Source organism: Streptomyces sp. NPDC016640 (assembly GCF_043076215.1).
Taxonomy (GTDB): Bacteria; Actinomycetota; Actinomycetes; order Streptomycetales; family Streptomycetaceae; genus Streptomyces.
This window is the reverse complement of record NZ_JBIBRG010000009.1, coordinates 115343-172499: the sequence shown is the minus strand read 5'-3', so window position 1 is coordinate 172499 and position 57157 is coordinate 115343. Positions and strand designations below refer to the sequence as shown.

At 72.5% G+C, this 57157-nt stretch carries 51 protein-coding genes, 1 pseudogene and 1 riboswitch (1 of these 53 only partly in view); of the genes and pseudogenes, 44 read left to right on the top strand and 8 right to left on the bottom strand.

Annotated elements, in window-relative coordinates; translation table 11 throughout:
* Nucleotides 1-89 precede the first annotated feature (89 nt).
* Complete coding sequence (rpmB, locus tag ACF07S_RS20410) at nucleotides 90-275, bottom strand: 50S ribosomal protein L28 (RefSeq protein WP_003993230.1); 186 nt, start codon at nucleotides 273-275, stop codon at nucleotides 90-92.
* 265 nt (nucleotides 276-540) lie between these two features.
* Between rpmB and ACF07S_RS20405 the strand changes: the two genes are divergently transcribed.
* Entirely contained in the window at nucleotides 541-2322 is a 1782-nt protein-coding gene (locus ACF07S_RS20405) for a DAK2 domain-containing protein (protein ID WP_391974732.1), read from the top strand.
* A gap of 63 nt (nucleotides 2323-2385) precedes the next feature.
* Here the strand turns inward: ACF07S_RS20405 and ACF07S_RS20400 are convergent, their stop codons facing one another.
* Nucleotides 2386-5328 (bottom strand): tetratricopeptide repeat protein, encoded by a 2943-nt coding sequence (locus ACF07S_RS20400; RefSeq protein WP_391965446.1) that lies wholly within the window; start codon nucleotides 5326-5328, stop codon nucleotides 2386-2388.
* The gene (locus ACF07S_RS20395; RefSeq protein WP_391974778.1) at nucleotides 5325-7235 is read right to left on the bottom strand and encodes an HSP90 family protein; all 1911 of its coding nucleotides are present in this window, start codon (nucleotides 7233-7235) and stop codon (nucleotides 5325-5327) included. The genes ACF07S_RS20400 and ACF07S_RS20395 overlap by 4 nt, the downstream gene beginning before the upstream one ends.
* Before the next feature lie 185 nt (nucleotides 7236-7420).
* Here ACF07S_RS20395 and recG point away from each other — a divergent pair, with 185 nt between their 5' ends.
* The 8 genes from recG to mutM all read left to right on the top strand — a co-directional run bounded on the left by recG (nucleotide 7421) and on the right by mutM (nucleotide 14909).
* A complete protein-coding gene (recG, locus tag ACF07S_RS20390; RefSeq protein WP_391965447.1) occupies nucleotides 7421-9640 on the top strand; it encodes an ATP-dependent DNA helicase RecG in 2220 nt (739 codons plus the stop codon).
* Between the two features lie 47 nt (nucleotides 9641-9687).
* Nucleotides 9688-10275, top strand: coding sequence for a 16S rRNA (guanine(966)-N(2))-methyltransferase RsmD (rsmD, locus tag ACF07S_RS20385; protein WP_391965448.1), 588 nt, complete (start codon nucleotides 9688-9690; stop codon nucleotides 10273-10275).
* A 26-nt stretch (nucleotides 10276-10301) separates the two neighbouring features.
* Nucleotides 10302-10781, top strand: a complete 480-nt coding sequence (coaD, locus tag ACF07S_RS20380; RefSeq protein WP_391965571.1) for a pantetheine-phosphate adenylyltransferase — start codon at nucleotides 10302-10304, stop codon at nucleotides 10779-10781.
* A gap of 165 nt (nucleotides 10782-10946) precedes the next feature.
* On the top strand, nucleotides 10947-12080 hold the full coding sequence (locus tag ACF07S_RS20375) for a cell division initiation protein (protein WP_391974731.1): 1134 nt from the start codon (nucleotides 10947-10949) through the stop codon (nucleotides 12078-12080).
* 127 nt (nucleotides 12081-12207) lie between these two features.
* Nucleotides 12208-12852, top strand: coding sequence for a YceD family protein (locus ACF07S_RS20370; RefSeq protein WP_391965450.1), 645 nt, complete (start codon nucleotides 12208-12210; stop codon nucleotides 12850-12852).
* 2 nt (nucleotides 12853-12854) lie between these two features.
* On the top strand, nucleotides 12855-13028 hold the full coding sequence (gene rpmF / locus ACF07S_RS20365; protein WP_003951102.1) for a 50S ribosomal protein L32: 174 nt from the start codon (nucleotides 12855-12857) through the stop codon (nucleotides 13026-13028).
* A 19-nt stretch (nucleotides 13029-13047) separates the two neighbouring features.
* Nucleotides 13048-13971, top strand: coding sequence for a ribonuclease III (gene rnc / locus ACF07S_RS20360; RefSeq protein ID WP_391974777.1), 924 nt, complete (start codon nucleotides 13048-13050; stop codon nucleotides 13969-13971).
* Between the two features lie 77 nt (nucleotides 13972-14048).
* Nucleotides 14049-14909: a bifunctional DNA-formamidopyrimidine glycosylase/DNA-(apurinic or apyrimidinic site) lyase gene (mutM, locus tag ACF07S_RS20355; RefSeq protein WP_391965451.1), complete on the top strand. Its 861-nt coding sequence runs from the start codon at nucleotides 14049-14051 to the stop codon at nucleotides 14907-14909.
* On the opposite strand, the gene ACF07S_RS20350 is transcribed toward mutM, so the two are convergent.
* Nucleotides 14882-15283 (bottom strand): winged helix-turn-helix transcriptional regulator, encoded by a 402-nt coding sequence (locus tag ACF07S_RS20350; RefSeq protein WP_391965452.1) that lies wholly within the window; start codon nucleotides 15281-15283, stop codon nucleotides 14882-14884. The two genes, mutM and ACF07S_RS20350, sit on opposite strands and share 28 nt — an antisense overlap.
* 86 nt (nucleotides 15284-15369) lie before the next feature.
* The gene (locus ACF07S_RS20345) at nucleotides 15370-16566 is read right to left on the bottom strand and encodes a CAP domain-containing protein (RefSeq protein ID WP_391965453.1); all 1197 of its coding nucleotides are present in this window, start codon (nucleotides 16564-16566) and stop codon (nucleotides 15370-15372) included.
* A 176-nt stretch (nucleotides 16567-16742) separates the two neighbouring features.
* Between ACF07S_RS20345 and ACF07S_RS20340 the strand changes: the two genes are divergently transcribed.
* The 5 genes from ACF07S_RS20340 to ftsY all read left to right on the top strand — a co-directional run bounded on the left by ACF07S_RS20340 (nucleotide 16743) and on the right by ftsY (nucleotide 24781).
* Nucleotides 16743-17024, top strand: a complete 282-nt coding sequence (locus tag ACF07S_RS20340; protein ID WP_391974730.1) for an acylphosphatase — start codon at nucleotides 16743-16745, stop codon at nucleotides 17022-17024.
* A 378-nt stretch (nucleotides 17025-17402) separates the two neighbouring features.
* Complete coding sequence (locus ACF07S_RS20335; protein WP_391965455.1) at nucleotides 17403-17606, top strand: hypothetical protein; 204 nt, start codon at nucleotides 17403-17405, stop codon at nucleotides 17604-17606.
* A gap of 252 nt (nucleotides 17607-17858) precedes the next feature.
* A complete protein-coding gene (gene smc, locus ACF07S_RS20330; RefSeq protein ID WP_391974729.1) occupies nucleotides 17859-21473 on the top strand; it encodes a chromosome segregation protein SMC in 3615 nt (1204 codons plus the stop codon).
* A 185-nt stretch (nucleotides 21474-21658) separates the two neighbouring features.
* A complete protein-coding gene (locus ACF07S_RS20325) occupies nucleotides 21659-23077 on the top strand; it encodes a sugar porter family MFS transporter (RefSeq protein ID WP_391965457.1) in 1419 nt (472 codons plus the stop codon).
* Nucleotides 23078-23578: 501 nt separating this feature from the next.
* Complete coding sequence (gene ftsY / locus ACF07S_RS20320; protein WP_391974728.1) at nucleotides 23579-24781, top strand: signal recognition particle-docking protein FtsY; 1203 nt, start codon at nucleotides 23579-23581, stop codon at nucleotides 24779-24781.
* A gap of 124 nt (nucleotides 24782-24905) precedes the next feature.
* On the opposite strand, the pseudogene ACF07S_RS20315 reads toward ftsY, so the two are convergent.
* A pseudogene (locus tag ACF07S_RS20315) lies at nucleotides 24906-25568 on the bottom strand (bifunctional DNA primase/polymerase); the annotation flags it as partial.
* A gap of 446 nt (nucleotides 25569-26014) precedes the next feature.
* On the opposite strand from ACF07S_RS20315, the gene ACF07S_RS20310 reads away from it, so the two are divergent.
* From ACF07S_RS20310 to ffh, 5 genes are all read left to right on the top strand, one after another.
* The gene (locus ACF07S_RS20310) at nucleotides 26015-27511 is read left to right on the top strand and encodes a hypothetical protein (protein WP_391974727.1); all 1497 of its coding nucleotides are present in this window, start codon (nucleotides 26015-26017) and stop codon (nucleotides 27509-27511) included.
* A gap of 349 nt (nucleotides 27512-27860) precedes the next feature.
* Nucleotides 27861-29201: an ammonium transporter gene (locus tag ACF07S_RS20305; protein WP_391965460.1), complete on the top strand. Its 1341-nt coding sequence runs from the start codon at nucleotides 27861-27863 to the stop codon at nucleotides 29199-29201.
* Nucleotides 29198-29536: a P-II family nitrogen regulator gene (locus tag ACF07S_RS20300; RefSeq protein WP_004924863.1), complete on the top strand. Its 339-nt coding sequence runs from the start codon at nucleotides 29198-29200 to the stop codon at nucleotides 29534-29536. The genes ACF07S_RS20305 and ACF07S_RS20300 overlap by 4 nt, the downstream gene beginning before the upstream one ends.
* A gap of 43 nt (nucleotides 29537-29579) precedes the next feature.
* Nucleotides 29580-32060 (top strand): [protein-PII] uridylyltransferase, encoded by a 2481-nt coding sequence (locus ACF07S_RS20295; RefSeq protein WP_391974776.1) that lies wholly within the window; start codon nucleotides 29580-29582, stop codon nucleotides 32058-32060.
* An 83-nt stretch (nucleotides 32061-32143) separates the two neighbouring features.
* Nucleotides 32144-33694, top strand: a complete 1551-nt coding sequence (gene ffh / locus ACF07S_RS20290; protein WP_391974726.1) for a signal recognition particle protein — start codon at nucleotides 32144-32146, stop codon at nucleotides 33692-33694.
* A 60-nt stretch (nucleotides 33695-33754) separates the two neighbouring features.
* Here ffh and ACF07S_RS20285 read toward each other — a convergent pair whose 3' ends face one another.
* Nucleotides 33755-34609 (bottom strand): methyltransferase domain-containing protein, encoded by an 855-nt coding sequence (locus ACF07S_RS20285; protein ID WP_391974725.1) that lies wholly within the window; start codon nucleotides 34607-34609, stop codon nucleotides 33755-33757.
* A 578-nt stretch (nucleotides 34610-35187) separates the two neighbouring features.
* Here ACF07S_RS20285 and ACF07S_RS20280 point away from each other — a divergent pair.
* From ACF07S_RS20280 to ACF07S_RS20200, 17 genes are all read left to right on the top strand, one after another.
* Nucleotides 35188-35796, top strand: a complete 609-nt coding sequence (locus ACF07S_RS20280) for a hypothetical protein (protein ID WP_391965463.1) — start codon at nucleotides 35188-35190, stop codon at nucleotides 35794-35796.
* Between the two features lie 266 nt (nucleotides 35797-36062).
* Nucleotides 36063-36482 (top strand): 30S ribosomal protein S16, encoded by a 420-nt coding sequence (gene rpsP / locus ACF07S_RS20275; protein ID WP_391965464.1) that lies wholly within the window; start codon nucleotides 36063-36065, stop codon nucleotides 36480-36482.
* Between the two features lie 2 nt (nucleotides 36483-36484).
* Nucleotides 36485-36724 carry an RNA-binding protein gene (locus ACF07S_RS20270; protein WP_391965465.1) on the top strand — a complete coding sequence of 80 codons (240 nt, stop codon included), beginning with the start codon at nucleotides 36485-36487 and terminating at the stop codon, nucleotides 36722-36724.
* Between the two features lie 82 nt (nucleotides 36725-36806).
* Entirely contained in the window at nucleotides 36807-37358 is a 552-nt protein-coding gene (rimM, locus tag ACF07S_RS20265) for a ribosome maturation factor RimM (protein WP_391965466.1), read from the top strand.
* Nucleotides 37358-38191: a tRNA (guanosine(37)-N1)-methyltransferase TrmD gene (trmD, locus tag ACF07S_RS20260; RefSeq protein WP_391974775.1), complete on the top strand. Its 834-nt coding sequence runs from the start codon at nucleotides 37358-37360 to the stop codon at nucleotides 38189-38191. Before rimM ends, trmD begins: the two co-directional genes overlap by 1 nt.
* A 134-nt stretch (nucleotides 38192-38325) precedes the next feature.
* Nucleotides 38326-38676 (top strand): 50S ribosomal protein L19, encoded by a 351-nt coding sequence (gene rplS, locus ACF07S_RS20255; RefSeq protein WP_391965467.1) that lies wholly within the window; start codon nucleotides 38326-38328, stop codon nucleotides 38674-38676.
* A 45-nt stretch (nucleotides 38677-38721) separates the two neighbouring features.
* Nucleotides 38722-39462, top strand: coding sequence for a signal peptidase I (gene lepB, locus ACF07S_RS20250; RefSeq protein ID WP_391974724.1), 741 nt, complete (start codon nucleotides 38722-38724; stop codon nucleotides 39460-39462).
* A complete protein-coding gene (gene lepB, locus ACF07S_RS20245; protein ID WP_391965469.1) occupies nucleotides 39455-40546 on the top strand; it encodes a signal peptidase I in 1092 nt (363 codons plus the stop codon). The genes lepB (ACF07S_RS20250) and lepB (ACF07S_RS20245) overlap by 8 nt, the downstream gene beginning before the upstream one ends.
* A complete protein-coding gene (gene lepB, locus ACF07S_RS20240; protein ID WP_391965470.1) occupies nucleotides 40434-41423 on the top strand; it encodes a signal peptidase I in 990 nt (329 codons plus the stop codon). The genes lepB (ACF07S_RS20245) and lepB (ACF07S_RS20240) overlap by 113 nt, the downstream gene beginning before the upstream one ends.
* Nucleotides 41424-41455: 32 nt before the next feature.
* Nucleotides 41456-42232 carry a signal peptidase I gene (gene lepB / locus ACF07S_RS20235; RefSeq protein ID WP_391974723.1) on the top strand — a complete coding sequence of 259 codons (777 nt, stop codon included), beginning with the start codon at nucleotides 41456-41458 and terminating at the stop codon, nucleotides 42230-42232.
* Nucleotides 42222-42749, top strand: a complete 528-nt coding sequence (locus tag ACF07S_RS20230; protein WP_391974722.1) for an NUDIX hydrolase — start codon at nucleotides 42222-42224, stop codon at nucleotides 42747-42749. The genes lepB (ACF07S_RS20235) and ACF07S_RS20230 overlap by 11 nt, the downstream gene beginning before the upstream one ends.
* A 53-nt stretch (nucleotides 42750-42802) precedes the next feature.
* On the top strand, nucleotides 42803-43111 hold the full coding sequence (locus ACF07S_RS20225) for a DUF2469 domain-containing protein (protein WP_003965949.1): 309 nt from the start codon (nucleotides 42803-42805) through the stop codon (nucleotides 43109-43111).
* Nucleotides 43112-43239: 128 nt separating this feature from the next.
* A complete protein-coding gene (locus ACF07S_RS20220; RefSeq protein ID WP_391974721.1) occupies nucleotides 43240-43611 on the top strand; it encodes a YraN family protein in 372 nt (123 codons plus the stop codon).
* 1 nt (nucleotide 43612) lies between these two features.
* On the top strand, nucleotides 43613-45238 hold the full coding sequence (locus tag ACF07S_RS20215) for a YifB family Mg chelatase-like AAA ATPase (RefSeq protein ID WP_391974720.1): 1626 nt from the start codon (nucleotides 43613-43615) through the stop codon (nucleotides 45236-45238).
* On the top strand, nucleotides 45235-46395 hold the full coding sequence (gene dprA / locus ACF07S_RS20210) for a DNA-processing protein DprA (protein ID WP_391965475.1): 1161 nt from the start codon (nucleotides 45235-45237) through the stop codon (nucleotides 46393-46395). Before ACF07S_RS20215 ends, dprA begins: the two co-directional genes overlap by 4 nt.
* Nucleotides 46396-46667: 272 nt before the next feature.
* Nucleotides 46668-47510, top strand: a complete 843-nt coding sequence (gene whiG, locus ACF07S_RS20205) for an RNA polymerase sigma factor WhiG (RefSeq protein ID WP_391965476.1) — start codon at nucleotides 46668-46670, stop codon at nucleotides 47508-47510.
* A gap of 89 nt (nucleotides 47511-47599) precedes the next feature.
* The gene (locus ACF07S_RS20200) at nucleotides 47600-48157 is read left to right on the top strand and encodes a TetR/AcrR family transcriptional regulator (RefSeq protein WP_391974774.1); all 558 of its coding nucleotides are present in this window, start codon (nucleotides 47600-47602) and stop codon (nucleotides 48155-48157) included.
* Nucleotides 48158-48437: 280 nt separating this feature from the next.
* On the opposite strand, the gene ACF07S_RS20195 is transcribed toward ACF07S_RS20200, so the two are convergent.
* On the bottom strand, nucleotides 48438-49034 hold the full coding sequence (locus ACF07S_RS20195) for a murein hydrolase activator EnvC family protein (RefSeq protein ID WP_391974719.1): 597 nt from the start codon (nucleotides 49032-49034) through the stop codon (nucleotides 48438-48440).
* 283 nt (nucleotides 49035-49317) lie between these two features.
* On the opposite strand from ACF07S_RS20195, the gene rpsB reads away from it, so the two are divergent.
* The 8 genes from rpsB to ACF07S_RS20155 form a co-directional block, all read left to right on the top strand.
* On the top strand, nucleotides 49318-50256 hold the full coding sequence (gene rpsB / locus ACF07S_RS20190) for a 30S ribosomal protein S2 (RefSeq protein WP_391974718.1): 939 nt from the start codon (nucleotides 49318-49320) through the stop codon (nucleotides 50254-50256).
* Nucleotides 50257-50411: 155 nt separating this feature from the next.
* A complete protein-coding gene (gene tsf, locus ACF07S_RS20185; protein ID WP_391965479.1) occupies nucleotides 50412-51248 on the top strand; it encodes a translation elongation factor Ts in 837 nt (278 codons plus the stop codon).
* A gap of 189 nt (nucleotides 51249-51437) precedes the next feature.
* Nucleotides 51438-52196, top strand: coding sequence for a UMP kinase (gene pyrH / locus ACF07S_RS20180; protein ID WP_391965480.1), 759 nt, complete (start codon nucleotides 51438-51440; stop codon nucleotides 52194-52196).
* 120 nt (nucleotides 52197-52316) lie between these two features.
* Nucleotides 52317-52874: a ribosome recycling factor gene (frr, locus tag ACF07S_RS20175; RefSeq protein ID WP_044388432.1), complete on the top strand. Its 558-nt coding sequence runs from the start codon at nucleotides 52317-52319 to the stop codon at nucleotides 52872-52874.
* The gene (locus tag ACF07S_RS20170) at nucleotides 52874-53998 is read left to right on the top strand and encodes a phosphatidate cytidylyltransferase (protein WP_391974717.1); all 1125 of its coding nucleotides are present in this window, start codon (nucleotides 52874-52876) and stop codon (nucleotides 53996-53998) included. The genes frr and ACF07S_RS20170 overlap by 1 nt, the downstream gene beginning before the upstream one ends.
* Before the next feature lie 101 nt (nucleotides 53999-54099).
* Nucleotides 54100-55206, top strand: a complete 1107-nt coding sequence (gene rlmN, locus ACF07S_RS20165; protein ID WP_391965482.1) for a 23S rRNA (adenine(2503)-C(2))-methyltransferase RlmN — start codon at nucleotides 54100-54102, stop codon at nucleotides 55204-55206.
* A gap of 24 nt (nucleotides 55207-55230) precedes the next feature.
* Nucleotides 55231-55336, top strand: a riboswitch (TPP riboswitch).
* 79 nt (nucleotides 55337-55415) lie between these two features.
* On the top strand, nucleotides 55416-56537 hold the full coding sequence (locus ACF07S_RS20160) for a thiamine ABC transporter substrate binding subunit (RefSeq protein ID WP_391974716.1): 1122 nt from the start codon (nucleotides 55416-55418) through the stop codon (nucleotides 56535-56537).
* A 47-nt stretch (nucleotides 56538-56584) separates the two neighbouring features.
* Nucleotides 56585-57157, top strand: the 5' end (the start) of a protein-coding gene (locus ACF07S_RS20155; RefSeq protein ID WP_391974715.1) for an ABC transporter permease. 1029 nt of this gene lie beyond the right edge of the window; only the first 573 of its 1602 coding nucleotides appear in the window; the start codon lies at nucleotides 56585-56587; its stop codon lies beyond the right edge, outside the window.

Sequence of the window (57157 nt, the reverse complement as noted above, 5' to 3'; positions counted from 1 at the left end):
GCCGCCCGGGGACAGCAGAAAGCCGGTCCACACGAGGTGGACCGGCTTCATGCGGCGAACCGGCTGTGGCCGCGCGCTCAGCGGGAGCGTCAGCGCGAGACCTTGCCGGCCTTGATGCACGAGGTGCAAGCGTTCACGCGCTTCGGCGTCCCACCGACCACGGTACGCACACGCTGGATGTTCGGGTTCCAGCGACGGGACGTACGGCGGTGCGAGTGCGAGATGTTGTTGCCGAAGCCCGGCCCCTTGCCGCAGACGTCGCAGTTGGCAGCCACGGGTCACTCCAAAGACTTCAGATGCACTTACGGTTGATCCCGGCATGCCGGAATCAAGAACCAGGACTCTGGGAGCCCTAGGAATCTGAGTGGCGGTGCCAGGGGAGAGGCCCGATCGGATCGGGCAACCGGAGCAGCATACAACGGCTGCATCCGTGGAACGAAACTACCATGGCGGATCGGGGTCCGCCTGCGGCCCTCTTCCGGTGAACAGGCCCCCACGGTCTACGCTGCGTGCCACGTCCAGCAGCTCAGGGAGGCGCAGGTGGCGCAGGTGCCGCAGACATTCTTCGATGCTCTCGCGGTGCGCGCCTGGTGCGGTCTCGCGCTCGATGCGCTGGGCCGGGCCCGTGAGGAGATCGACGCGATCAACGTCTATCCCGTGGCGGACGGGGACACCGGGACCAACCTGTACCTGACCGTCGAGTCGGCGGCCGCCGCGGTCGAGGCGGTGTTCGCCGGGCACGAGGCCGGCGGGGACCGGACGCCGACGCTGGCCGACGCGGCACGGGCGATGGCGCACGGCGCCCTGATCGGGGCCCGCGGGAACTCCGGGACGATCCTGGCGCAGCTGCTGCGGGGAATGGCCCAGGTGCTGGCCGGGGACGAGGCCCCGGACCGCGTCGACGGCCCCGGACTGTCCCTCGCGCTGCGGCACGCGGCCGACTCCGCGCGCCGGGCCGTGGCGCATCCCGTCGAGGGCACGGTCCTCACCGTCGCCTCGGCCGCGGCCGACGCCGCCGGCGGTGCGCGGGGCGACTGCGGCGCGGTGGCGCGGGCGGCCTACGCGGGAGCCCGGGCGGCCCTCGCCGAGACGCCGGCCCTGCTGGCCGTCCTCCGCCGCGCGGGGGTGGTGGACGCGGGCGGCAGGGGACTGGTGGCGGTGCTCGCGGCCCTGGTGGAGACGTTCACGGGGGAGGCGCCGCGCGGCCTGCCGGCGGCGGGGGCACCGTGGAGCGGTTCCGTACGCGTCGCCGGCCCGGGGGAGCACGCGCGCGGGGAGCACGCCCGGAACGCGGCCGGGGCGGTGGGGGCGGAGCGGAACCACGCGCCCGGGGACCGCGCGGAGTCCCACGGGGACACCGCCGAGTGCGCCGACGGCGGTGACGCACCGGGGCCGGGAGGGCCCGCCTTCGAGGTGATCTACCTGCTGGAGGCCGGGGACGCGGCCGTCGCGCGGCTGCGGGAGCGGCTGGACCGGCTGGGCGACTCGCTCGTCGTGGTCGGCGGGGACGGGCTGTGGAACGTCCATGTGCACGTCGACGACGCGGGCGCCGCCGTGGAGGCCGGTGTGGAGGCGGGACGCCCCTACCGGATCCGGATCACCCACTTCGGCGCCGGGGACGTCCACACGACGGGGGCCGAGCGGGCACAGGGGGAGCGCGCCCAGCGGGCCGTCGTGGCCGTGGTGCCCGGCGAGGGCCTGGCGGGGCTGTACACCGGGGCCGGGGCGACCACCGTGCTCGCCCGCGCCGGGGAGCCGCCCGCGAGCGGTGAACTCGTCCAGGCCGTACGCCGTGCGCACGCGCGCGAGGTGGTGCTGCTGCCCAACGACGCGGAGTTGCGCCACACCGCCGCCGCGGCGGCCGAACAGGCCCGGGCCGAGGGGATCCGGGTGGCCCTCATCCCGACCCGCTCCCCGGTCCAGGGCATCGCGGCGCTCGCGGTGCACGAGCCGGAGCGCCGCTTCGACGAGGACGTGGTGTCGATGACCTCGGCGGCGGGCGCCACCCGTTACGCCGAGGTCACCGTGGCCGAGCGCCAGTCCTGGACCATGGCGGGCATCTGCCAGGCCGGGGACGTCCTCGGCCTGGTCGACGGGGACGTGGCCGTGATCGGGCAGGACCTCACCGCCACCGCCGAGGCCGTCCTCGACCGCATGCTCGCGGCCGGCGGCGAACTGGTCACCCTGGTCCTGGGCGACGGCGTCCCGGAAGCCGTCGCCGCCCGTCTGGAGAAGCGGGTCCGTGCGGGCTACCTCGCCGTGGACACGGTGATCCACCACGGCGGCAGACAGGGCGCCCTGCTGCTCATCGGCGTCGAGTGACCCCTGCGGCACCGCCGCGCGGCCGGTCCTCCGGCACACCGTCCGCGCGGCCGCCCGCGGGACTCAGTCCGCGGCGCGCTGCCGCCCGGCCGTGAGCCCCAGCAGGTGCTCCGCCTCCGCGCGCCGGCTCCGGACGGTCTCGTCCTCCCCGGGCGCGTCCTCGTACGCCGCCAGGACGGCACGCGCGCGGACCGCCGCCGCGGCGGGCCGGTCCAGATCGGTCTCCAGCCAGGCCGCCGCGAGTTCCGCCTGCACGCGGTCGTGCAACGCGGCCGGGCCGAGGACACCGAACGCGGCGCTCGCGCGGTCCAGCGCGGACACGGCCTCCTCGGCCGCCTCGCCGCCCCGGCCGGGCCCGCCGGCCGACCGGACCAGCAGGTCCGCGAGCTGGCGGTGCGTGTCGCCGAGCTCGGCGACGAGCCGCACGCGTGTCCCGTCGTCCGCGGCCGCGTCCCGCGCCGCCTCGCACTCCTGGACCGCCTCCGTCATCAGCGCGCGCGCCGCGTCCCGGCCGTCCTCCGCGCGCAGCGCGAGCCACGCGCGGGCGCGCAGCGAGCGGACCAGCCCGGAGACGTCGCCGACCGTGCGCCACAGTCGGCCCGCGCGCGCGTACGCCTGTGCCGCCTCGTCGGGCAGGCCCGCCAGCTCGAGGCTGGACGCGGCCAGGTGGGCCAGCACGGCGTGGTCCCGCTGCTCGGGCCAGTGCCGGGCGATCTCCGCGGCCTGCAACCGCCGCTCGGCGGCCGCGCGGTGCTCCCGCAGCTCACCGAGGCAGTCCCCGAGCCACCACAGCGTCTGCACGACCGCCCCGTCGCCGTGCGTCTCGGCGGTGATGTCCGGCAGCGCGGACTCCAGCACCTCCGCCGCCTCGGCCCACCGCCCCTGCCGCAGCAGACACCCACCGAGCCGGTGCCGCGCCCAGGCGCCCAGCGTGGGGCCCTCACCCGCCTCGTCGGCCCAGTGCGCCGCCTCCAGGGCGTGCCCGGCCGCCTCCCCCACGCGTCCGTCACCCTCCGCGATCTCGGAGAGCTGGAGGTGCAGCTGCGCGCGCCCGGCGGGCTCCAGATGCGGTCCGCCGTGCTCCAGGGCCGCCCGCAGCGCCCGCTCCGCCCCGGCGTCGTCGCCGAGGTGGTGCGCGAGCTGGGCCAGCCGGATCTCGTACTCCGCCGCGAACCACGGCAGCCCCGCCCCGGTGAACTCCTCGGCGGCGCGTCCGAACAGCTCCACCGCCCGCTCCAGGTCGCCGTGGCCCGCCAGTTCGCCGAGCATGGCGTGCGCCTCGGCGGCACGCGCCGCGAGCCGCACGTCCTCGCCGGTGTGCTCCCCGACGAGCTCCGTCACCGCGCGTACGGCGGTCTCGGCGTCGGCCAGGACGGCCGGACCGGGCTCCTCGGCCGCGTGCACCCGCCGCATCAGGATCCGCGCCCGCGCCATCAGCACCGACGCCGTCTGCCGTATCCCCGTTCCGCCCCCGGCGTACAGCGCGAGGACCTCCTCGTGCGGTCCCGCGACCGCCGCGAGCGCCTCGTCGAGCTCGCCCGCCAGCGCCCGCACCTGGGCCGCACGCGCGCGTGCGGCCAGGGCCTCCCCGGGATCGCCCGCCTCCGCGTACAGCTCCGCGGCCCGCTCGAAGAGGTGCACGCCGGCGGGACCGAGGCCCATCGCCTCGTGGTCGGCGATCTCCGCGCGGTCGCGGGCCTCCAGTTCCCGGCCTGCCGTGGCCTCGGCCGCCCGTGCCACCGCCGCCCACGCCTCGACGGCGTGCGGCCGCAGGGTGTCCGACAGCCGCCGTGCCTCGGCGAGCAGTTTGGGCAGGCCCGGCTCACCGGCCGCCCCCGCGGCCCGCGGCGGCTCGCCCGCCGGTGCCACGGGCCGCCGCGCCGGGACCGCGCCGGGCGAGCGCATACCCAGCGGCAGCCGTTCCACCAGCGGGCGCCGCGCCATCCGCGCGCGGGCCCGCTCCCCGACGTGCCGGGTGCCGTTGCGTTCGTCGAAGCGCGCCGCCAGGGCGGACGCCTCCAGGCGCGTGCGTGCGCCCAGTTCCGCCGCGGTCCAGGTCCGGCCCGCCGGACCGGGCACCTGCCGCTCGCCCAGCCCGAGTCCGGTCAGCCGCTCCATGAGCAGCGTCACCACGCTCAGGAAGTCCAGCTTGCTGCGCGGCTGCCCCTCGTCCGTGAAGTACGCCGGCCGCTGCGCGAGCAGTTCCAGGGCGCGCGCCTCGTTGCCGGTGAGCGCGCAGAACTCCACGTGGTCCGCGTACGCGCCCCGCATGCTCTCCATGGGCCGTACGAGCCGGAAACCGCGCAGGTGGTTCGCGCGCGCCTCGTCCGCACGGCCCAGCCGCAGCAGCGGCACCAGGGACGACGCGAGCACCGTGTGCGGCTCGTGGGCGCAGCTGAACTCGCCGTCCAGGACCGGCCGCCACAGCTCGAGGGCCTCCCGGTCCCGGCCGCGCTCCGCCTGCCACCAGCCCTGCCCGTGCAGCTCGCACGCGTGGCAGTCGGCCATCGAGTCCCGGTCGGCGGCCAGCCAGGCGGCGTACGCCCGCTCGGCCCGCTCCACGTCGCCGACGTGCGCGGCCACGCTGAACTCGGCGCCACGCACCGCGCGTTCGGAGTGCCCGGCGAGCCGGTAGCGGTGTTCCATCTCGCCGAGCCACTTCTCGACCGAGGCGAGCGGGATGTGCGGCTGGTCCAGCATGCCGGCCGACATCCACTTGAACACCCAGTGCAGCGAGTGCGTCTCGTACGCGTCGAAGTCCTCGGGCCGCTCGTCCCACATCCGCAGCAGCCGCGCGAAGGGGACGAACATCTTCGCCTTCTCGGAGCTGTAGTTGTAGACCTTCAGCTGGTGTCCGAGCGCCTCGATCACGGCGAGCGGGACGTTCAGCTTCTCGGCCTCCGCGAGCAGGTGCTCCGCGCGGGCGTTGCGGGCCGGGCCCTCCGGCCGCTCGGAGTTGTCCGCCATCGCCCGGCGCAACGCGTCGAGATCCGTGATCGCGCTCATCGGTGACGGCCCCCCGCGGTGTCGTCGTCGGTGTGGGTGGCCCACTCCAGCAGACCCATGAACGCCCGGTTCAGCAGGGCCGAGTCGGCGGGCCGCAGCGTCCGTTGCGCCATGAGCAGGGCCTGCCCGTACAGGGACTCCGTGGCGGTGCCGATCAGCTCGGGGTCGCCCAGCGAGCCGATCCGCCGCACCAGCGGGTTGAGGTGGTTGAGCACCAGACGCGCGCGCGGGGCGCTGCCGCGCAGCGAGCCGAGGATGCCGGACCACAGGTCGTCGGCCTGCTCCTCGGCCTCCGCCCGGGCCCGTTCGTGCCGGCCCTCCCGGTCGTCCAGATGCAGCGCGGGCACCGACAACGGGTGGAAGGAACGCAGGGCCACGTCGCAGCCCAGCGGGTCCAGCCGGGCCCGCGCGGCGGCCAGGAACCCGGACAGGGCCAGCTCCTCCGCCGGGTCGACCGCGTCCAGATGGGCGGTCACGGTGTCCGCGTCCAGCTCGGCGACCGCGGTGCCCGGCCGTACCGAGGGCAGCGCCTCGACCAGCTCGCTGTCGTAGGTGTAGCCGCCGTTGACCACCCCGATGCCCTGCGCGGACGCGATCGGCGCGACCTGCCGGTACTCCTCGACCGTCCGCGTGAAGTGCACCACCGGGTGCCGCCCCGCGAACTCCTCCAGGGACAGCCGCCCGTCGGTGGTCTCGAACGGCAGCCACGGCAGCATGGTGCGCAGCATCTCCCGGTCGTGCCGCGCCAGCGACTTCACGCCCAGGTGGTGCACCGACAGGAACGCGGTCAGCCGCTCCGGATCGCCGGCGGCCAGGGACGTCAGCCAGTCACGGATCCGCTCGCCCAGCGCCTCCCGCACCCCGGCCAGCGTCTCGTCCTCGTACAGCGACTCGCGCGAGGCCGTGGGCCGCAGGCTGTCGGTGTCCAGGACACAGCGCACGAAGAACGCCCAGTCGGGCAGCAGCTGCTCGGCCCGCTCGGTGAGCAGCATGCCCTTCAGATGCACCCGGTGGCCCGCGCGCTGCGCCGGACTCACCGCCGACGGCAGCACGTACGCCACCCCCCGGATCCCGGCCAGCGGCACGTCCAGGCCGATCGCGTCCAGCGGGGTGAAGCCGAACAGCTCGTGACAGTGCCGCGCGAGCGCGACCCTGCGCGCCGCCGGGCTCGAGTGCGGCCTGTCCCACGGCGCCGGCAGGTCGGTGACCGCCACCTCGCCCACCCGCACGTCGTACGGCAGCAGGGAGCCGAAGTCCCGGGCCAGGGACAGCACCCGCTCCTCGGCCAGCCACTCGGCCGCCCCCGCCCGCGCCACCAGGTGCACGGTGGTGCCCGGTTCGGGCCGTGCCCCGTCGGGCAGCGTCCGCACGGTGTACGAACCGTCGTCGCGCGCCGTCCACTCCACGGGCGGCGCGTCGGGCGTACGGGCGCTGCGGCTGACGACCCGGATCCGCTCGGCGACCACGAAACAGGCCAGCAGGCCGATGCCGAACTGCCCGAGGAAGTCCGAGCGGGCCTCCTGCAGCCCCTCGGCGCGCTTGGAACTGCGCCCGATGGTGGCGAGCAGGCTGTGCACGTCCGTCTCGGTGAGCCCCACACCGGTGTCCTCCACCCGCAGGGAGTCCGCGTCCACGGACAACCGCACCCGGGCCGGGGCGTCCGGCTCCCCGGCACGCCGGGCGGTGATGGCGTCCACGGCGTTCTGCAGCAGTTCGCGCAGATAGACCTTGGGGCTGGAGTAGAGGTGATGGGAGAGCAGGTCCACCAGGCCGCGCAGGTCGACCTGGAACGTATGAGGTGACGGGGACGACTGAGATCCCTGGGAGGCCTGTGAGCTCTGAGAGGAGGCCTGTGAGCTCTGGGAACTCTGGGAGGACTGTGAGGTCTGTGAGGTCTGGGAGTCCATCATCACAGCGCCGGTGGGGGGACTCGCGACGGCGCGGGGTCGGGCGGTCCCGGTGAGGCGGTGACCGCGAAGCGGGCCGGAGCGCGTCATCCTAGAACTCGGGCAGCGGTCTGACCAGGGATTTCCCCAGACTCGACCGAAGTCGCCGGCTCGCGGCCCACCCGTTGTCGGTGGCGTGGTGTGCAATGGATCCCGTGCCCGCGCTGAAAGAACCCCTGCGACAACCCCTGAAGTCGGTGCTCGGCCCCGCCACCGCGAAGGTGATGGCCGAGCATCTCGGCCTGCACACCGTCGGCGACCTCCTCCACCACTACCCGCGCCGATACGAGGAGCGCGGCCAGCTCACCCACCTCGCCGACCTCCCCATGGACGAGCACGTCACGGTGGTCGCCCAGGTCGCCGACGCCCGGCTGCACACCTTCGCCTCCGCCAAGGCCCCGCGCGGCAAGGGCCAGCGCCTGGAGGTGACCATCACGGACGGCAGCGGCCGGCTGCAACTGGTCTTCTTCGGCGCCGGTGTCCACAAGCCGCACAAGGAACTGCTGCCGGGCACCCGCGCGTTGTTCGCCGGCAAGGTATCCGTCTTCAACCGCCGCCTGCAGCTGGCTCACCCGGCATACGAGTTGCTGCGCGGCGACACCGAGGAGACGGTCGAGACCTGGGCCGGCGCCCTCATCCCGATCTACCCCGCCACGGCCAAGCTGGAGTCCTGGAAGATCGGCAAGGCGCTGCAGACGGTCCTGCCCAGCGCCCAGGAGGCCGTCGACCCGCTCCCACCGCCCTTGCGCGACGGCCGCGGACTGCTCCCGCTCCCCGAGGCCCTGCTGAAGATCCACCGCCCGCACACCAAGGCGGACATCGAGGACGCCCGCGCCCGCCTCAAGTGGGACGAGGCCTTCGTCCTCCAGGTCGCCCTCGCCCGCCGCCGGCACGCCGACGCCCAGCTTCCCGCCGTCGCCCGCCGCCCCAGGCCGGACGGCCTCCTCACCGCCTTCGACGACCGCCTCCCCTTCACCCTCACCGAGGGCCAGCGAAAGGTCTCCGAGGAGATCTTCGGCGACCTCGCCACCGAACACCCCATGCACCGGCTGCTCCAGGGGGAGGTGGGTTCGGGCAAGACACTGGTCGCCCTGCGCGCCATGCTCGCCGTCGTCGACGCGGGCGGGCAGGCGGCGATGCTCGCGCCCACCGAGGTGCTCGCCCAGCAGCACCACAGATCGGTCACCGAGATGATGGGGGAGCTGGCCGAGGGAGGGATGCTCGGGGGAGGGGACGACGCCACCAAGGTGGTGCTGCTCACCGGCTCCATGGGGGCGGCCGCGCGGCGCCGGGCCCTGCTCGACCTGGCCACCGGCGAGGCCGGCATCGTCATCGGCACGCACGCGCTGATCGAGGACAAGGTGCGGTTCCACGATCTGGGCCTGGTCGTGGTCGACGAGCAGCACCGCTTCGGCGTGGAACAGCGCGACGCCCTGCGCGGCAAGGGCAAGCAGCCCCCGCACCTGCTGGTGATGACCGCCACGCCCATCCCGCGCACGGTCGCCATGACCGTCTTCGGCGACCTGGAGACCTCCGTCCTCGACCAGCTCCCGGCCGGCCGCTCACCCATCGCCAGCCATGTCGTGCCGGCCGCCGACAAGCCCCACTTCCTCGCCCGCGCCTGGGAGCGGGTGCGCGAGGAGGTGGCGAACGGACACCAGGCGTACGTGGTCTGCCCGCGCATCGGCGACGAGGAGGACGACCCGAAGAAGGCCGGCCGGACGAAGTCCCCCGGGGACGAGGACGGGAAGCGGCCCCCGCTCGCCGTCCTCGACATCGCCGAACAGCTCGCGAAGGGGCCGCTGCACGGCCTCCGGGTCGAGGTGCTGCACGGGAGGATGCAGCCCGACGACAAGGACGCCGTGATGCGCCGCTTCGCCGCCGGCGAGGCCGACGTCCTGGTCGCCACGACCGTCATCGAGGTCGGTGTCAACGTCCCGAACGCCACCGCGATGGTGATCATGGACGCCGACCGCTTCGGTGTCTCCCAGCTCCACCAGCTGCGCGGCCGCGTCGGCCGCGGTTCGGCCCCGGGCCTGTGCCTGCTGGTCACCGAGATGCCCGAGGCGAGCGCGGCCCGCCAGCGGCTGGGCGCGGTGGCCTCCACCCTCGACGGCTTCGAACTCTCCCGCCTCGACCTGGAGCAGCGCCGCGAGGGCGACGTGCTCGGCCAGGCCCAGTCCGGCACCCGTTCCAGCCTGCGCGTGCTCGCCGTCATCGAGGACGAGGGCGTCATCGCCGAGGCCCGCGAGGAGGCCGCCAGGACCGTCGCCGCCGACCCGGACCTGACCGGCCTGCCCGCCTTGCGCACGGCTCTGGACGCCCTGCTGGACGAGGAGCGGGAGCAGTACCTGGAGAAGGGCTGACAGACTGGGAGGACCACCGACCGAGCCCACCGACAAGGACCGAGGACATGACTCGCGTGATCGCCGGCGCGGCCGGCGGACGCCGCCTGGCCGTTCCGCCGGGACAGGGCACCCGTCCCACCTCCGACCGCGCGCGAGAGGGCCTCTTCTCCACCTGGCAGTCCCTGCTCGGCGGCCCGCTCGACGGCGCGCGCGTCCTCGACCTGTACGCCGGTTCCGGCGCCGTCGGCCTGGAGGCCCTGTCCCGGGGTGCCGGGCACGTCCTGCTCGTCGAGGCCGACGCCCGGGCCGTCCGCACGGTCCGGGAGAACGTGAAGTCCCTCCGGCTCCCCGGCGCCGAGGTCAGATCCGGCAAAGCGGAACAGATCATCCGCACGGCGCCCCCGCAGGAGCCGTACGGCATCGTCTTCCTCGACCCGCCCTACGCCGTCCCGGACGGCGATCTTCGCGAGATCCTGCTCACACTCCGCTCGCAGGGCTGGCTCACCGAGGAGGCCCTCGTCACCGTGGAGCGCAGTACCAGAGGCGGAGAATTCGGCTGGCCGGCCGGTTTCGAGGCGATCCGGGCCCGTCGCTACGGCGAGGGAACGTTTTGGTACGGTCGCGCCGCCTCTATGTGCGAAGCCGCACGATGACCGGACCGGAGAGCGAGGGATCACTGGTGCGCCGCGCCGTATGCCCCGGGTCGTTCGACCCGATCACCAACGGACACCTCGACATCATCGCCCGGGCCTCCCGGCTGTACGACGAGGTCTACGTCGCGGTGATGATCAACCAGTCCAAGAAGGGCCTGTTCGAGATCGAGGAGCGGATCGACCTGATCCGCCGGGTCTCCGCCGAGTACGACAACGTCCGCGTCGAGGCCTTCCACGGCCTGCTCGTCGACTTCTGCAAGCAGCGTGACATCCCCGCCATCGTCAAGGGCCTGCGCGCGGTCAGCGACTTCGACTACGAGCTGCAGATGGCCCAGATGAACAACGGCCTCTCCGGCGTGGAGACCCTCTTCGTCCCCACCAACCCCACCTACAGCTTCCTGTCCTCCTCGCTCGTCAAGGAGGTCGCGGCCTGGGGCGGCGACGTCTCCCACCTGGTGCCGCCGGAGGTCCTGGAGGTCCTCACCGAACGCCTGCGCAGGGACTGACGCGGGCCCGGCCCCGGCACCCCGGGACGTCCCGGCCCCGGCACCCGGGCACCCCGGGACGTCCGGCCGGCCGGTGGACCGCCGGCCGGTGTCCCCCGCGGGCCCCGTGGCCGTAAAGTCGTCCCGTCCGTCTCCAACACAGCTGTAGAGAGTGGCGAGCACACGGTGGACGTGCAGAAGAAGCTCGACGAGATCGTCACCGCGGTCTCCGGTGCCAGGTCGATGCCCATGTCGGCCTCGTGCGTGGTCAACCGCGCCGAACTGCTCGCGATGCTCGAGGAGGTGCGCGCGGCGCTGCCCGACTCCCTCGCCCGGGCGCAGGAGCTGATCGGCGGCCGGGAGCAGATGGTCGAGCAGGCCCGCCAGGAGGCCGAGCGGATCATCGAGAGCGCCCACGCCCAGCGCGGTTCCCTGGTCTCCGGCACGGAGATCGCCCGCCGCTCCCAGGCCGAGGCCGACCGGATCCTGGCCGAGGCCCGCCAGGAGGCCGAGGAGATCCGCGCGGAGGCCGACGACTACGTCGACTCCAAGCTCGCCAACTTCGAGGTCGTCCTCACCAAGACCCTCGGCTCGGTCGGCCGCGGCCGCGAGAAGCTGCTCGGCACCGGACCCGGCCTCGACGAACAGGGCTACGAGGACGAGGACGCCCCCGAGCGCAGTCACGATCCCGAGACCCTGCGCCGCAGCGCCGACGACTACGTCGACGTCAAACTCGGCGCCTTCGAGGCGGTCCTCGCCAAGACCCTCGAGGCGGTCGGCCGGGGCCGCCAGAAGCTGCACGGCCGGATCGCCTCCGACGACCTCGGCGCCCTCGCCGACGACCTCACGACCGTCCAGCACTCCAGCGACGCCGACTACCTCGCCGACCTCGCGAGGGTCGCGGACCGGGGCACCCCCGTCAGGCAGCCGGAACCGCAGCAGCCGTACGCCCCGCCCGAGCCCGCCTATTCCCCCACCGCCGGCTACGCCGCGGCGGGAGGCGCCCCCGTCCCGCAGCAGCCGGACCCCTACGCCGGCTACCAGCAGCAGTACGGCGGGGGGCAGGACCCCTACGCCCCCACCTCCGGCTACGCCCCGGCGGAAGGTGCCCCCCTCCAGCAGGCCGACCCGTACGCCGCCTACCAGGGCTACGACGGCGGGCAGCAGGCGTACGACCCGAACCGGACGCAGCAGCCCGCGCACGACCGGCAGGCCCAGCAGCCCCAGCAGGGCTACGCCCTGGACGAGACCAGCCTCTTCGACACCAGCATGATCACGCCCGAACAGCTGCGGGCCTATGAGCGCGAGCGGGGCCTGTAGGGGCGGATTGGGCCGAGAGCGAAAGGTCCAGTATCCTGGCTCTTCGGTCGCGCGTACGTACGCGGCCCGTGCTGCCCGGGAACACCGCACCGCAGCGCTCCTCTGAGCTCGAAGACCGAAAGCAGGAATGGCCCTGAACGCCCGCCTCGACCACCGCAACCCCCTCGTGTTCGACACGCACGAGCTGGGGCGGCGGCCCGGTGCGCTGCAGCGCCTGAACCGCACGGTCGACGCCCCCAAGGACTTCGGGGTCCAGGGGGTCGTCGGAGTGCCGGAAGGCGTTCCGGTGGAACTCGACCTCAGGCTCGAGTCGGTCATGGAAGGTGTGCTCGTCACAGGCACCGCCCGTGCGACGGCCCGGGGGGAGTGCGTAAGGTGTCTGGAGCCGCTGGAGCTGGAGCTCGAAGCGGACTTCCAGGAGATGTTCTCGTACCCTGACGCCGACGACCGGGGCCGCGTGATCGCGGAACCGGGCGACGACGCCGAGGACGACGAGGACAGGCTCTTCATCGAGGACGGTCTGTTCGACCTCGAGCCCGTGCTGCGCGATGCGGTGGTGCTCGCACTGCCGATGCAGCCGGTGTGCCGGGAAGACTGCCCGGGTCTGTGCTCCGACTGCGGAGCACGGCTCGCCGACGACCCGGACCACCACCATGACGCCGTCGACATCCGTTGGGCGGCACTGCAGGGACTCGCCGGCACCATGAAGGACGGCGAGAAGGACGAGATGAGCGGCGCCGAACCGGACGTCGACGAGAAGCAGGAGAAGTAGCCGTGGCTGTTCCGAAGCGGAAGATGTCGCGCAGCAACACGCGCCACCGCCGGTCGCAGTGGAAGGCTGCGGTCCCCACCCTGGTTGCGTGCGAGCGCTGCCACGAGCCCAAGCAGCAGCACATCGCGTGCCCGTCTTGCGGCACTTACAACAAGCGCCAGGTCCTCGAGGTCTGAGCGGCTGGTGAGAGGCACTGTGTCCACGCCGAAGAAAAACCCCGCGGACAACCAGGCCTCGTCCCACACGCTTCTGGAAGGGCGGCTCGGCTACCAGGTCGAGTCCGCCCTTCTGGTGCGAGCGCTGACCCACCGCAGCTACGCGTACGAGAACGGCGGTCTGCCGACGAACGAGCGGCTGGAGTTCCTCGGGGACTCCGTGCTCGGCCTCGTCGTCACGGACACGCTGTACCGCACCCACCCCGACCTGCCCGAAGGCCAGCTGGCCAAGTTGCGGGCCGCGGTGGTCAACTCGCGTGCGCTGGCGGAAGTGGGCCGCGGGCTCGAACTGGGCTCCTTCATCCGGCTCGGCCGCGGTGAAGAGGGCACGGGCGGCCGGGACAAGGCATCCATCCTCGCCGACACCCTGGAAGCGGTGATCGGCGCCGTCTATCTCGACCAGGGCCTGGGCTCGGCGGCGGAGCTGGTGCACCGCCTGTTCGACCCGCTGATCGAGAAGTCCTCGAACCTCGGTGCCGGCCTGGACTGGAAGACCAGTCTCCAGGAGCTGACCGCGACCGAAGGGCTCGGCGTGCCCGAGTACCTGGTCACGGAGACCGGCCCCGACCACGAGAAGACCTTCACTGCTGCCGCCCGCGTCGGAGGCGTCTCGTACGGCACCGGCACCGGCCGCAGCAAGAAGGAGGCGGAGCAGCAGGCCGCCGAGTCCGCCTGGCGCGCCATCAAGGCCGCGGCGGACGAGCGCGCCAAGGCGGCCGCCGAAGCCGAGGAGGTCGTCGCCGCCGCCGAAGCCCAAGCCTCCCTCAGGAGCGCCGGTGCCGAAGCCGAAGCCTCCGTCAGGAGCGCCGACGCCGAAGCCGAAGCCGAAGCCTCCGTCAGGAGCGCCGGTGCCGAAGCCGAAGCCTCCGTCAGGAGCGCCGACGCCCCGTCGGCCTCCGCCTGACGAACAGAGCGACCCGAGCGCCCGCCCCGACCCGGGGCGGGCGCTCGGCGCTCGTATCCCGGTCCTTGGAGGGGAACATGCCCGAGCTGCCCGAGGTCGAGGTCGTACGGCGCGGACTCCAGCGGTGGGTCGCCCACCGGACCGTCGCCGCGGCCGAGGTGCTGCACCCGCGCGCGGTGCGCCGTCACCTCGCCGGCGCCGACGACTTCGCACGCCGGCTCGAGGGCCACCGCGTCGGCGTCCCCAGCCGCCGCGGGAAGTACCTCTGGCTGCCGCTGGAGGACACGGACCAGTCGGTGCTGGCCCACCTCGGCATGAGCGGCCAGCTGCTGGTCCAGCCGCACACGGCACCCGACGAGAAGCACCTGCGCGTCCGCGTCCGCTTCACGGACGCCCTGGACACCGAGCTGCGCTTCGTCGACCAGCGCACCTTCGGCGGGCTGTCGCTGCACGACAACACCCCCGACGGCCTGCCCGACGTCATCGCGCACATCGCCCGGGACCCCCTCGACCCGCTCTTCGACGACGAGGCCTTCCACCACGCGCTGCGCCGCAAGCGGACCACCATCAAGCGGGCCCTGCTCGACCAGTCACTGATCAGCGGCGTCGGCAACATCTACGCCGACGAGGCGCTGTGGCGGGCCCGCGTCCACTACGAGCGCCCGACGTCCGGCTTCACCCGCCCGCGCACCCTGCTCCTGCTGGGGCACGTCCGGGACGTCATGAACGCGGCTCTCGCGGTGGGCGGCACCAGCTTCGACAGCCTGTACGTCAACGTCAACGGCGAGTCCGGCTACTTCGACCGGTCCCTGGACGCCTACGGCCGCGAGGGCCTGCCCTGCCGCCGCTGCGGTACGCCGATGCGCCGGCGGGCGTGGATGAACCGCTCCAGCTGCTTCTGCCCGAGGTGTCAGCGGGCGCCGCGCGTCCCGTCGTAGCGCTCACGCGCCCGGAGCACCGTCTCCATACTGCCCTCGACGCAGTGGATGAGGGACAGCAGGCGCTCGGCCACCTCATGGCCCAGCGGGGTGAGTTCGTAGTCCACCCGGGGCGGGTTGGTCGGCTGGGCCTCGCGGTGCACCAGCCCGTCACGCTCCAGCGCGTGCAGCGTCTGGGACAGCATCTTCTCACTGACGCCGTCGACCCGGCGGCGCAGCTCGTTGAACCGGAGCGAGCCCTCGTGCAGCGCGCCCAGGGTGAGCGCGCCCCAGCGTCCCGTCACGTGTTCCAGCGTGCCGCGGGAGGGGCACGCCTTGGCGAACACGTTGAAGGGGAGTTCCTGTCCCTCCGGGCGCCGCTGCGTGGTGGCCATACGGGAAGCCTACGTCAGCGCAGCGCTGACCGACAGGTTGCGCTGACCACAAGTCAGCGCAACCCGCGGACTGCCGTCGCCTGCCGCTAGAAGCCGAAGTTCTGGGTCCACCAGGGGCCGCCCGGGCCCATGTGGACGCCCACACCCAGCGTGGTGAAGTCGCAGTTCAGTATGTTCGCCTTGTGGCCGGGGCTGTTCATCCAGGCCTCCATCACGGCCTCGGCGTCGGCCTGGCCGCGGGCTATGTTCTCGCCGCCGAGGTTGCCGACGCCTGCCGTCCTGGCCCTGTCCCACGGGGTGTCGCCGTCGGGGTCGGTGTGGTCGAAGAAGTCCCGCTGGGCCATGTCGGCGCTGAACGCCGTGGCCAGGTCGGTCAGCGCGCCGTCCGCGGCGACCGGCCCGCACCCCGCCTTGGCCCGCTCCGCGTTGACCAGCCTGAGCACCTCGGCTCCGGCGGCGGCCTCCGCCGGCACGTTCGCCGGGCTGCTGGTCCGCTGTTCCGGCTCCGGCGCGGCCTCGCGGGTCGGCGTGCTCTGCGCCGTCCCGCTCCGGGCCGCCTCGGTCTCCTTCTTCTCCGGCTTCCTCTCGGGCGTCTTCGCCGGCTCCGCGGACGTGGAGGCCGACGCGGACGGCTTCGGCGAGGCCGAGCGCCCGGTACCGCTGTTCGCCGGGGTGCCGGCGTCGCGTTCCCGGGCCTCGGCGCTGCCGGATGTGCCGCCCTGCTCGCTGGGCAGGCTGGTCGGGGTGTCCCCGGCCTGCACCGTGTCGCCGGAGGTGCTGTCGCCGCCGAGCTTGTAGTTCTCCAGACCGGGCACCGCGCCCGTGGCCACCGCGACCGTGCCGAGGGCCACCGCGGCGGAGACCCCGAGCAGACCGGTGCGGACCGGTGCCGCGGCCCTCTTCCTGCGGCGCCGTCCACCGGCGCCCCGGGCGCCCTCGTCGGGCGCGAAGCCGTCGTCCGGGAAACCGCCGCCGGCGAAGGCGTGACCGGGCCGGTCCCCGCCCGTCGAGAAGCCGCCGCCCGGGAAACCGCCCCGGGTGAAGTCGTACTCGGCGCGGTGACCGGCGCCGTCGTCCGTCGCGTAGAGGTACGCCTCGCTCCTCGCGTACGTCTCGGCGTAGGCCTCAGGGTTCAGATACGGCGCTATGCCCATCGCGGGCGGCCCGTCCGCCCGGTCGTTCAGCGGGTCGGGGCTGCCGTCGCAGGGGCCGTCGTGGTGAGTGGCCCCGGTGGCGCGGCCCGTGGCGGCGCGGCCGGCGGCGGAGCGTCGGTGGCGTCCCAATGTCCTGGCCTTCCTCGTCCTTGCGGTCGACTCGTCCTGGCGACCACCCGAAACTCGATGATCACGAAACTCACACGAAGGAGTGAGTTTCATATGAGATTCATGGAGGGGGACGCTACCGCATGGCGCCGGGGGAGGGAGTGCCCCGAGTGACATTGTCCGGTTAGGTTGCAGCCATGAGCGAGGAAGTGCGACTGGTCGCCTGGGTACGCGGGCGTGTCCAGGGTGTGGGTTTCCGCTGGTTCACGCGGGCCAGGGCGCTGGAGATCGGCGGCCTGAGTGGTTTTGCCCTCAACCTGGACGACGGCCGGGTCCAGGTGGTCGCCGAGGGCTCCCGCGAACGCTGCGAAGGACTGCTCGACTGGCTCCAGGCCGGCGACACGCCCGGGTGTGTGGACGGAGTCACCGAGATCTGGGACACACCTCGCGGCGGCTACGACGGCTTCGCCATCCGCTGACCCCGCCCCCGCCGGCAGGCCCCACCGCCCCGCAACGGCCCGCGCGGGGGGCCCGCCGCGAAGAAAACGTCCTGGTGATTGCCGACGGAGGCTTGCCGTGGGCGACGCCGGCCGCCAAGATGATCGTCACGTCCCGAGGACCCGCAGGAGTCTCGGCGCCGCCGTTTCCCGGCCGTGCGCGCCCGGTAGTCCGCCAATACGGGGCGTGATCGTGTTGACCCTCAAACTTTTTGGTGAGACGCTGAAAGCCCCGCGCACCTCAGCTGTTTGGCATGGCTGAACGGCAGCACGACTCCAGGCCTGTCAAACACCGCGGGTGCGAATCCCTCACGACCCACACCGCATCGGTCGGTCACTCATTGTGGAGGACCATCCATCATGGCAAAGGCGCTTCTCGGTTACGTCGGCGGCTCCGACCCGCGACTCCTCGCCGAGATGCGACGGCTCCAGAAGCGCGTACAGGACCTGGAATCCGAGCTCGTACGGATCCAGGCGGAGAAGGACGCGCTGGCGGCTGCCGCTTCTCACGACAGGATCATGGAGAGCGTTGACGCACACCAGGCGGAGCCTGCGCTCACCTGATCACTGCATCGCTCCACGAACAGCTCAGCAGTGGTCGGGCCCGCCCGTCACCACCGCCAAGCAGTCAGAAGTGCAAGGGACGCCCCCGGCGTCCCTTCTTTCTTTCTCCTCCGCGTCCTCGCCCCCCACGCGCCGGGCTCCGCGTCCCGCGCGTCCTTTCACCCTCTTCACCGTCTGGTGTGCCCTGCGCGTTCACCCGCGAAACCGTACGTTCATGGAGTGAGACATGGCCGGCGGGTAGAGTCCGGCGGCGTGCACCTCAAGGCCCTGACCCTCCGCGGCTTCAAGTCGTTCGCCTCGGCGACCACGCTCCGGTTCGAACCGGGCATCACCTGCGTCGTGGGCCCGAACGGTTCGGGCAAGTCCAACGTCGTGGACGCGCTCAGCTGGGTCATGGGGGAGCAGGGCGCCAAGTCGCTGCGCGGCGGCAAGATGGAGGACGTCATCTTCGCCGGCACCACCGGCCGCCCGCCGCTGGGCCGTGCCGAGGTGTCGCTGACCATCGACAACTCCGACGGTGCCCTCCCCATCGAGTACGCCGAGGTCACCATCACGCGGATCATGTTCCGCAACGGTGGCAGCGAGTACCAGATCAACGGCGACACGTGCCGTCTCCTCGACATCCAGGAACTGCTCTCCGACTCCGGCATCGGCCGTGAGATGCACGTCATCGTCGGCCAGGGCCAGCTCGACTCCGTGCTGCACGCCGACCCCATGGGCCGCCGCGCCTTCATCGAGGAGGCCGCCGGCGTCCTCAAGCACCGCAAGCGCAAGGAGAAGGCGCTGCGCAAGCTCGACGCGATGCAGGCCAACCTCGCCCGCGTGCAGGACCTCACGGACGAGCTCCGGCGCCGGCTCAAGCCCCTCGGCCGCCAGGCCGCGGCCGCGCGCCGGGCCGCCGTCATCCAGGCCGACCTGCGCGACGCCCGGCTGCGCCTGCTCGCCGACGACCTCGTACGGCTGCGCGAGGCGCTGCAGGCGGAGATCGCCGACGAGGCCGCCCTCAAGGAGCGCAAGGAAGCGGCCGAGACCGAGCTGAGGAAGGCCCTCCAGCGCGAGGGCCTGCTGGAGGACCGGGTACGACGGCTCACCCCGCGGCTGCACAGCGCCCAGCAGACCTGGTACGAGCTCTCCCAGCTCGCCGAGCGGGTGCGCGGCACCATCTCGCTGGCCGACGCGCGGGTGAAGAGCGCGACCTCCGCGCCCCCCGAGGAGCGACGCGGCCGGGACCCCGAGGACATGGAGCGCGAGGCCGCCCGGATCCGTGAGCAGGAGGCGGAACTGCAGGCCGCTCTGGAGGCGGCCGAACGCGCCCTGGAGGACACCGTCGCCCACCGCGCGGAGCTGGAACGCGAACTCGCCCACGAGGAACGGCGTCTGAAGGACGCCGCGCGGGCGATCGCCGACCGGCGCGAAGGGCTGGCCCGGCTCAAGGGGCAGGTCGGCGCGGCCCGTTCGCGAGCCGCCGCCGCGCAGGCCGAGATCGAGCGCCTGGCCGCCGCCCGTGACGAGGCCCGGGAACGGGCCGTCACCGCCCAGGAGGAGTACGAGTCCCTCCGGGCCGAGGTCGACGGCCTCGACGCGGGGGACGCGGAACTCGGCTCGCGGCACGAGACGGCCAGGCGGCGGCTGGCCGAGGCCGAGACGGCCCTCACCGCCGCCCGCGAGGCGGCCACCGCCGCCGAACGCAGGCGCGCGGCGACCCAGGCCCGCCACGAGGCCCTCGCCCTGGGCCTGCGCCGCAAGGACGGCACCGGCGCGCTGCTCGCCGCGAAGGACCGGCTCTCCGGACTCCTCGGACCCGCCGCCGGACTCCTCACCGTGACCCCCGGCCACGAGACCGCGCTGGCCGCGGCCTTCGGCACCGCCGCCGACGCCCTCGCCGTCGCCACCCCGTCCGCCGCCGCAGACGCCATCCGCCTCCTGCGCAAACAGGACGCGGGCCGGGCGGCTCTGCTCCTCACGGGGGCCCCGGACGACGTGGCGCCGGACGGGCGCGCCGACGGACCGAACGGGGCGCGTGCGGAGGGGCCGCCCCGCGCCGCCGACCTGGTGCGCGGGCCCGCCGAGCTCATGCCCGCGGTGCGCCGGCTGCTGCGGGGCATCGTCGTCGTCGGCACCCTGGAGGATGCCGAGGAGCTGGTGTACGCGCGGCCCGAGCTGACGGCCGTGACCGCCGAAGGCGACCTGCTGGGCGCGCACTTCGCGCACGGCGGGTCCGCCGGGGCGCCGAGCCTGCTCGAGGTGCAGGCGTCCGTGGACGAGGCCGCCGCCGAACTGGACGAGCTGGCCGTGCGGTGCGAGGAGCTGGCCGAGGCGCAGGAGGCGGCGGCCGGGCACCGCCGGGAGTGCGCGGCGCTCGTCGAGGAACTGGGCGAGCGGCGCCGGGCGGCCGACCGGGAGAAGTCCTCCGTCGCCCAGCAGCTCGGCCGGCTCGCCGGGCAGGCGCGCGGCGCCGCCGGGGAGGCCGAGCGGGCGGACGCCGCCGCGGCCCGGGCGCAGGAGGCCCTCGACGCGGCGCTCACCGACGTCGAGGAACTCGCCGAACGACTCGCGGTCGCGCAGGAGAGTGCCCCCTTCGGGGAAGGGGCGGAGGAGCCCGACACCTCGGTGCGCGACCGGCTCGCCGCCGACGGCGCCAACGCCCGCCAGACCGAGATGGAGGCCCGCCTCCAGCTCCGTACGCACGAGGAGCGGGCCAAGGGGCTCGCCGGACGGGCCGACTCCCTGGACCGGGCGGCCCGTGCGGAACGGGAGGCACGCGCGCGTGCCGAACAGCGCGGGGCCCGGCTGCGTCACGAGGCCGCCGTCGCCGGCGCCGTCGCCTCCGGCGCCCGGCAGCTGCTCGCGCACGTCGAGGTCTCCGTGGCCCGCGCCGACGGGGAACGGGGCGCCGCCGAGGCGGCCAAGGCCCGGGGCGAGCAGGAACTGGCGCGCGCCCGCACCGAGGGGCGCGATCTCAAGGCGGAACTCGACAAGCTGACGGATTCGGTTCACCGGGGCGAGGTACTCGGCGCCGAGAAGCGGCTGCGGATGGAGCAGCTGGAGACCAGGGCGCTGGAGGAACTGGGTGTCGAGCCGGCAGGGCTGGTGGCGGAGTACGGCCCGCACCAGCCGGTGCCGTCCTCGCCCCCCGCCGACGGCGAACCGCTGCCGGAGGCCGGCTCCCACAGCGGCTCCGCCGCGGAGGAGCACCCGCGTGACAGGCCCCGCCCCTTCGTGCGGGCCGAGCAGGAGAAGCGCCTGAAGGCCGCCGAACGCGCCTACCAGCAGCTCGGCAAGGTGAACCCGCTCGCCCTGGAGGAGTTCGCGGCACTGGAGGAACGCCACCAGTTCCTCGGCGAGCAGCTGGAGGACCTGAAGAAGACCCGCGCGGACCTGCTCCAGGTCGTCAAGGAGGTCGACGAGCGCGTCGAGCAGGTCTTCACCGAGGCCTACCGGGACACGGCCCGCGAGTTCGAGGGCGTCTTCTCCCGGCTCTTCCCCGGTGGTGAGGGACGCCTGGTGCTGACCGACCCCGACGACATGCTCACCACGGGCGTGGACGTCGAGGCGCGTCCGCCGGGCAAGAAGGTCAAGCGGCTGTCGCTGCTCTCGGGCGGTGAGCGGTCACTGACCGCCGTGGCGATGCTCGTGTCGATCTTCAAGGCGCGGCCCAGTCCGTTCTACGTCATGGACGAGGTCGAGGCCGCCCTCGACGACACCAACCTCCAGCGGCTGATCCGGATCATGCAGGAGCTGCAGGAGGCCTCCCAGCTGATCGTGATCACGCACCAGAAGCGGACCATGGAGGTCGCCGACGCGCTCTACGGCGTCTCCATGCAGGGCGACGGCGTGTCCAAGGTCATCAGCCAGCGTCTGCGCTGAACCTTCAATTCATGAACGCAATCTCTCCTTTTTTGTGTCTCGGAACTCACATGACTCGGCCTATTGACTTCAATAGTTGAAGGCATATTCTCTGAAACGTTGTTTTCACCTTCAGGTACCTTCAGCTGGACCTCGAAGGGCTGACCCCCCATCCGGCGACGTTGCCGGTGGCCCGAGGAGTACACGTGACCAGCACCGCGCAGGCACAACAGTCAGGAGCCGGGACGGCTCACCCCGAACATCTCGGGCATGTCGTCTTCATCGCGGCGGCGGCCGCCATGGGCGGTTTCCTCTTCGGCTACGACAGCTCCGTGATCAACGGTGCCGTCGAGGCCATCCGCGACCGCTACGACATCGGCTCCGCCGCGCTCGCCCAGGTCATCGCCGTCGCCCTGATCGGCTGTGCCGTCGGCGCCGCGACCGCCGGCCGGATAGCCGACCGCATCGGCCGCATCCGGTGCATGCAGATCGCCGCCGTCCTGTTCACCGTCAGCGCCGTCGGCTCCGCGCTGCCCTTCTCGCTGTACGACCTCGCCTTCTGGCGCGTCGTCGGCGGCTTCGCCATCGGCATGGCCTCCGTCATCGGCCCGGCCTACATCGCCGAGGTCGCCCCGCCCGCCTACCGCGGCCGGCTCGGCTCCTTCCAGCAGGCCGCGATCGTGGTCGGCATCGCGGTGTCGCAGCTGGTCAACTGGGGCATCCTGAACGCCGCCGACGGCGACCAGCGCGGTGAGCTCCTGGGCCTGGAGGCCTGGCAGCTGATGCTCGGCGTCATGGTCGTCCCCGCCGTCCTCTACGGCCTGCTCTCCTTCGTCATCCCCGAGTCGCCGCGCTACCTGATCTCCGTCGGCAAGCACGAGCGCGCCCGGCGGATCCTCGAAGAGGTCGAGGGCAAGGACCTCGACCTCGACGCCCGCGTCACCGAGATCGAGACGGCGATGCACCGCGAGGAGAAGTCCAGCTTCAAGGACCTGCTCGGCGGGAGCTTCCTCTTCAAGCCGATCGTCTGGATCGGCATCGGCCTGTCGGTGTTCCAGCAGTTCGTCGGCATCAACGTCGCGTTCTACTACTCGGCGACGCTGTGGCAGTCGGTCGGCGTCGACCCGGCGGACTCCTTCCTCTACTCCTTCACCACGTCGATCATCAACATCGTCGGCACCGTCATCGCGATGATCTTCGTCGACCGCATCGGCCGCAGGCCGCTCGCGATCATCGGTTCCGTCGGCATGGTGATCGGCCTCGCGCTGGAGGCCTGGGCGTTCTCCTTCGACCTGGTCGACGGCAAGCTCCCCGAGACCCAGGGCTGGATCGCCCTGGTCGCCGCCCACGTCTTCGTCCTCTTCTTCGCCCTGTCGTGGGGTGTGGTCGTCTGGGTCATGCTCGGCGAGATGTTCCCCAACCGGATCCGCGCCGCCGCCCTGGGCGTCGCCGCCGCCGCGCAGTGGATCGCCAACTGGGCCATCACCGCGAGCTTCCCCTCGCTGGCCGACTGGAACCTGTCGGTCACCTACGTGATCTACACGGTCTGCGCCGCGCTCTCCATCCCGTTCGTCCTGAAGTTCGTGAAGGAGACGAAGGGCAAGTCACTGGAGGAGATGGGCTGAGCCAACAGCCCCCGGACCCGGGGAGAAGGGCCCGGTCCCCGCTGCCCCTCTCCTCGTACCCCCCACCCGCCGCCCCGGCTCGGGCCACCGCCCGAGCCGGGGCGGCGGCACGTTCTCCCCGCGCCTGCGGCCCGGGCTTGTCCGGGTGACGGGCCCGGGGGCGGTGGCGCCTGCTCCCGGGGCCCGCCTCCGGGACCTGACCGTCTGGCCGGTCGGAGGGTGGTGGCGGCGCGGGTTTCCGGGGCCTCCCGGTCCCGGGTCCGCCCGTCCGGCGGTCGGGGCGGTGGCGCCTGCTCCCGGGAGCAGGCACCCGGGCCTGCCCGCGCCGCGGCCGGGCGCTCCCCGAGGGGCGCGGCCGGCCGCGGCGCCCCGTGACCGGGCGGCCGTGCGGCGGACATCGCGTGACGGGGTGTCAGGCCGGCCGGCCGTCCGCGCCACGCGGCGCCCGGCACGGGTCGCCATCGGGGCGGCCGGGAGTCCATGGCCGATACTGGACGCGTTATGGACATCGTCATCCTTGTTGTAGTCATCGCCGTGGTCGCGGTCGTCGCGCTCGGCGGGCTCATCGTCGGCAGCCGGCGCAAGAAGCCGCTGCCCCCGCCGCCGCCCGTCGCGCCCGACATCACCGCCCCACCGGCCGAGCCGCACGTCGGCGAAGAGGCCGAGACGCCGCGGGAGGAACCGCGGCGCACCATCGAGGAGGTTGATCTTCCGGCGGGCGCGGGCCCCGTCGTCATCGAGGAGCCGCCCGCCGCGGAAGCTCCCGTCATCGAGATCCCGGAGCCCACCGCGGGCCGGCTGATCCGGCTGCGCGCCCGGCTCTCCCGATCGCAGAACGCCCTGGGCAAGGGCCTGCTCACCCTGCTGTCCCGCGAGCACCTGGACGAGGACACCTGGGAGGAGATCGAGGACACCCTGCTCACCGCCGACGTCGGTGTGCAGCCCACCCAGGAACTGGTCGACCGGCTGCGCGAGCGCGTGCGGGTGCTCGGCACCCGCACCCCCGAGGAGCTGCGCGGACTGCTCCGCGAGGAGCTGGTCACGCTGGTCGACCCGGCCATGGACCGCACCGTGCACACCGAGAACGCCGCCGGCGGACCCGGCATCGTGATGGTCGTCGGTGTCAACGGCACCGGCAAGACCACCACCACCGGCAAGCTCGCCCGGGTGCTGGTGGCCGACGGCAACACCGTCGTGCTCGGCGCCGCCGACACCTTCCGCGCCGCCGCCGCCGACCAGCTGCAGACCTGGGGCGAGCGGGTCGGCGCCCACGTCGTGCGCGGCCCGGAGGGCGGTGACCCGGCCTCCGTCGCGTTCGACGCGGTCAAGGAGGGCAAGGAGATGGCTGCCGACGCGGTGCTCATCGACACCGCCGGCCGGCTGCACACCAAGACCGGCCTCATGGACGAGCTCGGCAAGGTCAAGCGGGTCGTGGAGAAGCAGGCTCCGCTGGACGAGGTGCTGCTCGTGCTCGACGCCACCACCGGTCAGAACGGTCTCGTCCAGGCCCGGGTGTTCGCCGAGGTCGTCGACATCACCGGCATCGTGCTCACCAAGCTGGACGGCACGGCCAAGGGCGGCATCGTCATCGCCGTCCAGCGCGAACTGGGTGTGCCGGTCAAGCTGATCGGCCTGGGCGAGGGCGCGGACGACCTGGCGCCGTTCGAGCCGGAGGCGTTCGTGGACGCCCTCATCGGGGAGTGACGTCCGGCGCCGCGGACACATCCGGCAGACGCGAGGAAGCGCCCGCCCCCGAACCGGTCGGGGGACGGGCGCTTCGCCGTGCCGCGTACTCGGATGCCTCCGGGAACCCGGCGCCGCGGCACTGTGCCCCCGACCGGTGTGCCACGTACGCCAGGGTGCCCAGCAGCAGCCGGGCCTCGGGCGGCCGGGACGCCGAGTCCAGGGCGGGGGAGCGAAGCCAGCGCACCGGGCCCAGGCCGCCCCGGTCGGACGGCGGCGCCGTGATGTGCGCACCGGGTCCCAGGCCGCGCAGGTCCAGGGCGCCCGGGTCGTCCCAGCCCATGCGGTAGAGCAGCTCCGGCAGCACGGCGGCGGCACCGGGGGCGACGAAGAACTGGGCGCGGCCGTCCGGGGTGGCGGCGACCGGGCCGACCGGCAGGCCCATGCGCTCCAGCCGGCCCAGGGCGTGGCACCCGGCCGGTTCGGCGATCTCGATCACGTCGAACGCCCGCCCGACCGGCAGCATCACCGAGGCCCCCGGGAACGCGGACCAGATCCCGGTCACCTCGTCCAGCGGCGCCCCGGCGCGGATCACCGGCGCGAGGTCCAGCGGATGCGCGCCCGGTGCCCGGCAGCCGGCACGGCCGCAGGAGCACGCGCCCGCGGCGGCCCGGACGCCCGGCACCACGTCCCAGCCCCACAGTCCCGTGTACTCCGCCACGGCGGTGCCGTCCGACGAGCGGCCGCGGCGGCGCGAGCCGGACCGGATGTCGCGGATGCCCCGACCGATGGCGATCGTGAAGACCATGCCCCCTCCAACGGGTCCGACACACCGGCGGTTACGCAGCGGACGCGGAACGTGACTCTGTGTTTCCGGCTTCCCCGCACCGTTCCGCCCAACCGGCGCCGTGCGGTGCCCGGGGTGGTACGTCCGGCGATGCGCGCCCCTGTGCGCGTCGGTGCGTCCACTCTTGGCCGTCCTGTGTCAAGTGAATCGCGCCTCGACCACGGTGAGTTCATTCGAAGGGGTGGCGAATGGTGGCGATTGCGATTCCGCCATGGTGAGACGGGTGATCGTAGGGTTACTTTGTGTGCACGGCTTCTTGGGGCACATGCACTCGTGGGTATGCCGGAGGCAACTCGGCTGTCCGTTCGAAGGGTGGTAACCGCCGGACGGGCGGCCTCGACAACCGGCATTCTGATAGGGCTTGGCGCACTCGGCGACAAGTGGTCTTCAGGGATGGGGGCGTTCCAGTGAGCGGCAACGGCGGTGGCGGGACGAATGCTGCGGGCGGGGAGAAACGCCCGAACGGGCTGCTCGCCTCGTGGTTCGTCCGCAGCGGCTGGTCCAAGGGTGAACTCGCCCGCCAGGTCAACCGCCGGGCACGCCAGTTGGGCGCCAACCACATCTCCACCGACACCTCTCGGGTGCGCCGCTGGCTGGACGGGGAGAACCCGCGCGAGCCGATCCCCAGAATCCTGTCCGAGCTCTTCTCCGAACGCTTCGGCGTCGTCGTCTCCGTCGAGGACCTGGGCCTGCGCACCACCCGCCCGGCACCCTCGGTGACCGGGGTCGACCTCCCCTGGACGGGCCCGCAGACCGTGGCCCTGCTCAGCGAGTTCTCGCGCAGCGACCTGATGCTGGCGCGGCGCGGCTTCCTCGGGAGCTCGCTGGCCCTCTCCGCGGGCCCGTCCCTCATCGAGCCCATGCAGCGCTGGCTCGTCCCCGCCCCGTCCGCCGCGCACTCCCGGCCCGAACCCGAGCCGGTGTCCTCCTCCGCGCGCGCCCGGGGCCGGCTGTCCGGGCCGGAGCTGGACCTGCTCGAGACCACGACCGTGATGTTCCGGCAGTGGGACGCCCAGTGCGGCGGCGGCCTGCGCCGCAAGGCGGTGGTCGGGCAGCTGCACGAGGTGACCGACCTGCTCCAGGAGCCCCAGCCCGAGGCCACCACCCGGCGGCTGTTCAAGGTCGCCGCCGAACTCGCCGAACTGGCCGGCTGGATGTCGTACGACGTCGGGCTGCAGCCCACCGCGCAGAAGTACTTCGTGCTCGCGCTGCACGCCGCCAAGGAAGCCGGTGACCGGCCCCTCGGCTCCTACGTGCTGTCCAGCATGAGCCGGCAGATGATCCACCTCGGCCGGCCCGAGGACGCCCTGGAGCTGATCCACCTCGCCCAGTACGGCAGCCGGGACTGCGCGAGCCCGCGCACCCAGTCCATGCTGTATGCGATGGAGGCCCGGGCCTACGCCAATATGGGACAGCCCAGCCGGTGCAAGCGGGCGGTCCGGATGGCCGAGGACACCTTCGCCGACGCCGACGAGTGGGACGAGCCCGACCCCGACTGGGTCCTCTTCTTCTCCGAGGCCGAGCTGTACGCCGAGAACGCCCACTCCTTCCGCGACCTCGCCTACGTCGCCGGCCGCAGCCCCACCTACGCCTCCCTCGCCGAGCCGCTGATGAGGCGGGCCGTGGAACTGTTCGGCCGGGAGAGCGGCCAGCACCAGCGGTCCTACGCCCTCAACCTGATCGGCATGGCCACGGTCCATCTGCTCCAGCGCGAGCCCGAACAGAGCGCGGTTCTCGCCACCGAGGCCATCACGGCGGCCACGAAAGTCCGTTCCGAGCGCCTCAACACTCGTATCCGAAAGACGGTCGACACGGCCGTACGCGACTTCGGGGATCTCGCCGAAGTCGTCGCCCTCACCGAGCGGCTCGCGATCGAGCTGCCGGAGTCCGCCGAGGCGGTCTGACACCACCGCGCGACCGCCGGGCCCCGGCCGCGGCCGGCCCTCCCGAACTGCCCGACTCGGCTCCCCCCGGGCCAGGTCGAACGGAGGCCGGCCGCGGCCGGTCGCGTGTCTCCCCGGGCGCGGCTCACCGCCGTGCACCGCAGGTTGCGTCACGACAACGATCGGCGCGCCCCGCATCCGGCAGTTCATCGACCCGTAACACGCCGGGTGCCTTCGTCACGGCGGCGAAACAGCGAGGGGCTTCCACCGAAACGGCGCTGCGTCAATCTCATGGCGCACAACCGGCCCACCCCTCAATCCGCTCAAGGCTTCGCCCGCACGGGGCCGTACCAACGACGAGGAGACGCCGATGGCACCAGCCATCACCCTGGCCGCAGACGCGCCCGCGCTGTCTGCCGCCAACACAGGGTTCATGCTCATCTGTTCCGCCCTGGTGATGCTCATGACCCCGGGTCTCGCCTTCTTCTACGGAGGCATGGTCCGCGTCAAGAGCACCCTGAACATGCTGATGATGAGCTTCATCAGCATGGGGATCGTCACCGTCCTGTGGGTGCTGTACGGCTTCTCCATGGCGTTCGGCACCGACTCCGGCGGCGTCATCGGCTGGAACTCCGACTGGGTCGGCCTCAGCGACATCGGCCTGACCGAGCTGTGGGACGGCTACACCGTCCCGGTCTTCGTCTTCCTGGTCTTCCAGCTGATGTTCGCCGTCCTCACGCCCGCCCTGATCAGCGGCGCGCTCGCGGACCGCGTGAAGTTCACCGCCTGGGCGCTGTTCGTCGCCCTGTGGGCCACGATCGTCTACTTCCCCGTCGCGCACTGGGTGTGGGGCGCCGGCGGCTGGGCCTTCGAGCTCGGCGTCATCGACTTCGCGGGCGGTACGGCGGTCCACATCAACGCCGGCGCCGCGGCACTCGGCGTGATCCTCGTCATCGGCAAGCGCATCGGCTTCAAGAAGGACCCGATGCGCCCGCACAGTCTCCCGCTGGTGATGCTCGGCGCCGGTCTGCTGTGGTTCGGCTGGTTCGGATTCAACGCCGGCTCCTGGCTCGGCAACGACGACGGCGTCGGCGCGCTGATGTTCGTCAACACCCAGGTCGCCACCGGCGCGGCCGTCCTCGGCTGGCTCGCCTACGAGAAGATCCGCCACGGCGCGTTCACCACGCTCGGCGCCGCCTCCGGCGCGGTCGCCGGCCTGGTCGCCATCACCCCCGCGGGCGGCGCGGTCTCCCCGCTCGGCGCGATCGCCATCGGCGTCATCGCCGGTGTGCTGTGCGCCATGGCCGTCGGCCTGAAGTACAGGTTCGGCTACGACGACTCCCTCGACGTCGTCGGCGTCCACCTCGTCGGCGGCATCCTCGGCTCCCTGCTCATCGGCTTCCTCGCCACCGGCAAGGGCCAGTCCGACGTCGCGGGCCTCTTCTACGGCGGCGGCCTGGACCAGTTCTGGAAGCAGTGCGCCGGTGTCCTCGGCGTCCTCGCCTACTCCCTGGTCGTCTCCGCGGTCCTGGCCTTCCTCCTCGACAGGACCATCGGTATGCGAGTCTCCGAGGACGACGAGGTGGCCGGCATCGACCAGGCCGAGCACGCCGAGACCGCATACGACTTCAGCGGAGCCGGCGGCGGCGCGGCCCGCACCGCCGTCACCGCCCCCGTCGCCCCGGCCGAGAGCAAGAAGGTGGACGCATGAAGCTCATCACCGCCGTCGTGAAGCCGCACCGGCTCGACGAGATCAAGGAGGCCCTGCAGGCCTTCGGAGTACACGGCCTGACGGTCACCGAGGCCAGCGGCTACGGCCGCCAGCGCGGCCACACCGAGGTCTACCGCGGTGCCGAGTACACCGTCGACCTGGTGCCCAAGATCCGCATCGAGGTGCTGGTCGAGGACGACGACGCCGAGCAGCTGATCGACGTGGTCGTCAAGGCGGCCCGCACCGGCAAGATCGGCGACGGCAAGGTCTGGTCGGTCCCGGTCGAGACGGCCGTACGGGTACGGACCGGCGAGCGCGGCCCCGACGCGCTCTGAGACAGTCGAACAGAACAGGAGCCGCCGGGTGACGGGTACGCAGATGCACGACGAGACGCAGGACCCGGGACCCAGCGGCTACGCGGCGGCCCGGCTGCGCCTCCTCACCGAGGAGGCGCGGTCCGGGCCGCCGCGCCGCGCCGCCCTCGCCGACCTCACGGACGACTGGCTCACCGGGCTGTTCACGGCGGGCGCCGAGGGGGCGCGCGGGGTGTCCCTGATCGCCGTGGGCGGTTACGGGCGGGCGGAGCTGTCCCCGCGCAGCGACCTCGACCTGCTCCTGCTGCACGACGGCAGCGATGCCCAGGCGGTCACCGCCCTCGCGGACCGCCTCTGGTACCCCGTCTGGGACCTCGGGCTCGCCCTCGACCACTCCGTGCGGACCCCGGCCGAGACCCGCAGGACCGCGGGCGAGGACCTCAAGGTGCAGCTGGGACTGCTGGACGCCCGGCACATCGCCGGCGACCTCGGCCTCACCACGTCACTGCGCACGACGGTGCTCGCCGACTGGCGCAACCAGGCGCCGAAACGGCTCCCCGCCCTGCGCGAGCTGTGCGAGGAACGCGCCGCACGCCAGGGCGAGCTGCAGTACCTCCTGGAACCCGACCTCAAGGAGGCCCGCGGCGGTCTGCGCGACGCCACCGCGCTGCGCGCCGTCGCCGCATCCTGGCTCGCCGACGCCCCGCGCGAGGGCCTCGCCGACGCCCGCCGGCGGCTCCTCGACGTACGGGACGCACTGCACCTGACGACCGGCCGCGCCACCGACCGGCTCGCGCTCCAGGAACAGGACCAGGTCGCGGCCGAACTGGGCGTGCTCGACGCGGACGCGCTGCTGCGCCAGGTCTACGAGGCCGCGCGCGTCATCGCCTACGCCGGTGACGTCACCTGGCGCGAGGTGGGACGCGTCCTGCGCTCCCGCGCGGTGCGGCCCCGGCTGCGCAAACTGGCGAGGGAGCGAGGCGACTTCCTCAGGAGGGCGGTGGTGGGCGAGGGGAGGGCGCCCGGCGGCGGCAAGCCGGGTGCCGAGCGCTCCCCGCTGGCCGAAGGAGTCGTGGAACAGGACGGCGAAGTGGTGCTCGCCCGTGCCGCGCGCCCCGAACGCGACCCCGTGCTCCCGCTGCGGGCCGCGGCCGCCGCCGCCCAGGCCGGCCTCCCGCTCTCCCTGCACGCCGTACGGCGCATGGCGGCCACCGCCCGCCCCCTGCCCACGCCCTGGCCCGCCGAGGCGCGGGAACAACTGGTGACCCTCCTGGGCTCGGGCCGGCCCACGGTGCAGGTCTGGGAGGCGCTGGAGGCGGAGGGACTGGTCACCGGTCTGCTCCCGGACTGGGAGCGGGTCCGCTGCCGCCCCCAGCGCAACGCCGTGCACCTGTGGACCGTGGACCGGCACCTCATCGAGACGGCCGTCCGCGCCTCCGAGTTCACCCGGCGCGTGCACCGGCCCGACCTGCTGCTGGTCGCCGCGCTGCTGCACGACATCGGCAAGGGCTGGCCCGGCGACCACTCGGTGGCCGGCGAGGTCATCGCCAGGGACGTGGCCGCCCGCATCGGCTTCGACCAGCACGACGTCACGGTGATCGCCACCGTCGTACGCCACCATCTGCTGCTCGTCGAGACCGCCACCCGGCGCGACCTGGAGGACCCCGCCACCGTGCGCGCGGTCGCCGAGGCCGTCGGTTCCCAGAGCGCCCTCGAATTGCTGCACGCCCTCACCGAGGCCGACGCCCTCGCCACCGGGCCGGCCGCCTGGTCGTCGTGGCGCGCCTCGCTCGTGACCGACCTGGTGAAGCGGGTCTCCGCCGTGCTGTCCGGAGACGACCCCGCCGGCCCCCAGCAGGCCGCGCCCACCGCGGAACAGGAGCGCCTGGCGATCGAGGCGGTCGCCACGGGCGCGCCGGTGCTGGCCCTGCGCGCGCAGACCGAACCGCCCGCCGAGCCCGCGGGCGACCCCGAGCCGCTGGGCGTGGAACTGCTCATCGCCGCGCCCGACCAGCCGGGCGTGCTGCCCGCGGTGGCCGGGGTGCTCGCCATGCACCGGCTGACCGTGCGCACCGCCGAGCTGCGGGCGCTGGACCTCCCGGACGGCGTCGAGGGCTCCGTGCTGCTGCTGGACTGGCGGGTCGCCGCCGAGTACGGCTCCCTGCCCCAGGCCACCCGGCTCCGTGCCGACCTGGTACGCGCCCTGGACGGCACCCTGGACATCGCAGGGCGCCTCGCCGAACGGGAGGCCGCCTACCCCCGGCGCCGGGGCGTGGTCGCACCGCCGCCGCGCGTGACGGTCGCCCCGGCCGCCTCCCGGCACGCCACGGTGATCGAGGTCCGGGCCCAGGACGCGCCCGGCCTGCTGTTCCGCATCGGGCGGGCGCTGGAGGACGCGGCCGTGCGGGTGCGCAGCGCACACGCGAGCACCCTGGGCGCGAACGCGGTCGACGCCTTCTACGTGACCGGTTCGCACGGTACGCCCCTCCCGGACGAGGAGGCGGTGTCGGTGGCCCGGAAACTGGAGGAGACGTTGCGTGGGTGAGGACACTCCTGAGTCCCGTCGCGCCGGGATACCCTGGAGGGCGATTCCCCAGCCCGTCTCCGACTCCGAGGACCGACGCCGCCGTGTTCGACACTCTTTCCGATCGCCTTTCAGCGACCTTCAAGAACTTGCGCGGCAAGGGGCGCTTGAGCGAAGCGGACATCGACGCCACGGCGCGTGAGATCCGCATCGCCCTCCTCGAGGCGGACGTGGCCCTGCCCGTCGTCCGCACGTTCATCAAGAACGTCAAGGAGCGCGCGCTCGGTGCCGAGGTCTCCAAGGCGCTGAACCCCGCCCAACAGGTACTCAAGATCGTCAACGACGAGCTTGTCCGCGTCCTCGGCGGCGAGACCCGCCGGCTGCGCTTCGCCAAGCAGCCACCGACCGTGATCATGCTGGCCGGTCTGCAGGGTGCCGGTAAGACCACCCTCGCGGGCAAGCTCGGCCGGTGGCTGAAGGAGCAGGGGCACTCGCCGGTGCTGGTCGCCGCCGACCTCCAGCGCCCGAACGCCGTCAACCAGCTGAGCGTCGTCGCCGAGCGCGCGGGCGTGGCCGTCTACGCGCCCGAGCCGGGCAACGGCGTGGGCGACCCGGTGAAGGTCGCCAAGGACTCCATCGAGTTCGCGCGGGCCAAGGTCCACGACATCGTGATCGTGGACACCGCCGGCCGCCTGGGCATCGACCAGGAGATGATGCAGCAGGCCGCGGACATCCGGGACGCGGTCTCGCCCGACGAGATCCTCTTCGTCGTCGACGCGATGATCGGTCAGGACGCCGTCAACACCGCCGAGTCCTTCCGCGACGGCGTCGGCTTCGACGGTGTGGTGCTCTCCAAGCTCGACGGTGACGCGCGCGGTGGCGCCGCCCTGTCGATCCGGCAGATCACCGGCAAGCCGATCATGTTCGCGTCCAACGGGGAGAAGCTCGACGACTTCGACGCCTTCCACCCGGACCGGATGGCCTCCCGCATCCTCGACATGGGTGACCTGCTCACCCTGATCGAGCAGGCGGAGAAGACGTTCAGTCAGGAAGAGGCCGAGAAGATGGCCTCCAAGCTGGCGTCGAAGAAGGGCCAGGACTTCACCCTGGACGACTTCCTGTCCCAGATGGAGCAGGTCCGGAAGATGGGCAGCATCTCCAAGCTGCTCGGCATGCTCCCGGGCATGGGGCAGATCAAGGACCAGATCAACAACCTGGACGAGCGCGACGTCGACCGCACGGCCGCGATCATCAAGTCGATGACCCCGGCCGAGCGCCAGGAGCCGACGATCATCAACGGCTCGCGCCGTGCTCGTATCGCCAAGGGCTCCGGTGTCGAGGTCAGCGCCGTGAAGAACCTGGTCGAGCGGTTCTTCGAGGCCCGCAAGATGATGTCCCGCATGGCCCAGGGCGGCGGCATGCCGGGGATGCCGGGGATGCCGGGCATGGGCGGCGGCCCCGGCCGGGCGAAGAAGAAGCAGAAGCAGGCCAAGGGCAAGCAGCGCTCCGGCAACCCGATGAAGCGCAAGCAGCAGGAGCAGGAGGAGGCCGCGCGCCGCGCCGCCGCCGCGGAGGGCGGCAACGCCTTCGGCCTGCCGCAGCAGGGCGGCAAGGACTTCGAGCTGCCCGACGAGTTCAGGAAGTTCATGGGCTGAGTCCCGCGCCGGTCACGCCGCTGGGACGCCCCCCATCCGGGGGCGCCCCAGCGGCGTGTCTCAGCGGGTGCGGGCGACGAGGTACCGGAACACGTTCGGCATCCACACGGTCCCGTCCTGCCGCTGGTACGGATGCAGGGCCTCCGTCAGCTCCTTGTCGACCTGCGCCTGGTCCGCGGCCGTGATCGCCGGGTCGAGCAGTCCGGTCGACCTGAGGCCCCGTACCGCGCTGTCCATGCCGGCGTAGCCGAACGGGCAGGCCACCCGTCCGGAGCCGTCCGGCCTCAGTCCGGCCCGCTCGGCCACCCGCTCCAGGTCGTCACGGTCCGCGGGACGCCAGGTGCCCGCGCCGCGCGGCGGCTCGGCCGGCCCGGTGGCCGCCCGCAGCACGGACGCCGTGGCGCACCGCTCCGGCGGCCCCCAGCCGGCCAGCACCACGGCCGCTCCGCGCCCGGCGAGCGGCGTCGCCTCGGCGAGCAGCTCGCCCAGCCCCTCCGCGTCGCCGGCGAGACAGCCGATCGGCTCGAGGGCGATCACCACGGTGTACGCGGACACGTCCGCGCGGGCCGCGTCGCGGGGTGAGCCCCGCACGATCCGGGTGGCGTGACGCGCGCGTGCGTCCCGGGCGTCGGGCAGCAGCCGCTCCCGGGCCAGGGCCAGCCGGTCCGCGCAGGTGTCGACACCGGTGACCGCGGCACCGCGCGAGGCCGCCCTCAGCAGGGCCAGCCCGGAACCGCAGCCGAGGCCGAGCAGCCGTGTCGCGGGACCCACGTCCAGTCGCTCGTAGACGGCCTCGTAGAGCGGTAGGAGCATCCGCTCCTGGATCTCGGACCAGTCACGCGCGCGTGCCCGCAGGTCCACGCGCGGGACGGCTCCCGTACGAGGTAAGTGCTGCCGCACGAGCGTAGGTGTCATAGGTAAGCGCCCCAATCAGCCGAGAGTTGTCGCCGTCCGGTTCCCTGGCCCCCGTGCAGTGCGCCCGCGCACCCCCGTATGCCAGGAAACTCCGCCCTCGACGAGTCGTCCAGTGGAAAGCGGCGACGGCTTGGTAGTCGCTCGTGCCAGTGGCAAGAATTCACATTCCGGTAATCCCGGGCCGCACGGCCCGCCACGGCGAAGGCGCCCGGACGCCGGTTCCGGCCAGGGCCCGCGGGGACGGGAGGGTGCCCGGGCGGGGCGGTGCGCCGGGCCGGTCACGGACCCGGTAACGTCACGGTCGTGGCGGGTCCGTGAGCCGGACGCCGGGTCGCCGGGGGGCGGCCGAAACGCCTCTTGCGCACCCGCGGAGCCCCTCCGCACCGGCACGTGCAGGCCGTTCACACGTGGGGCGTACGTCAGCCTACGCACCACCTTGAGGTGAGCTGTGAGGCTTCTCCGCAGATCAGCGCACCCGCCCTCGTCAGAGCGCATCAGTGGCAACTGACGGGTACGTGCAAATTATTTGGGATGCCCCGGAATCGGAACACAGGGGCACCCCGTCTCGTTGTCATTACGTGAGCACGACACAGACACCACCTGTTCTCGCCGCAGAGCTGGCACAGGCGTGGGCCGACATTCAGCGGTACCACCCCGAGCTGCCCGATCTTGCCGCGCCCGAGTCCCTGATCGGGGAGTCGTCGTCCGCGTGCGGGCACGAACTCTCCTTCGAACGACTGCTCCATGAAGCAGTCCACGGCGTCGCCGCCGCGCGCGGCGTACGCGACACCTCCCGCGCCGGCCGCTACCACAACCGCAGATTCCTCGCGATCGCCGAGGAACTGGGCCTGGACCACCCCGAGGAACCGCATCCCAGCAGCGGCTTCTCACTGGTCACGCTCACTCCCGAGGCGAAGCGCCGCTACCGTCAGACGACCGAGCGTCTCCAGCGGGCACTGAAGGCGCACTCCGCGGCGACGGCGGGCGACACCGCACGCAGCTTCCGCGGTCCGGCCGCCCGCCACGGCTCCTCCGGGGGCGGCGTGCGGGTCAAGGCCGTCTGCGACTGCGGCCGCAACGTGCGCGTGGTCCCGTCGGTGCTGGCCCAGGCGCCCATCGTCTGCGGCGGCTGCGGCAAGCCCTTCCGCATCCCCGACATCCCCGACGTCGTGGCGGCGGCGAGCTGACCCACCCCGGCACCTCGTGGGTGCCGGGGGTGCCGCGCACCGGCCCACGGCCACCGGAACACCGGGTGCCGCCCGGCCGGGCCCGCCTCCACGACCTCGGTCAGGCGGGCTCGGCCGGGTGTGGCACAATGGCTAGCTGTACTCGACAGCCGCACAGGACCCCTCTCTCCTCCGGCTGACGCGTCCGTCGGGCACTCGGGTACCGCAACCCCACGCGGCTTCACTCGCCGTGCCCAACCACGTCAAATCCAGGAGAACCCACTCCCGTGGCAGTCAAGATCAAGCTGAAGCGTCTGGGCAAGATCCGTTCGCCTCACTACCGCATCGTCGTCGCCGACTCCCGTACCCGCCGTGACGGCCGGGCCATCGAGGAGATCGGCAAGTACCACCCGACGTACAACCCGTCGGTGATCGAGGTCGACGCCGATCGCGTGGCGTACTGGCTCGGTGTCGGCGCCCAGCCGACCGAACCCGTGCTCGCCATCCTCAAGAAGACCGGCGACTGGCAGAAGTTCAAGGGCGAGCCCGCCCCGGCCCCGCTGCTGCAGCGGGCCGAGAAGGCCGCCCGCCCGTCGTTCGAGGCGCTCGGTGGTGAAGACGAGGGCAAGGGTGAGGCGATCACCCAGAAGAAGAAGGCTGAGAAGAAGGACGAGGCCGCCGCTGAGTCCGCGTCGACCGAGGCCTGAGCATGCTCGAGGAGGTTCTCGAGCACCTCGTGAAGGGCATCGTCGACAACCCTGACGATGTGCAGGTCGCCTCGCGCGACCTGCGTCGCGGACGTGTGCTCGAGGTCCGGGTCCATCCGGACGACCTCGGCAAGGTGATCGGTCGAAACGGCCGCACCGCACGCGCTCTGCGCACCGTCGTGGGCGCCATCGGCGGCCGCGGTGTCCGCGTCGACCTCGTCGACGTGGACCACGTCCGCTGACGCTTATCGCAACCGGCTCGGGCCGGGGAGGGCCTTGAGGCCGTCCCCGGCCCGAAGTCGTAAGACCAGGAGAAAGAGCACCGTGCAGCTGGTAGTCGCGCGCATCGGCCGCGCCCACGGCATCAAGGGCGAGGTCACCGTGGAGGTCCGCACCGACGAACCGGAGCTGAGGCTCGGGCCGGGCGCCGTCCTGGCCACCGACCCCTCCTCCGTCGGGCCGCTCACCATCGAGACGGGCCGCGTGCACAGCGGCCGTCTCCTGCTGCGCTTCGAGGGAGTGCACGACCGCACCGCCGCCGAGGCCCTGCGCAACACCCTCCTCATCGCCGAGATCGACCCGGAGGAACTGCCCGAGGACGAGGACGAGTACTACGACCACCAGCTGATCGACCTCGACGTCGTCACCGAGGACGGTGAGGAGGTCGGCCGGATCACCGAGATCGCGCACCTGCCCACCCAGGACCTCTTCGTCGTCGAACGCCCCGACGGCAGCGAGGTGCTCGTCCCCTTCGTGGAGCAGATCGTCACCGAGATCGACCTGGAGGAGCAGCGCGCGGTCATCGACCCGCCCCCCGGTCTGATCGACGACCGGGCGGAGATCGCGTCCTCCCGGGACTCCGGAGACGAGGCGTGATGCGGCTCGACGTCGTCACGATCTTCCCCGAGTACCTCGAACCGCTGAACGTCTCCCTGGTCGGCAAGGCCCGCGCGCGCGGGCAGCTGAACGTCCACGTCCACGACCTGCGCTCCTGGACCCACGACCGGCACAACACCGTCGACGACACCCCCTACGGCGGCGGCCCCGGCATGGTCATGAAGACCGAGCCGTGGGGCGACGCACTGGACTCGGTCCTGGCGGACGGCTACGAGACCGGCTCCCGCGCACCGGCCCTGATCGTGCCCACCCCCAGCGGCCGCCCCTTCACCCAGGAGCTCGCCCTCCAGCTCTCCGAGCGCCCCTGGCTGATCTTCACCCCGGCCCGCTACGAGGGCATCGACCGCCGCGTCGTCGACGAGTACGCGACCCGGATGCCCGTGTACGAGGTGTCCATCGGCGACTACGTGCTGGCCGGCGGCGAGGCGGCGGTCCTGGTGATCACCGAGGCCGTGGCCCGGCTGCTCCCCGGCGTCCTGGGCAATGCCGAGTCGCACCGCGACGACTCCTTCGCGCCCGGCGCCATGGCCAACCTGCTGGAGGGCCCCGTCTACACCAAACCGCCCGTCTGGCGGGACCGGGGGATCCCCGAGACGCTGCTCAGCGGCCACCACGGGAAGATCGCCCGCTGGCGGCGCGACGAGGCGCTCAGGCGCACCACGGTCCACCGGCCCGATCTCATCGAGGACTGTGATCCCAAGGCCTTCGACAAGAAGGACCGCGAGATGCTGTCCATCCTGGGCTGGGAACCGGACCCGGCGGGGGAGCCGTACGGCCGGTTTTGGCGCAGGACCGGCGGCGTGGAAGAATAGGCCGCTGTTGTGCGTCGTCCGGCGTGCGCCCCTGCCGCAGGGGGACACGACGTCCGCCCCGAACCGCACACCCGGATTCCGAAAACTCTAGTTGCCGTTGATGACCTGCGGCATCAGCGAAGAAAGCAGACGAAATGTCTCACCTGCTCGACTCCGTCGACTCCGCGTCGCTGCGCACCGACGTCCCGGCCTTCCGTCCCGGCGACACCGTCAACGTCCACGTGCGCGTCATCGAGGGCAACCGCTCCCGTGTGCAGCAGTTCAAGGGCGTGGTGATCCGCCGCCAGGGTTCCGGCGTGCGCGAGACCTTCACGGTCCGCAAGGTCTCCTTCTCCGTCGGCGTCGAGCGCACCTTCCCGGTGCACACCCCGATCGTCGAGAAGATCGAGCTCGTCACCCGCGGTGCCGTGCGTCGCGCCAAGCTGTACTACCTGCGCGAGCTGCGCGGCAAGGCGGCGAAGATCAAGGAGAAGCGCGACAACTGAGCGCTTTACCGGCGTCATATCGCGGCCGGATAGCATCTGGCCCCGATGGACACCGAAGCACGACCGACGGAGCGCGACCGCTCCTTCCCCCCGGACGGACCCGAGGACACCTCGGAGAGGACGGGGCCGGAGGGGCGGTCGCGTTCCGCGTTGGTGTCGCGCATCACGGAGTGGCTTCCGGGCGGGCGCATTAGTCTGACCCTGCTGCTCTGCCTGCTGTTCCTGGCGGCGGTCAGCACGTTCGCGGCGCGGCCGTTCGAGATCCCCAGCGGGTCGATGGAACGCGGATTGAGGGTCGGGGACCGGGTCCTCGTCAACAAGCTGGCGTACCGGCTCGGCGCCGGGCCGCTCCGCGGGGACGTGATTGTGTTCGACGGCTCCGGGTATTTCGGTGAGGCCGACTACATCAAACGGGTCGTCGGGGTGGGCGGGGACCACGTGGTCTGCTGTGACGGTGAGGGGAGGATCCGGGTGAACGGCCGGTCGGTCGACGAGTCGGGTTTCCTGTACCCCGGAGACAGCCCCTCCACGGTGCCGTTCGACGTCGTCGTGCCCGGCGGACGGCTGTTCGTCCTCGGTGACCACCGCAGCCGCTCCAGCGACTCCCGCGACCACCTCGGCTCGCCCGGCGGCGGCATGATCCCCGTGGACGTCGTGGTCGGCCGCGCCGACGGGATCGTCTGGCCCCCCGGCCACGCCACCCGGCTGCACCGGCCCGGCGCCTACGCGCGCGTGCCCGCTCCGGAGGCGGACGCGGCGCACCCGGCGGTGGGCGCCCATGGGTAACCGCGGCCGGCCCCGCGGCGTTCAGCAGAGCGCCGCGGACAGTCCGCTGCCCACCGGCGCCCGCCGTGCGGCGGGCCCGGCCCCCGGTCGCAGCCGGGCCGAGCGGCGCAGGCTCCAGCGCAAGGTCAAGCGGCGCCGCAGGCGCAGCGCGGTCAAGGAGATCCCCCTCCTCATCGGTGTCGCCGTCCTGATAGCGCTGGTGCTGAAGACGTTCCTCGTCCAGGCCTTCGTCATCCCGTCCGGCTCCATGGAGCAGACGATCCGGATCGGCGACCGGGTGCTGGTCGACAAGCTCACCCCCTGGTTCGGCTCGAAGCCGCAGCGCGGGGACGTCGTCGTCTTCAAGGACCCCGGGGGCTGGCTCCAGAACGAGCGGACCGCCCCGAAGAAGGACGACCCCGTCGGGATCAAGCAGGTCAAGGAAGGGCTCACCTTCATCGGACTGCTGCCGTCCGAGAACGAGAAGGACCTCATCAAGCGGGTCGTCGGCGTCGGCGGCGACCGCGTCCGGTGCTGCGACACCCAGGGCCGGGTCACCGTCAACGGCGTCGCCCTGGACGAGGATTACCTGTACCCGGGCAACGCCCCCTCCACGACGCCGTTCGACATCACCGTCCCCGAGGGGCGGCTGTGGGTGATGGGCGACCACCGGGAGAACTCCGCCGACTCCCGCTCCCACCAGGACACCGACTACGGCGGCACCGTCTCCGAGGACGAGGTGGTGGGCCGTGCCGTGGTCATCGCCTGGCCGCTCGGCCACTGGAGCACGCTGGAGGAACCCACGACCTACGCGTCCGTGTCGGACTCGGCGCCCGGGTCGACCGCCGCCGCCCCGCTGTCGCATAGGGTTGCCCCGGACGGTCCGAACGGAATGGTCCAGCTCCCGAGCCCTGGGGAACTCCCGCTCGTTATGGGAGTGGTGGGCCTGCGTCGTGCTTGGCGCGGGCGGCGGCAGAGAGTGAGGAGTTGGCGTGGGGGATGTGGCGGTTGGCGCACGGTCCGGTCAGGGCGGCGAGGAGAACCGCGGGCGCCCCGCGGAGTCGGCCGGCCCGGACGCGGACCGCGTCGTACCCTCCGGGAATGACGCGCGGCCGGTCGAGGACGGCGCGGTGAGCGGGGACCGGACGAAGGCCGGCGACCAGGGGCCGGGCGATCCGCCGGCCCAGCCGAAGAAGCCCCGTTCCTTCTGGAAGGAACTGCCGATCCTGATCGGTATCGCGCTGGTGCTGGCGCTGCTGATCAAGACCTTCCTGGTGCAGGCGTTCTCCATCCCCTCCGACTCGATGCAGAACACCCTCCAGCAGGGCGACCGGGTCCTGGTCGACAAGCTCACCCCCTGGTTCGGCTCCGAGCCCGAGCGCGGCGAGGTCGTCGTCTTCCACGATCCCGACAACTGGCTGGCGGGCGAGCCGACGCCCACCCCCAACCCCCTGCAGAAGGTCCTCAGCTGGATCGGTCTGATGCCGTCCGCCGAGGAGAAGGACCTGATCAAGCGGGTCGTCGGCGTGGGCGGTGACACCGTCGAGTGCAAGGGCACCGGCCCGCTCACGGTCAACGGCAAGGCGCTGGAGGAGCCGTATGTGTACCCTGGCAACACGCCGTGCAGCCAGGACGACCAGGGCGGCCGGTTCAAGGTCGAGGTTCCCGAGGGCCACATCTGGGTGATGGGCGACCACCGGCAGAACTCCCGGGACTCCCGGTACAACCAGGCCGACAGCAACCGCGGCATGGTCCCCGTGGACAAGGTCGTCGGCCGCGCCGTCGTCATCGCCTGGCCGGTCGACCGCTGGACCAACATGCCCGTCCCGGACACCTTCGACCAGCCCGGCCTCGACCCCTCCTCGTCGTCCGCCGCGGCCCTGTCGGCCGCGCCCCAGGGACTCGCGCTGGCGGGCGCGGTGCCGCTGGTGCTCTGGCGTCGCCGGCGCAGCGGCGCTGGAGAGGGCCGCAAGGAGGGCTGACCCGCTCCGGTACCGCCGGGTAGGGTGCGGCCATGAGTGGTCAGCGCACGACACGTACGGTCCCCGGCAGCAGGGGCCCGGGCACCGCCCGGGCGGGCAGCCGGACCGGGCAGCGGCTGTCCGGGCTGGCCGTGGCCCTCGGCATGGTGCTGTTCCTCGGCGGATTCGTCTGGGGAGCGGTGGTGTACCGGCCGTACACCGTCCCCACCCCGTCGATGTCGCCGACCATCGGTTCCGGCGACCGCGTGCTGGCCCAGCGCGTCGACGGCGGTGACGTCCGCCGCGGTGACGTCGTCGTCTTCACCGACACGACGTGGGCCGACGTCCCCGTGATCAAGCGGGTGGTCGCCGTGGGCGGTGACACGGTCTCCTGCTGCCGGGACGGCAAGCTGGAGGTCAACGGCAGGGAGATCGAGGAACCGTATCTTCCCGAGGGCACGCAGGCCGCCTCCGGGGGCTTTTCCGAGGTGACGGTACCGCGGGGCCGCCTCTTCCTGCTCGGTGACGAGCGTTCCGGGTCGGTCGACTCCACGGCCCATCTGAGCGACGCCGCCGGCGGCACCGTCTCCCGCGGCGCGGTACAGGCCCGGGTCGACGCCGTGGTCTGGCCGATGGACGGCATGCTGCCGGCACCGACCGGCTTCGAGCAGCTCGGGGCCCTCTCCTCGCCCGGTCCGCTGAGGACCGTGGTCGCCATGGTCATCGCGGGCGCCGTGCTCGTGCTCGGCGGGGCCGCGTACGATCCCCTGGCCAAGCGGGCGGGCGCGGCGCGGGGCCGGGCCGACGCCGGGACCGCCGGTGTCCGCTGAGCCCGTCCCGGCGGCCGGGGACTCCTGCGACGGCGGGCTGCGCCGAGTCGCCCGGGTCGTGCTCCTCGACCCGCGGGACCGCATCCTGCTCCTGCACGGCCACGAACCGGACGACCCCGCCGACGACTGGTGGTTCACGCCCGGCGGGGGCGTGGAGGGCGACGAGACCCGTGAGCAGGCCGCACTGCGGGAACTCGCCGAGGAGACCGGCATCACGGAGGTCGAACTGGGGCCCGTGCTGTGGCGGCGGAAGTGCTCCTTCCCGTTCGCCGGGCGCCGCTGGGACCAGGACGAGTGGTACTACCTCGCCCGTACCGCCCAGACGGCGACCGCGGCCACGGCGCTGACCGAGCTGGAGCGGCGCAGCGTCGTGGGAGCCCGCTGGTGGACGTGCCCGGAACTTCTCCGGGCACATGAGACGGTGTATCCGACCAGACTCGCCGAGCTGCTGCGCGCACTGCTCGACGAAGGCCCCCCGGCCGGCCCCGTGACCCTGGACACCGAAATCGTCCGGTGACTCCCGGGACTGGCGCACAATGGTGGGATCGCACGGCTGAAGGGGAACATGCCATGAGCGCCGAGGACCTCGAGAAGTACGAGACCGAGATGGAGCTGAAGCTCTACCGGGAGTACCGCGATGTCGTCGGTTTGTTCAAATACGTGATCGAGACCGAGCGGCGTTTCTACCTCACCAACGACTACGAGATGCAGGTGCACTCGGTCCAGGGCGAGGTGTTCTTCGAGGTGTCCATGGCGGATGCCTGGGTGTGGGACATGTACCGGCCGGCCCGGTTCGTGAAGCAGGTGCGCGTGCTCACGTTCAAGGACGTGAACATCGAGGAGCTCAACAAGAGCGATCTGGAGCTGCCGGGCGGCTGATCCGGAGCGTCGTGGGGGTGCCCGGCCTCCCGGACGGGTGACGGAGTTGTCCACAACCGCCGGCTCCTCCACCAAGATCCACTCCGTGGGACGGCATGCGTGACGGTGGGTGCCGGAGGTGGTCCGGCATGAACGCACAACGAGCACGCAGCGCACTCGGCAGGTACGGCGAGACACTGGCCGCGCGGCGGCTGACCGAGGCCGGGATGACGGTCCTGCGGCGCAACTGGCGCTGCGGCAGGGCCGGAGAGATCGACATCGTGGCCAGGGACGGGGACTCCCTGGTCGTCTGCGAGGTGAAGACCCGCAGGGCCGGGGCCTTCCAGCACCCCATGGAAGCGGTCACGCCGGCCAAGGCGGACCGTCTGCGCGGCCTCGCGGAACGCTGGCTCCAGGAACACGGGGGAGCACCGCCCGGCGGTGTCCGCATCGACCTGGTCGGCGTGCTGCTGCCCGCCCGCGGCGCACCCGTCGTCGAGCATGTCCGGGGGGTGGCCTGACATGGGGTTCGCTCGTACGTGCTCGGTGGCGCTGGTGGGCGTCGAGGGCGTGGTCGTGGAGGTCCAGGCCGACCTGGAACCGGGCGTCGCCGCGTTCACGCTGGTGGGGCTGCCGGACAAGAGCCTGACGGAGAGCCGGGACCGGGTCAGGGCGGCCGTGGTCAATTCCGGCGGGGAGTGGCCGCAGAAGAAACTGACGGTGGGCCTGAGTCCGGCCTCGGTACCGAAGGCCGGCAGCGGCTTCGACATGGCGGTCGCCTGCGCGGTGCTCGGCGCCGCCGAACGGATCGACCCGCGGGTGCTCGCAGACATCGTCATGATCGGCGAACTGGGGCTGGACGGCCGGGTGCGGCCGGTGCGCGGCATCCTGCCGGCGGTGCTGGCCGCGGCTGACGCGGGCTACGAGCAGGTGGTGGTGCCGGAGTGCGCCGCCGCCGAGGCCTCGCTGGTGCCGGGCGTGTCCGTCCTGGGCGTCCGCAGCCTGCGCCAGCTGATCGCGGTGCTCACCGACGAGCCGGTGCCGGAGGAGCCGGCCGAGGAGCCGGCGCGGCCCGACCCGCTGCTGGCCGGTCTGCGCGTCCCCGGCGCCGGAGCGGTCACCGGGATGCACGGCGACGGCGCGGCACACCACGACCGGGGCCATGACCTCGCGGACGTCGTGGGCCAGCTCTCGGCGCGGACGGCGGTGGAGGTGGCCGCGGCGGGCGGGCACCACCTCTTCCTGGAGGGGCCGCCCGGGGCCGGCAAGACCATGCTCGCGGAGCGGCTGCCGGCGGTCCTGCCGCCGCTGGACCGCCAGGCGTCGCTGGAGGTGACGGCCGTGCACTCGGTGGCGGGACTGCTGCCCCCGGGCAGGCCCCTGATCGGCACGGCCCCCTACTGCGCCCCGCACCACTCGGCCACGATGCAGGCCCTCGTCGGCGGCGGCCCCGGGACGGCCCGCCCGGGAGCGGTGTCCCTCTCGCACCGGGGGGTTCTCTTCCTCGACGAGACGCCCGAGTTCAGCAGCCGGGCCCTGGACGCCCTGCGGCAGCCGCTGGAGGCCGGACACGTGATCATCGCGCGCAGCGCGGGTGTCGTGCGCTTCCCGGCGCGCTTCCTGATGGTGCTCGCCGCCAACCCCTGTCCCTGCGGACGCTTCTCGCGGACGCACGACCAGTGCGAGTGCCCGCCCTCGGCGATCCGCCGCTACCAGGCCAGACTTTCCGGACCGCTGCTCGACCGGGTCGACCTGCGGGTCGAGGTGGACCGCGTCACCCGCACCGAACTGACGGCGAGCGGAGCCCGGGGCGAGGCCACCGCCGCGGTCGCCGACCGGGTGCGGGCGGCCCGGGAGCGCGCAGCGGCGCGCTTCACCGGCACTCCGTGGCTCACCAACAGCGAGATCCCGGGACGGGAGCTGCGCAGCCGCTGGCACGCCGCTCCCGGCGCCATGGACGACGCCGAGCGGAGCCTGGAGCGGGGCGTGCTCACCGCCCGGGGACTCGACCGTGTGCTGCGGGTCGCCTGGACCGTCGCCGACCTGGCCGGTCACGACCGGCCCGACGCCGGGGACGTCGCCCTCGCCCTCCAGCTGCGCACCGGCGTCCCGCGCGGGGTGCCCATGGCCATCGGAGCGACGGCATGAGCGCGGTGGGCGGACCCGTGGACGAACTGCTCGGCCGGATCCTCCTCACCCGGGTCGTCGAACCCGGGGACGAGGCCGGCGGGCGCTGGGTGCGGGAACTCGGCGTGGGCGAGGTGGTGCGGCGGTTACGGCAACGGGGTGAACCGCTGCCCGGGGTCAGCGGCAAGCGGTGGGCCGGGATGCTCGCCAGGGCCGCCCGGGCCGAGCCGCGCGGGGATCTCGCCGCGGCGCGCGGCGCGGGAGTGCGGTTCGTGTGCCCCGGGAGCGCCGAATGGCCCGGGCAGCTCGACGACCTGGGTGATGCGCGGCCCCTCGGACTGTGGGTGCGCGGTGGCGCGGACCTGCGGATGTGGGCGCTGCGCTCGGTCGCCGTCGTGGGCGCCCGCGCCTGCACGGAGTACGGCGCGCACATGGCCGCCACCCTCTCGGCCGGCCTCGCCGAGCGCGGCTGGGTCGTGGTCTCCGGCGGCGCCTACGGGGTCGACGGCGCCGCCCACCGCGGCGCGCTCGGCTCGGGTGGTGCCACCGTCGCCGTCCTCGCCTGCGGGGTCGACCGGCCCTACCCGCGCGGACACGCCGGGCTCATCGACAGGATCGGGGAACAGGGCCTGGTCGTCGGCGAGCTGCCGCCCGGCGATCACCCGACACCGAGCAGGTTCATCCTCCGCAACCGGGTGATCGCCGCACTCACCCGGGGCACCGTGGTCGTCGAGGCCGCCCACCGCAGCGGCTCCCTGGTCACCGCCAGGGCCGCCCGGCGCCTGGGACGGCACACGATGGGCGTACCGGGGCCGGCCACCAGTGGGCTCTCGGCCGGGGTGCACGAGCTGCTGCGCCAGGACGCGGTGCTGGTCACCGACGCCGCCGAGGTCGTCGAACTGGTCGGTGACATGGGCGAGCTCGCGCCGGAACGCCGGGGGCCGGTGCTGCCCCGGGACCTGTTGGAACCGGCCGGACGTCAGGTGCTCGCCGCGCTGCCGGGACGCGGAGCGGCCCGCCCCGAGGACATCGCGCGCGCCGCGCAGACCACGCCGGACGACGCGATCGCGAGACTGTACGAACTACGAGCACTTGGTTACGTCGAGCGACACGGCGATGGCTGGAAGTTGACGCGCCAGGCGATGATCTCGGCCCGGGACGGCCCCGAGCCTCGCTGACGCAGCGTGTTCGGCCGTCCGGGGGAACCCCGACACGCCTTGCGATTCCTTCGGTCCGGACACCCCGTCGCTCACACGGAGTGACGGGTGTGCCCCGGCGGGGCGGCATCAGGAACGAATCTGCGCACGGCCCTGCCTCGCTTCTTCGCACACCGCGACGCCGCAGTCACGCTACGCTCACGAGGATCCCGACACGGACAGCCAGATTCGACATCGGACAGACAGAGCACCCAGGCACCACCAGTCCACGGCAGAACGGCACGAGGCGACGAATGCCCCAGCACACCTCCGGGTCCGACCGGGCGGCGATCCCCCCAGCCGCCCGTGACGGTGGCAGCGTGCGGCCGCCCGCTCCCTCGACGCTCGACGAGCTGTGGCGGTCGTACAAGGCGACGGGGGACGAAAGGCTGCGGGAGCAGCTGATCCTGCACTACTCACCGCTGGTGAAGTACGTCGCCGGCCGGGTCAGCGTGGGGCTGCCGCCCAACGTCGACCAGGCGGACTTCGTCTCCTCCGGCGTCTTCGGGCTGATCGACGCGATCGAGAAGTTCGACGTCGACCGGGAGATCAAGTTCGAGACCTACGCGATCACCCGCATCCGGGGCGCGATGATCGACGAGCTGCGGGCGCTGGACTGGATCCCGCGCTCGGTCCGGCAGAAGGCGCGCAACGTGGAGCGCGCCTACGCCACGCTGGAGGCCCGGCTGCGGCGCACGCCGTCGGAGAGCGAGGTGGCCCGCGAGATGGGCATCGCCGTGGACGAGTTGCACGCGGTTTTCAGCCAGTTGTCACTGGCGAACGTTGTCGCCCTGGAGGAGCTGCTGCACGTCGGCAGTGAGGGCGGCGGCCCGCTGAGCCTGATGGACACGCTGGAGGACACCGCCGCCGACAACCCGGTGGAGGTGGCCGAGGACCGGGAGCTGCGGAGGTTCCTGGCGCGGGCGATCAACACGCTGCCCGAGCGGGAGAAGACCGTGGTCACGCTCTACTACTACGAGGGGCTCACCCTCGCCGAGATCGGCAATGTGCTGGGCGTGACCGAGAGCCGGGTCAGCCAGATCCACACCAAGTCGGTGCTCCAGCTGCGCGCGAAGCTGGCGAGTTTCGGCCGCTGAACCGGGCGGCGGAGAGCCGGTCGATTCCCTGGCCGCCGCGGGCGGGGCGTCCGTAGAGTGGACGGGTGCCAAGGATTCGAGCGGCCTCCGTGGCCGAGCACCGGTCGATGCAGCGAGCCGCCCTGCTGGACGCGGCACGTTCCCTGCTGTCCGAGGGCGGTACGGAGGCGCTGACCTTCCCGGCCCTCGCCGAGCGCACCGGCCTCGCGCGATCGTCCGTGTACGAGTACTTCCGCTCCCGGGCGGCCGTCGTCGAGGAACTGTGCCAGGTCGACTTCCCGGTCTGGGCGGCCGAGGTCGAGGCGGCGCTGGCGGTCGCGGGCGGGCCCGAGGCCAAGATCGAGGCGTATGTGCGCAAGCAGCTCGAGCTGGTGGGGGACCGGCGGCACCGGGCCGTGGTCGCCATCTCCGCGAGCGAGCTCGACGCGGGCGCACGGGAGAAGATCCGCGCGGCGCACGGCGGACTCATCGCCATGATCGTCGAAGCGCTGGGCGACCTGGGCCATGCCCAGCCCCGCCTCGCGGCCATGCTGCTCCAGGGCGTGGTCGACGCGGCCGTGCGCCGCACGGAGCTGGGGGCGGCGGAGCATCCGGACGCGATCACGGAAGCGGCGGTCTCCATGGTCCTCAGGGGCGTGAGGGGCTGACGGCCGCGGACTCACCCGGCCCGCGCGGCCCGGACGCCCGCCCGCTCGCTTCGGGCCGGCTCCCCGGCGGCGAGGCGGCCGAGCCGCTGCCCGTCGGCCGGACGGGGTCATGTGCAGGCCGGCCGGACGGGGCCGGGTGGATCTCACCCGGGCGGGGGCGGGGTGACGTCGGCCGGACGGACGGCCCGCTCGACGTCGGCCGGACAGGAGCGGGCCGGCATGGGCCGGAGCGGGTACGGGGCGGCGTGCGTCCGGGGCGGCGTGGGGGGTCGCGCGGCCCTCAGCCCGGGACCGGCACCCGCAGGACCGGCAGCAGTCTCGACGGGCCGCTGCGCAGCAGCCACGGCGGAAGCAGGGCGAGCGGGTCCAGGTAGGCGTCGCCTCTCAGCAGACCCCAGTGCACGCACGGGGTCGGGCAGTGGGAGCCCGCGGGCTCCACCGTGCCGACCACCTCGCCCGCCGTCACCGCCTCGCCCTCGGCCACCGACGCCCGGACCGGCTCGTACGTCGTGCGCAACGGGGGACCGCCCGTGCGCGCCAGCTCCACCGAGACGACACCCCTCCCGGCCACCCGGCCCGCGAACGACACCCGGCCGGCCGCCACCGCCACCACCGGCGTCCCCGGCGCCGCGGCCAGGTCCACGCCCCGGTGCCCGCGGCCGTACGCCGTCGCCGGCGGCTCCCAGCCGCGCAGCACCCGCGGCCGTACCCCCACCGGCCACGCACGCCCCGCGGCCGGCACGGCCGGCACGGCACCGTCCTCGCCCGCCGCCGCGGCCGACAGCCGCGGCGGCGGTGGGGCCAACAGCGCCGCCGGGGTCAGGACCACCAGCAGGGCGAGTCGGACACAGGCCCTCACACATCGGCTCACTCGCATGCCGGGAAGGGTTCCGGAAAACCGTGATCACCGCCCGGACCTGTGGACCACCACCCGGGTTGTGGACAACGGCGTCACCCGGCGCCCCGCGGGTCCCGTACACTTCTGGTGGCGATCCGGGCCACCGGGTCGACTTCGCACGCCCCGACATCAGGACCGGTCACGGCCGGAACCCGGATGTCAGCGCCCCTCGGTCCTTCGTGGCAACGGCGCGTCGCGGGCGTCAGGCGCGGAAGCCGTCCGGCATCCGCGGCACAACCGAGAAATTCGAGGAGATACGGCCATGGCCGTCGTCACGATGCGGGAGCTGCTGGAGAGCGGCGTCCACTTCGGTCACCAGACCCGTCGTTGGAACCCGAAGATGAAGCGCTTCATCTTCACGGAGCGCAACGGCATCTACATCATCGACCTGCTCCAGTCGCTGTCGTACATCGACCGCGCCTACGAGTTCGTCAAGGAGACCGTCGCCCACGGCGGCACGGTCATGTTCGTCGGCACGAAGAAGCAGGCGCAGGAGGCCATCGCCGAGCAGGCCACCCGCGTCGGCATGCCCTACGTCAACCAGCGCTGGCTGGGCGGCATGCTCACCAACTTCTCGACCGTCTACAAGCGTCTGCAGCGCCTCAAGGAGCTCGAGCAGATCGACTTCGAGGACGTGGCCGCCTCCGGCCTCACCAAGAAGGAGCTGCTGGTCCTCTCCCGCGAGAAGGCCAAGCTGGAGAAGACCCTCGGCGGTATCCGCGAGATGCAGAAGGTGCCCAGCGCCGTCTGGATCGTGGACACCAAGAAGGAGCACATCGCGGTCGGCGAGGCCCGGAAGCTCAACATCCCGGTCGTCGCCATCCTCGACACCAACTGCGACCCCGACGAGGTCGACTACAAGATCCCGGGCAACGACGACGCGATCCGCTCCGTCACCCTGCTCACCCGCGTGATCGCCGACGCCGTCGCCGAGGGCCTCATCTCCCGCTCCGGTGTCGCCACCGAGGGCAAGGGCGAGAAGGCCGCCGGCGAGCCGCTGGCCGAGTGGGAGCGCGACCTGCTCGAGGGCGAGAAGAAGGCGGACTCCGAGGACGCCGCTCCGGCCGCCGCCGAGGGCGAGAAGCCGGCCGAGGCCCCCGCCGAGGGCGAGAAGCCGGCGGAGACCGCTGCCGAGGCTCCCGCCGCCGAGGACGCCCCCGCCGCCGAGGACGCCCCGGCCGCCGAGGCCGAGCAGGCCTGACCCACCCGTCAGAGCCGTTGACGGCGGGAGCGGTGACATGCGATCCGCTCCCGCCGTTCACCCGTAGGCCAGCGGCGAGTCGGAAGCCTGCCCTCAGGCAGGTCCTGACCCGTAGATCTCCGATCCTCCAGACTTCGAGAAAGACTCACAGACTCATGGCGAACTACACCGCCGCCGACGTCAAGAAGCTCCGGGAGCTCACCGGCGCCGGCATGATGGACTGCAAGAAGGCGCTGGACGAGGCCGAGGGCAACGTCGAGAAGGCCGTCGAGGCGCTCCGCATCAAGGGCCAGAAGGGCGTCGCCAAGCGCGAGGGCCGCTCCGCCGAGAACGGCGCCGTGGTCTCGATCATCGCCGACGACAACGCCTCCGGTGTCCTCGTCGAGCTGAAGTGCGAGACGGACTTCGTCGCCAAGGGCGAGAAGTTCCAGGCCGTGGCCGCCGCCATCGCCGAGCACGTCGCCAGGACCTCCCCGGCCGACATCGAGGCGCTGCTCGCCTCCGAGATCGAGGCCGGCAAGACCGTCCAGGCGTTCGTGGACGAGGCCAACGCCAACCTCGGCGAGAAGATCGTCCTGGACCGCTTCGCGCAGTTCGCCGACGGCTACGTGACGGCGTACATGCACCGCACCATGCCCGACCTGCCGCCGCAGATCGGTGTGCTCGTCGAGCTCGACAAGCCGAACGCGGAGATCGCCAAGGGCGTCGCCCAGCACATCGCCGCCTTCGCGCCGAAGTACCTCTCCAAGGAGGACGTGCCGGCCGAGGTCGTCGAGTCCGAGCGCCGTGTCGCCGAGGAGACCACCCGCGCCGAGGGCAAGCCCGAGGCCGCCCTGCCGAAGATCGTCGAGGGTCGCCTCAACGGCTTCTTCAAGGACGCCACGCTGCTCGGCCAGCCCTACGCGCTGGACAACAAGAAGTCCGTCCAGAAGGTCCTGGACGAGGCCGGTGTCACCCTGAAGCGCTTCACGCGCATCAAGGTCGGCATCTGAGTCCGTACCGCGACGGGCGCGCGACCCCGATAGGGTCGACAGCAGTCGTTCGGATACGCGTCCACGCGACGGCGCGTGCCGGACGACAGCAGATCTGACGAGGAGGCCATTGCCGTATGGGATGCGAAACACGCCCCACCGGCAATGGCCTTCTTCGTATGTGCAACACGTGAAAGAGGCGGGATCCCGATGACCACCAAGGCCGAGAAGAGCGACGACGGCAAAGTACGCGGCCGGTTTCTGCTGAAGCTGTCCGGAGAGGCCTTCTCCGGCGGCGGGGGCCTGGGCGTCGACCCCGACGTGGTGCACGCCATCGCACGCGAGATCGCGGCCGTCGTACGGGACGGCGCGCAGATCGCGATCGTCATCGGCGGCGGCAACTTCTTCCGCGGCGCCGAACTCCAGGTACGCGGCATGGACCGGGCCCGCTCCGACTACATGGGCATGCTCGGCACGGTGATGAACTGCCTCGCCCTCCAGGACTTCCTGGAGAAGGAGGGCGTCGACTGCCGCGTGCAGACCGCCATCACCATGGGGCAGGTCGCCGAGCCGTACATCCCGCTGCGCGCCGTACGGCACCTGGAGAAGGGGCGCGTGGTCATCTTCGGCGCCGGTATGGGCATGCCGTACTTCTCCACCGACACCACCGCCGCCCAGCGCGCCCTGGAGATCGACGCCGAGGCGCTGCTCATGGGCAAGAACGGGGTGGACGGGGTCTACGACTCGGACCCGAAGACCAACCCGGACGCCGTGAAGTTCGACGCGCTCGGCTACGGCGAGGTCATCACCCGGAATCTGAAGGTCGCCGACGCCACGGCCGTCACGCTCTGCCGTGACAACAGCCTCCCGATCGTCGTCTTCGAGCTCCTGAAGGCGGGCAATATCGCCCGCGCCGTCAAGGGTGAGAAGATCGGCACGCTTGTGGGTGACCAAGCCGACCGCGACTGACCGGGGGATGGACAATGTCCTGCCGGTCGGAAACCGTGCAGGAAGAAGACGCGACGCAGCCGGCCGCCGCCCCGACAGGGAACCGCAGCCGGGCCTACTCAAGACACGCAGGAGCAAGTGGTGATCGAAGAGACCCTCCTCGAGGCCGAGGAGAAGATGGAGAAGGCCGTCGTGGTCGCCAAGGAGGACTTCGCCGCGATCCGCACCGGTCGTGCGCACCCGGCGATGTTCAACAAGATCGTGGCCGACTACTACGGCGCGCCGACGCCGATCAACCAGCTGGCCTCGTTCTCCGTGCCGGAGCCGCGCATGGCCGTGGTGACGCCGTTCGACAAGAGCGCGCTGCGCAACATCGAGCAGGCGATCCGCGACTCCGACCTGGGCGTCAACCCGAGCAACGACGGCAATATCATCCGAGTGGTGTTCCCCGAGCTGACCGAGGAGCGCCGCCGCGAGTACATCAAGGTCGCCAAGGGCAAGGGTGAGGACGCCAAGGTCTCCATCCGCTCCGTGCGCCGCAAGGCCAAGGACGCCATCGACAAGCTGGTCAAGGACGGCGAGGTCGGCGAGGACGAGGGCCGCCGTGCGGAGAAGGAGCTCGACGACACCACGGCGAAGTACGTCGCCCAGGTGGACGAGCTCCTGAAGCACAAGGAAGCGGAGCTGCTCGAGGTCTGATGAACGACTCTTCCTGGGGGGCGCCGCAGACCGGGTACTGGGGGCCGTCCGACCAGGGACCCGGCCGGGGGGTTGCCCCGGCGGGTCCCGCGTACGATGCGCACTACGCGCAGCAGACTCGCCCCGTGCCCATCGGGCCCGAGGTACCCGAACGCGGCGGTGACCAGGACGGGAACCGGGATGCCGCTCGGCTGAGCGGCCCTCTGTTCCGAGACGAGCCGACGCGGGCCCGACCCCTGCCGGGGGAGGTGCCGCAGAATCCGGAGCCCATGCCCGACGCCCCGCAGCCGGCACCCGTGCCGCAGAGGAAGAGCGCGGGGCGCGATCTCGGCGCCGCGATAGGCGTCGGCGTCGGACTCGGCGTGGTGATCGTCGCGTCGCTGTTCGTCGTCAAGGCCGCCTTCGTCGGCGTGGTCGCCGTCGCCGCCGTGGTGGGCCTGTGGGAGCTGACCAAGCGGCTCGACGAGCGCAAGGGCATCAAGGTGCCCTTCGTGCCCCTCGCGGCCGGCGGCGCGGCCATGATCGTCGCCGGGTACGCCCGGGGGGCCGAGGGCGCCTGGGTGGTCATGGCGCTCACCGCGCTGGCCGTCCTGCTGTGGCGGATGACGGCACCGCCCGAGGGCTACCTCAAGGACGTCACGGCGGGACTCTTCGCGGCGTTCTACGTACCGTTCCTGGCGACCTTCGTCGCCATGATGCTGACGGCCGGCGACGGCGCGTGGCGGGTCCTGACCTTCCTGGCGCTGACGGTGGTCAGCGACACCGGCGCCTACGCCGTCGGCTGGCGCTTCGGCAAGCACAGGCTCGCCCCGCGGATCAGCCCCGGCAAGACCCGCGAGGGCCTGCTGGGGGCGGTGGCCTTCGCGATGGCGGCGGGCGCGCTGTGCATGCACTTCCTGATCGACGACGGCATCTGGTGGCAGGGCCTGCTGCTGGGGCTCGCGGTCGCCGCCAGCGCCACCCTCGGCGACCTGGGCGAGTCCATGATCAAACGGGACCTGGGCATCAAGGACATGGGCACCCTGCTTCCCGGCCACGGCGGCATCATGGACCGGCTGGACTCGCTGCTCCCGACGGCGCCGGTGGTGTGGCTGCTACTGGTGATCTTCGTCGGCTCCGGCTGACGGTACCCGCACGGCCGCGTCGGGCCCCCGTCCTCCCAGGGCGGGGGCCCGACCGCTGCCGGATCGGGACACCCTTGTGGATCTGCGACACTGGTCGTGTCATGCCTAAGCCCGGAGAACTCACTTTCGTCGCGCCGCGCGGAGCCAAGAAGCCGCCGCGGCACCTTGCCGACCTCACGCCCGCCGAGCGCAAGGAGGCGGTCGCCGCGGCCGGTGAGAAGCCGTTCCGCGCCAAGCAGCTCTCGCAGCACTACTTCGCGCGGTACGCGCACGATCCGGAGCAGTGGACCGACATCCCGGCCGCCTCCCGCGGCAAGCTCCAGGAGGCGCTGCTTCCCGAGCTGATGTCCGTCGTGCGGCACCTGTCGACCGACCAGGGCACCACTCGCAAGACGCTGTGGAAGCTGTTCGACGGCACGCTCGTCGAGTCCGTGCTCATGCGCTACCCGGACCGGGTGACCATGTGCATCAGCTCGCAGGCGGGCTGCGGCATGAACTGCCCGTTCTGCGCCACCGGCCAGGCCGGACTCGACCGGAACCTGTCCACCGCCGAGATCGTGCACCAGATCGTGGACGGGATGCGGGCCCTCAGGGACGGCGAGGTCCCGGGCGGACCGGCGCGGCTGTCCAACATCGTGTTCATGGGCATGGGCGAGCCGCTCGCCAACTACAACCGGGTCGTGGGCGCGATCCGCCGCCTCACCGACCCCGAGCCGGACGGGCTCGGGCTGTCGCAGCGCGGGGTCACCGTCTCGACCGTCGGCCTCGTCCCCGCGATCCACCGGTTCTCCGACGAGGGCTTCAAGTGCCGCCTCGCCATCTCGCTGCACGCCCCCGACGACGAGCTGCGCGACACCCTCGTCCCCGTGAACACGCGGTGGAAGGTGCGCGAGGTGCTCGACGCCGGTTTCGAGTACGCGGCGAAGTCCGGGCGCCGGCTGTCCATCGAGTACGCCCTGATCCGGGACATCAACGACCAGGCGTGGCGCGGTGACCGCCTCGGACGGCTGCTCAAGGGCCGGCCCGTGCACGTCAACCTCATCCCGCTCAATCCGACGCCCGGCTCCCAGTGGACCGCCTCGCGGCCCGAGGACGAGAAGGCGTTCCTGGAGGCGATCGCCGCGCATGGTGTGCCGGTGACGATCCGGGACACCCGTGGCCAGGAGATCGACGGGGCGTGCGGTCAGCTCGCCGCGAGCGAACGGTAATGTGACCCGTGTAAGCACATCTTCATATTCCGACAGGGGAGCGCCACAGCGCTGAGAGTGCGGCACCGGCCGCAGACCCTCCGAACCTCGCCCAGGTCATTCTGGGTAGGGAGATCGGTCATCACTCGAGCTGTTGCGCCCTGCCCGGGACCTGTCACAGGGTTCCGGGCAGGGCCGCGTCTCTTCCTGGTCACTCCAGGAGGAATCCAGTGGGCATCACCAAGAAGGTCACCGTCCTGGCCGTCGGGCTGGGACTGGTCACGCTGTCCGCGTGCGGGTCGTCCGACGACGGCGGCACGGGTGGCGACGGCGGGTCCAGGACCGTGACCCTCGTCAGCCACAACTCGTGGGCCGCGTCGAAGGACGTCATCGCCGCCTTCGAGAAGCGGTCCGGCTACAGGGTCAGGGTCCTCGAGGACGGCGACGCCGGGCAGGCCGTCAACAAGGCCGTCCTGACCAAGGACAACCCCCAGGGCGACGTCTTCTTCGGCGTCGACAACACCCTGCTCTCCCGCGCCCTCGACAACGGGCTGTTCCAGCCGTACGAGGCGAAGGGGTCCGACCTGATCCCGGACGAGTTCCGCGCGGACCGGGACAAGCACCGGGTCACGCCCGTCGACACCGGCGACGTGTGCGTCAACTACGACAAGGCGTGGTTCAGCGAGCACGAGCTGGCCCCGCCGAAGACCTTCGACGACCTGATCAAGCCCGAGTACAAGGACCTCCTCGTCGTCGAGAACGCCTCCACCTCCTCGCCCGGCCTCGGCTTCCTGCTCGGCACCGCCGCGCAGTACGGCGACGGGGACACCTCCCGCTCGGGCGAAGCCGGGAGCGGGGGAGGCTGGCAGGACTACTGGAAGAAGCTCAGGGCCAACGGCGTGAAGGTGGTCGACGGCTGGGAGCAGGCCTACAACGAGGAGTTCTCCGGCTCGGCCGGCGGCAAGCAGGCCAAGGCCGACCGTCCGCTGGTGGTCTCCTACGCCTCCTCCCCGCCCGCCGAGGTGATCTACGCCGACCCGAAGCCGGACACCGCACCCACCGGCGTCGCCGAGGGCACCTGCTTCCGCCAGGTCGAGTACGCCGGACTGCTGAGCAACGCCGGGAACCCCGAGGGCGGCAAGGCGCTGCTCGACTTCCTCATCAGCAAGCCGTTCCAGGACGACATGCCGCTCAACATGTTCGTCTACCCGGTGCGCGAGGACGCCCGGGTGCCCGCGGAGTTCACCGAGTTCGGGCCGCAGGCGAAGGACCCGCAGACCATGGACCCGGCGGAGATCGCCGCCAACCGTGACCGGTGGGTCAAGTCGTGGACCTCGCTCGTACTGAAGTGAGGCGAACCGCGGCGACACGGCGCGGGAGCGCGGCGCGGCTCGGCCTGATGGCCGTGCCCGTCGCGTTCTTCGCCGTCTTCTTCGCCCATCCCGTCGCCGCGATCGTCGCGCGCGGACTGAAGGCCGACGGGACCTGGCACCTCGGGCGGATCGGCGACGTACTGGCGCAGCCCGACGTCCGGCAGGTCCTGTGGTTCACCACCTGGCAGGCCCTCGTCTCCACCGCCCTCACCCTGCTGGTCGCGCTGCCCGGCGCCTACGTCTTCGCCCGCCTCGACTTCCCCGGCAAGCAGGTGCTGCGGGCGGTGGTCACCGTGCCGTTCGTGCTGCCCACGGTCGTGGTCGGAACGGCGTTCATGGCGCTCGTCGGTCGCGGCGGACTCCTCGACGAGCTGTGGGGCGTGCGGCTGGACACCACCGTGTGGGCGATCCTGCTCGCGCACGTCTTCTTCAACTACGCCGTCGTCGTGCGGACCGTGGGCGGACTCTGGTCCCAGCTCGACCCGCGGCAGGAGGAGGCGGCGCGGATGCTCGGCGCCTCCCGGTTCGCGGCCTGGCGGACCGTCACCCTGCCCGCGCTCGCGCCCGCCGTGGCGGCCGCCGCGCTGATGGTCTTCCTG

Bases quoted from the DNA above. Each gene is read 5' to 3' on its own strand.
- ACF07S_RS20400 (WP_391965446.1), bottom strand. From the start codon at position 5,328: ATGAGCGCGATCACGGATCTCGACGCGTTGCGCCGGGCGATGGCGGAC.
- ACF07S_RS20395 (WP_391974778.1), bottom strand. From the start codon at position 7,235: ATGGACTCCCAGACCTCACAGACCTCACAGTCCTCCCAGAGTTCCCAG.
- recG (WP_391965447.1), top strand. From the start codon at position 7,421: ATGGATCCCGTGCCCGCGCTGAAAGAACCCCTGCGACAACCCCTGAAG.
- rsmD (WP_391965448.1), top strand. From the start codon at position 9,688: ATGACTCGCGTGATCGCCGGCGCGGCCGGCGGACGCCGCCTGGCCGTT.
- ACF07S_RS20370 (WP_391965450.1), top strand. From the start codon at position 12,208: ATGGCCCTGAACGCCCGCCTCGACCACCGCAACCCCCTCGTGTTCGAC.
- mutM (WP_391965451.1), top strand. From the start codon at position 14,049: ATGCCCGAGCTGCCCGAGGTCGAGGTCGTACGGCGCGGACTCCAGCGG.
- ACF07S_RS20350 (WP_391965452.1), bottom strand. From the start codon at position 15,283: ATGGCCACCACGCAGCGGCGCCCGGAGGGACAGGAACTCCCCTTCAAC.
- ACF07S_RS20340 (WP_391974730.1), top strand. From the start codon at position 16,743: ATGAGCGAGGAAGTGCGACTGGTCGCCTGGGTACGCGGGCGTGTCCAG.
- ACF07S_RS20335 (WP_391965455.1), top strand. From the start codon at position 17,403: ATGGCAAAGGCGCTTCTCGGTTACGTCGGCGGCTCCGACCCGCGACTC.
- ftsY (WP_391974728.1), top strand. From the start codon at position 23,579: ATGGACATCGTCATCCTTGTTGTAGTCATCGCCGTGGTCGCGGTCGTC.
- ACF07S_RS20305 (WP_391965460.1), top strand. From the start codon at position 27,861: ATGGCACCAGCCATCACCCTGGCCGCAGACGCGCCCGCGCTGTCTGCC.
- ACF07S_RS20300 (WP_004924863.1), top strand. From the start codon at position 29,198: ATGAAGCTCATCACCGCCGTCGTGAAGCCGCACCGGCTCGACGAGATC.
- ACF07S_RS20295 (WP_391974776.1), top strand. From the start codon at position 29,580: ATGCACGACGAGACGCAGGACCCGGGACCCAGCGGCTACGCGGCGGCC.
- ACF07S_RS20285 (WP_391974725.1), bottom strand. From the start codon at position 34,609: ATGACACCTACGCTCGTGCGGCAGCACTTACCTCGTACGGGAGCCGTC.
- ACF07S_RS20270 (WP_391965465.1), top strand. From the start codon at position 36,485: ATGCTCGAGGAGGTTCTCGAGCACCTCGTGAAGGGCATCGTCGACAAC.
- trmD (WP_391974775.1), top strand. From the start codon at position 37,358: ATGCGGCTCGACGTCGTCACGATCTTCCCCGAGTACCTCGAACCGCTG.
- rplS (WP_391965467.1), top strand. From the start codon at position 38,326: ATGTCTCACCTGCTCGACTCCGTCGACTCCGCGTCGCTGCGCACCGAC.
- lepB (WP_391974724.1), top strand. From the start codon at position 38,722: ATGGACACCGAAGCACGACCGACGGAGCGCGACCGCTCCTTCCCCCCG.
- lepB (WP_391965469.1), top strand. From the start codon at position 39,455: ATGGGTAACCGCGGCCGGCCCCGCGGCGTTCAGCAGAGCGCCGCGGAC.
- lepB (WP_391974723.1), top strand. From the start codon at position 41,456: ATGAGTGGTCAGCGCACGACACGTACGGTCCCCGGCAGCAGGGGCCCG.
- ACF07S_RS20225 (WP_003965949.1), top strand. From the start codon at position 42,803: ATGAGCGCCGAGGACCTCGAGAAGTACGAGACCGAGATGGAGCTGAAG.
- ACF07S_RS20220 (WP_391974721.1), top strand. From the start codon at position 43,240: ATGAACGCACAACGAGCACGCAGCGCACTCGGCAGGTACGGCGAGACA.
- ACF07S_RS20215 (WP_391974720.1), top strand. From the start codon at position 43,613: ATGGGGTTCGCTCGTACGTGCTCGGTGGCGCTGGTGGGCGTCGAGGGC.
- dprA (WP_391965475.1), top strand. From the start codon at position 45,235: ATGAGCGCGGTGGGCGGACCCGTGGACGAACTGCTCGGCCGGATCCTC.
- whiG (WP_391965476.1), top strand. From the start codon at position 46,668: ATGCCCCAGCACACCTCCGGGTCCGACCGGGCGGCGATCCCCCCAGCC.
- ACF07S_RS20195 (WP_391974719.1), bottom strand. From the start codon at position 49,034: ATGCGAGTGAGCCGATGTGTGAGGGCCTGTGTCCGACTCGCCCTGCTG.
- rpsB (WP_391974718.1), top strand. From the start codon at position 49,318: ATGGCCGTCGTCACGATGCGGGAGCTGCTGGAGAGCGGCGTCCACTTC.
- tsf (WP_391965479.1), top strand. From the start codon at position 50,412: ATGGCGAACTACACCGCCGCCGACGTCAAGAAGCTCCGGGAGCTCACC.
- pyrH (WP_391965480.1), top strand. From the start codon at position 51,438: ATGACCACCAAGGCCGAGAAGAGCGACGACGGCAAAGTACGCGGCCGG.
- ACF07S_RS20170 (WP_391974717.1), top strand. From the start codon at position 52,874: ATGAACGACTCTTCCTGGGGGGCGCCGCAGACCGGGTACTGGGGGCCG.
- rlmN (WP_391965482.1), top strand. From the start codon at position 54,100: ATGCCTAAGCCCGGAGAACTCACTTTCGTCGCGCCGCGCGGAGCCAAG.